This is a genomic window from Pallidibacillus pasinlerensis, assembly GCF_009996845.1.
In the GTDB taxonomy this organism is placed as follows: domain Bacteria; phylum Bacillota; class Bacilli; order Bacillales; family Caldibacillaceae; genus Pallidibacillus; species Pallidibacillus pasinlerensis.
Genome location: NZ_JAACYS010000011.1, coordinates 1 through 57,671, shown reverse-complemented (window position 1 = coordinate 57,671; position 57,671 = coordinate 1). Strand labels below are relative to the sequence as shown.

49 protein-coding genes and 1 other annotated feature (1 of these 50 running past the window's edge) are annotated in these 57,671 nt (G+C 35.8%); of the genes, 39 read left to right on the top strand and 10 right to left on the bottom strand.

All coding sequences use genetic code 11. The features are described from left to right. The 7 genes from GW534_RS04195 to yihA all read left to right on the top strand — a co-directional run. A protein-coding gene (locus GW534_RS04195) for an N-acetylmuramoyl-L-alanine amidase (RefSeq protein WP_161919805.1) crosses the window boundary here: on the top strand, positions 1 to 690 show its 3' portion. 357 nt of this gene lie to the left of the window's left edge; only the last 690 of its 1,047 coding nucleotides appear in the window; its start codon lies off the left edge, out of view; its stop codon occupies positions 688 to 690. 118 nt (positions 691 to 808) lie between these two features. Beyond that, positions 809 to 1,801, top strand: coding sequence for a tetratricopeptide repeat protein (locus GW534_RS04190; RefSeq protein ID WP_161919804.1), 993 nt, complete (start codon positions 809 to 811; stop codon positions 1,799 to 1,801). Positions 1,802 to 2,074: 273 nt separating this feature from the next. Next, the gene (gene tig / locus GW534_RS04185) at positions 2,075 to 3,382 is read left to right on the top strand and encodes a trigger factor (protein WP_161919803.1); all 1,308 of its coding nucleotides are present in this window, start codon (positions 2,075 to 2,077) and stop codon (positions 3,380 to 3,382) included. 395 nt (positions 3,383 to 3,777) lie between these two features. Beyond that, the gene (clpX, locus tag GW534_RS04180; protein WP_161919802.1) at positions 3,778 to 5,037 is read left to right on the top strand and encodes an ATP-dependent protease ATP-binding subunit ClpX; all 1,260 of its coding nucleotides are present in this window, start codon (positions 3,778 to 3,780) and stop codon (positions 5,035 to 5,037) included. Positions 5,038 to 6,212: 1,175 nt separating this feature from the next. Continuing rightward, on the top strand, positions 6,213 to 7,913 hold the full coding sequence (gene lonB, locus GW534_RS04175; protein WP_161919801.1) for an ATP-dependent protease LonB: 1,701 nt from the start codon (positions 6,213 to 6,215) through the stop codon (positions 7,911 to 7,913). A 388-nt stretch (positions 7,914 to 8,301) separates the two neighbouring features. Further along, positions 8,302 to 10,632: an endopeptidase La gene (gene lon / locus GW534_RS04170; RefSeq protein ID WP_161919800.1), complete on the top strand. Its 2,331-nt coding sequence runs from the start codon at positions 8,302 to 8,304 to the stop codon at positions 10,630 to 10,632. After that, entirely contained in the window at positions 10,622 to 11,236 is a 615-nt protein-coding gene (yihA, locus tag GW534_RS04165; protein ID WP_161919799.1) for a ribosome biogenesis GTP-binding protein YihA/YsxC, read from the top strand. Before lon ends, yihA begins: the two co-directional genes overlap by 11 nt. A 52-nt stretch (positions 11,237 to 11,288) precedes the next feature. Here yihA and GW534_RS04160 read toward each other — a convergent pair whose 3' ends face one another. Beyond that, positions 11,289 to 12,149, bottom strand: coding sequence for a metallophosphoesterase (locus tag GW534_RS04160; RefSeq protein WP_161919809.1), 861 nt, complete (start codon positions 12,147 to 12,149; stop codon positions 11,289 to 11,291). 30 nt (positions 12,150 to 12,179) lie between these two features. Further along, on the bottom strand, positions 12,180 to 12,773 hold the full coding sequence (locus GW534_RS04155; RefSeq protein ID WP_161919798.1) for a TetR/AcrR family transcriptional regulator: 594 nt from the start codon (positions 12,771 to 12,773) through the stop codon (positions 12,180 to 12,182). 92 nt (positions 12,774 to 12,865) lie between these two features. Between GW534_RS04155 and GW534_RS04150 the strand changes: the two genes are divergently transcribed. After that, positions 12,866 to 13,411, top strand: a complete 546-nt coding sequence (locus tag GW534_RS04150; RefSeq protein WP_161919797.1) for a 2TM domain-containing protein — start codon at positions 12,866 to 12,868, stop codon at positions 13,409 to 13,411. 892 nt (positions 13,412 to 14,303) lie between these two features. Here GW534_RS04150 and GW534_RS04145 read toward each other — a convergent pair. Next, the gene (locus tag GW534_RS04145) at positions 14,304 to 14,789 is read right to left on the bottom strand and encodes a LiaF transmembrane domain-containing protein (RefSeq protein ID WP_161919796.1); all 486 of its coding nucleotides are present in this window, start codon (positions 14,787 to 14,789) and stop codon (positions 14,304 to 14,306) included. 235 nt (positions 14,790 to 15,024) lie between these two features. On the opposite strand from GW534_RS04145, the gene hemA reads away from it, so the two are divergent. The 8 genes from hemA (at position 15,025) to ysxE (ending at position 24,326) form a co-directional block, all read left to right on the top strand. Further along, positions 15,025 to 16,371, top strand: coding sequence for a glutamyl-tRNA reductase (gene hemA / locus GW534_RS04140; protein ID WP_161919795.1), 1,347 nt, complete (start codon positions 15,025 to 15,027; stop codon positions 16,369 to 16,371). 52 nt (positions 16,372 to 16,423) lie between these two features. After that, the gene (ccsA, locus tag GW534_RS04135) at positions 16,424 to 17,248 is read left to right on the top strand and encodes a cytochrome c biogenesis protein CcsA (RefSeq protein ID WP_161919794.1); all 825 of its coding nucleotides are present in this window, start codon (positions 16,424 to 16,426) and stop codon (positions 17,246 to 17,248) included. A 49-nt stretch (positions 17,249 to 17,297) separates the two neighbouring features. Continuing rightward, the gene (hemC, locus tag GW534_RS04130; RefSeq protein ID WP_161919793.1) at positions 17,298 to 18,236 is read left to right on the top strand and encodes a hydroxymethylbilane synthase; all 939 of its coding nucleotides are present in this window, start codon (positions 17,298 to 17,300) and stop codon (positions 18,234 to 18,236) included. A gap of 36 nt (positions 18,237 to 18,272) precedes the next feature. After that, the gene (locus tag GW534_RS04125; RefSeq protein WP_161919792.1) at positions 18,273 to 19,058 is read left to right on the top strand and encodes a uroporphyrinogen-III synthase; all 786 of its coding nucleotides are present in this window, start codon (positions 18,273 to 18,275) and stop codon (positions 19,056 to 19,058) included. A gap of 11 nt (positions 19,059 to 19,069) precedes the next feature. Further along, entirely contained in the window at positions 19,070 to 20,050 is a 981-nt protein-coding gene (gene hemB / locus GW534_RS04120) for a porphobilinogen synthase (RefSeq protein WP_161919791.1), read from the top strand. A gap of 163 nt (positions 20,051 to 20,213) precedes the next feature. Next, on the top strand, positions 20,214 to 21,503 hold the full coding sequence (gene hemL, locus GW534_RS04115) for a glutamate-1-semialdehyde 2,1-aminomutase (protein WP_161919790.1): 1,290 nt from the start codon (positions 20,214 to 20,216) through the stop codon (positions 21,501 to 21,503). Between the two features lie 387 nt (positions 21,504 to 21,890). Further along, positions 21,891 to 23,135, top strand: coding sequence for a LysM peptidoglycan-binding domain-containing protein (locus tag GW534_RS16755; RefSeq protein WP_161919789.1), 1,245 nt, complete (start codon positions 21,891 to 21,893; stop codon positions 23,133 to 23,135). Positions 23,136 to 23,288: 153 nt separating this feature from the next. Beyond that, positions 23,289 to 24,326, top strand: coding sequence for a spore coat protein YsxE (gene ysxE, locus GW534_RS04105; protein WP_161919788.1), 1,038 nt, complete (start codon positions 23,289 to 23,291; stop codon positions 24,324 to 24,326). 49 nt (positions 24,327 to 24,375) lie between these two features. Here ysxE and GW534_RS04100 read toward each other — a convergent pair whose 3' ends face one another. Beyond that, the gene (locus GW534_RS04100) at positions 24,376 to 24,567 is read right to left on the bottom strand and encodes a hypothetical protein (protein ID WP_161919787.1); all 192 of its coding nucleotides are present in this window, start codon (positions 24,565 to 24,567) and stop codon (positions 24,376 to 24,378) included. 261 nt (positions 24,568 to 24,828) lie between these two features. Continuing rightward, positions 24,829 to 25,127: a binding site (T-box leader), on the top strand. Positions 25,128 to 25,258: 131 nt separating this feature from the next. Between GW534_RS04100 and GW534_RS04095 the strand changes: the two genes are divergently transcribed. The 3 genes from GW534_RS04095 (at position 25,259) to GW534_RS04085 (ending at position 31,442) form a co-directional block, all read left to right on the top strand. Continuing rightward, positions 25,259 to 27,907 carry a valine--tRNA ligase gene (locus tag GW534_RS04095; RefSeq protein ID WP_161919786.1) on the top strand — a complete coding sequence of 883 codons (2,649 nt, stop codon included), beginning with the start codon at positions 25,259 to 25,261 and terminating at the stop codon, positions 27,905 to 27,907. A gap of 325 nt (positions 27,908 to 28,232) precedes the next feature. Further along, entirely contained in the window at positions 28,233 to 29,528 is a 1,296-nt protein-coding gene (locus GW534_RS04090) for a bifunctional folylpolyglutamate synthase/dihydrofolate synthase (protein WP_161919785.1), read from the top strand. A gap of 192 nt (positions 29,529 to 29,720) precedes the next feature. Continuing rightward, positions 29,721 to 31,442 (top strand): sensor domain-containing diguanylate cyclase, encoded by a 1,722-nt coding sequence (locus GW534_RS04085; RefSeq protein WP_161919784.1) that lies wholly within the window; start codon positions 29,721 to 29,723, stop codon positions 31,440 to 31,442. Positions 31,443 to 31,495: 53 nt separating this feature from the next. Here GW534_RS04085 and GW534_RS04080 read toward each other — a convergent pair whose 3' ends face one another. From GW534_RS04080 to GW534_RS04065, 4 genes are all read right to left on the bottom strand, one after another. Continuing rightward, positions 31,496 to 31,684, bottom strand: coding sequence for a hypothetical protein (locus GW534_RS04080; protein WP_161919783.1), 189 nt, complete (start codon positions 31,682 to 31,684; stop codon positions 31,496 to 31,498). Positions 31,685 to 31,798: 114 nt separating this feature from the next. Beyond that, positions 31,799 to 33,700, bottom strand: coding sequence for a hypothetical protein (locus tag GW534_RS04075; RefSeq protein WP_161919782.1), 1,902 nt, complete (start codon positions 33,698 to 33,700; stop codon positions 31,799 to 31,801). Beyond that, the gene (locus GW534_RS04070; RefSeq protein WP_161919781.1) at positions 33,700 to 34,215 is read right to left on the bottom strand and encodes a PulJ/GspJ family protein; all 516 of its coding nucleotides are present in this window, start codon (positions 34,213 to 34,215) and stop codon (positions 33,700 to 33,702) included. Before GW534_RS04070 ends, GW534_RS04075 begins: the two co-directional genes overlap by 1 nt. Next, positions 34,208 to 34,627 carry a type IV pilus modification PilV family protein gene (locus tag GW534_RS04065; RefSeq protein ID WP_161919780.1) on the bottom strand — a complete coding sequence of 140 codons (420 nt, stop codon included), beginning with the start codon at positions 34,625 to 34,627 and terminating at the stop codon, positions 34,208 to 34,210. Before GW534_RS04065 ends, GW534_RS04070 begins: the two co-directional genes overlap by 8 nt. Positions 34,628 to 34,948: 321 nt before the next feature. On the opposite strand from GW534_RS04065, the gene GW534_RS04060 reads away from it, so the two are divergent. The 9 genes from GW534_RS04060 to GW534_RS04020 all read left to right on the top strand — a co-directional run bounded on the left by GW534_RS04060 (position 34,949) and on the right by GW534_RS04020 (position 44,061). Beyond that, on the top strand, positions 34,949 to 36,391 hold the full coding sequence (locus tag GW534_RS04060) for a G5 domain-containing protein (RefSeq protein WP_161919779.1): 1,443 nt from the start codon (positions 34,949 to 34,951) through the stop codon (positions 36,389 to 36,391). A 30-nt stretch (positions 36,392 to 36,421) separates the two neighbouring features. Then, positions 36,422 to 38,083, top strand: coding sequence for a GspE/PulE family protein (locus GW534_RS04055; RefSeq protein ID WP_161919808.1), 1,662 nt, complete (start codon positions 36,422 to 36,424; stop codon positions 38,081 to 38,083). Between the two features lie 12 nt (positions 38,084 to 38,095). Then, the gene (locus GW534_RS04050) at positions 38,096 to 39,148 is read left to right on the top strand and encodes a type IV pilus twitching motility protein PilT (protein WP_161919778.1); all 1,053 of its coding nucleotides are present in this window, start codon (positions 38,096 to 38,098) and stop codon (positions 39,146 to 39,148) included. After that, on the top strand, positions 39,135 to 40,340 hold the full coding sequence (locus tag GW534_RS04045) for a type II secretion system F family protein (protein WP_161919777.1): 1,206 nt from the start codon (positions 39,135 to 39,137) through the stop codon (positions 40,338 to 40,340). Before GW534_RS04050 ends, GW534_RS04045 begins: the two co-directional genes overlap by 14 nt. Positions 40,341 to 40,486: 146 nt before the next feature. Beyond that, positions 40,487 to 40,909 (top strand): prepilin-type N-terminal cleavage/methylation domain-containing protein, encoded by a 423-nt coding sequence (locus GW534_RS04040; protein ID WP_161919776.1) that lies wholly within the window; start codon positions 40,487 to 40,489, stop codon positions 40,907 to 40,909. 48 nt (positions 40,910 to 40,957) lie between these two features. Beyond that, positions 40,958 to 41,962 carry a type IV pilus biogenesis protein PilM gene (gene pilM / locus GW534_RS04035; protein ID WP_161919775.1) on the top strand — a complete coding sequence of 335 codons (1,005 nt, stop codon included), beginning with the start codon at positions 40,958 to 40,960 and terminating at the stop codon, positions 41,960 to 41,962. Further along, on the top strand, positions 41,959 to 42,567 hold the full coding sequence (locus GW534_RS04030) for a PilN domain-containing protein (protein ID WP_161919774.1): 609 nt from the start codon (positions 41,959 to 41,961) through the stop codon (positions 42,565 to 42,567). Before pilM ends, GW534_RS04030 begins: the two co-directional genes overlap by 4 nt. Further along, positions 42,560 to 43,285, top strand: a complete 726-nt coding sequence (pilO, locus tag GW534_RS04025) for a type 4a pilus biogenesis protein PilO (RefSeq protein ID WP_161919773.1) — start codon at positions 42,560 to 42,562, stop codon at positions 43,283 to 43,285. Before GW534_RS04030 ends, pilO begins: the two co-directional genes overlap by 8 nt. Positions 43,286 to 43,305: 20 nt before the next feature. Beyond that, positions 43,306 to 44,061 (top strand): prepilin peptidase, encoded by a 756-nt coding sequence (locus tag GW534_RS04020; protein WP_161919772.1) that lies wholly within the window; start codon positions 43,306 to 43,308, stop codon positions 44,059 to 44,061. Positions 44,062 to 44,095: 34 nt separating this feature from the next. Here GW534_RS04020 and GW534_RS04015 read toward each other — a convergent pair whose 3' ends face one another. Continuing rightward, on the bottom strand, positions 44,096 to 45,064 hold the full coding sequence (locus tag GW534_RS04015) for a nuclease-related domain-containing protein (protein WP_161919771.1): 969 nt from the start codon (positions 45,062 to 45,064) through the stop codon (positions 44,096 to 44,098). 653 nt (positions 45,065 to 45,717) lie between these two features. On the opposite strand from GW534_RS04015, the gene GW534_RS04010 reads away from it, so the two are divergent. From GW534_RS04010 to minD, 8 genes are all read left to right on the top strand, one after another. After that, positions 45,718 to 46,680, top strand: coding sequence for an SPOR domain-containing protein (locus tag GW534_RS04010; protein ID WP_161919770.1), 963 nt, complete (start codon positions 45,718 to 45,720; stop codon positions 46,678 to 46,680). Between the two features lie 217 nt (positions 46,681 to 46,897). Further along, complete coding sequence (locus GW534_RS04005) at positions 46,898 to 47,515, top strand: Maf family protein (protein ID WP_161919769.1); 618 nt, start codon at positions 46,898 to 46,900, stop codon at positions 47,513 to 47,515. A 153-nt stretch (positions 47,516 to 47,668) separates the two neighbouring features. Then, positions 47,669 to 48,343, top strand: a complete 675-nt coding sequence (gene radC / locus GW534_RS04000; RefSeq protein WP_202630819.1) for a RadC family protein — start codon at positions 47,669 to 47,671, stop codon at positions 48,341 to 48,343. Positions 48,344 to 48,552: 209 nt separating this feature from the next. Next, complete coding sequence (locus GW534_RS03995) at positions 48,553 to 49,572, top strand: rod shape-determining protein (RefSeq protein ID WP_161919768.1); 1,020 nt, start codon at positions 48,553 to 48,555, stop codon at positions 49,570 to 49,572. 16 nt (positions 49,573 to 49,588) lie between these two features. Beyond that, entirely contained in the window at positions 49,589 to 50,497 is a 909-nt protein-coding gene (gene mreC, locus GW534_RS03990) for a rod shape-determining protein MreC (protein WP_161919767.1), read from the top strand. Further along, positions 50,494 to 51,033: a rod shape-determining protein MreD gene (gene mreD / locus GW534_RS03985; RefSeq protein WP_161919766.1), complete on the top strand. Its 540-nt coding sequence runs from the start codon at positions 50,494 to 50,496 to the stop codon at positions 51,031 to 51,033. The genes mreC and mreD overlap by 4 nt, the downstream gene beginning before the upstream one ends. 85 nt (positions 51,034 to 51,118) lie before the next feature. Continuing rightward, positions 51,119 to 51,805: a septum site-determining protein MinC gene (minC, locus tag GW534_RS03980; RefSeq protein ID WP_161919765.1), complete on the top strand. Its 687-nt coding sequence runs from the start codon at positions 51,119 to 51,121 to the stop codon at positions 51,803 to 51,805. Continuing rightward, positions 51,798 to 52,601, top strand: coding sequence for a septum site-determining protein MinD (gene minD / locus GW534_RS03975; protein WP_161919764.1), 804 nt, complete (start codon positions 51,798 to 51,800; stop codon positions 52,599 to 52,601). Before minC ends, minD begins: the two co-directional genes overlap by 8 nt. Positions 52,602 to 52,782: 181 nt before the next feature. Here minD and GW534_RS16110 read toward each other — a convergent pair whose 3' ends face one another. Then, positions 52,783 to 52,923 carry a hypothetical protein gene (locus GW534_RS16110; protein ID WP_312854628.1) on the bottom strand — a complete coding sequence of 47 codons (141 nt, stop codon included), beginning with the start codon at positions 52,921 to 52,923 and terminating at the stop codon, positions 52,783 to 52,785. Between the two features lie 432 nt (positions 52,924 to 53,355). Here GW534_RS16110 and GW534_RS03970 point away from each other — a divergent pair, with 432 nt between their 5' ends. Genes GW534_RS03970 through GW534_RS03960 form a run of 3 tightly spaced genes read left to right on the top strand, consistent with a single transcriptional unit; the run spans position 53,356 to position 56,462 of the window. Next, complete coding sequence (locus GW534_RS03970) at positions 53,356 to 54,141, top strand: M23 family metallopeptidase (protein ID WP_161919763.1); 786 nt, start codon at positions 53,356 to 53,358, stop codon at positions 54,139 to 54,141. Next, positions 54,134 to 54,994, top strand: a complete 861-nt coding sequence (locus tag GW534_RS03965) for a M50 family metallopeptidase (protein WP_161919762.1) — start codon at positions 54,134 to 54,136, stop codon at positions 54,992 to 54,994. The genes GW534_RS03970 and GW534_RS03965 overlap by 8 nt, the downstream gene beginning before the upstream one ends. A 34-nt stretch (positions 54,995 to 55,028) precedes the next feature. Next, entirely contained in the window at positions 55,029 to 56,462 is a 1,434-nt protein-coding gene (locus GW534_RS03960; protein ID WP_161919761.1) for an Rne/Rng family ribonuclease, read from the top strand. Positions 56,463 to 57,671 lie beyond the last annotated feature (1,209 nt).

Here is a 57,671-nt window from a genome sequence, read left to right as displayed (position 1 = left end):
CGCGATCGTGGTAAAAAGCGGGCCAATTTTGCTGTATTACGTCTAACAAATATGGCTGCAATTTTAATTGAATACGCATTTATTTCGAATATGAATGATGAGGACATTTTAATCAATCAAGTGGATGAATTAGCCCAATGGACTTGTAATGGCATTGTGAAGGCACTTGGTGGGACAGTAAAAGATCCTGTGAAATCACCGCCAAAAGAGCAACCTACACCAGCCCCAGAACTAGAACCTGTACTACGTCCCGCTCCACAACCCCAACCTAAGCCACCGCAAAATAAACAGCCTTCTGGTAATGCGAATATTAAAAAGTTCCAACAATGGTTAAACAGTCAATATAATAGCGGTTTAGTAGTTGATGGAATCTATGGCCCACGCACGAAGAAAGCAGCGATTAAAGGATTCCAAACCGAATTAAATAAACAATTTAATGCCGGATTAAAAGTCGATGGCATTTGGGGACCGAAAACAAGAGCCGCCACTGTAAATGTGTATAAAGGTGCAAAAGGGAATCTTACAAAAATAATTCAAGGTATGCTTTTCAGTAAAGGATACGATCCAAAATTTCTTGATGGTGTCTTTGGGAATGCAACGGCTACTGCAGTATTAGCATTCCAACGGGATAATGGGTTAACCCGCGATGCGATTGTTGGTAAAAAAACATTTGAAAAATTATTTGCGTAAAAAGGGGGAGTGTTTCCCTCTTTTTTAAAATTTCCATCATAACTTTAATACCTTTGAATTTCAACATAAACCATGGTACACTAGCCAAAGAAAATATAGATAAAGTGTGGGATTTTTTATGAAAAAAGATCCGAAAGAACAAGATAAAGTCATTCCTTTTCCGCAACTCGAATTACGTTTATTAAATAAAGGTAGAAATTGTTTAGAAGAAGGAAATGTGAGTGAGGCTATCGAATATTTGGAAGAAGCAAAACGCATCGATGACGAAAATGCCGATATATTATATACGCTAACTATCGCCTATGTTCAACAAGGAAATTTTACCAAGGCAAAACAAATTTTAGAAGAAATGATGCGCTTTGGAATTGGTGAATATTTTGACGTTGTTGAACTTTATGTTACCGTTCTTTTTCAATTACATGAGTATAAAAAAATTAACACTTTGTTAACAATGCTATTAGACGAGGAACAAATCCCGAGTCATAAAGTCGAGCAATATACAGAGCTGCTGCAATTAAGCGAAAAATTGGCAAAGGAAATGAAGATTAAGCAACAACGTAATCCAAAGGATCTTTTTAAAGGTGATTTTCAACGCGTTATACAAAATATAATGGAACTTGATTTGGAGGATATACATACATATTTACAGGAAATTGAAAGATTTTTACAAAACGAATTGGAAGATCCTTTTATTAAAACTATTATCATCAATGCTTTGAAGGAAAAAGGATTTGAACACGAAATACAGGTGAATAAATTTGGAAAACCAATCAATCTTAATCCAGCTCAATATTTTTCTGTTCAAGCAGTACCGTTTTCCCTCGAAGTAAAACAATATATAAAAGAAGCTTTGAGTGATGATAATCCGAGTTTACTCGAAAATGCCATTACGTTATGTGAAAACTTCTTTTTTGCCATTTATCCACTGGAAAAAGAATTTCAAAATCCTCTCCAATGGGCGTTGGCAATTATTTCCATAACAGCTTCCTATTTTAGCCAAAATCTGGAAGAAATTGAGTTTATAAAGGAATATTCCGATCAGCTCTCAACGGACCAAATAGAGGAAGCAAAAGCTTTTGTACAAATGGTTGAAGCACAATTTATTAAATAACTTTTAAGTAGATAAAAATGAAAAAATACGGTATTTTATATTTGTTTAGTTTAAGTAAATTCGATTAGATGTGTTGAAACATCGTTAACCTATGATATAATGATAGGGTTAGAATTTCTGTTCTTTTTTATATGCCTTGTAAAAATAAGTTTGAAAAGTGCAAGAAGGTCTTTTTTTGTTGCCTTTGGACTTGCTATTACATATTGGAACACAAGGTGTCACTACAAGAACAATATATATTATTGATAAATAGATGTTGGAGGGAAAACAGGTATGTCTGCAAAATTCGAAAAATTAGAAGGCAATCAAGGGAAATTAACAATTGAAGTTGATGCTGATACATTTAATAAAGCCCTTGATCAAGCTTTCAAAAAAGTAGTTAAACAAGTAAATATTCCAGGATTCCGTAAAGGTCGTGTTCCACGTCCAATCTTTGAACAACGTTTTGGTGTGGAAGCATTATACCAAGATGCTTTAGATATCGTTTTACCTGAAGCTTATTCTAAAGCTGTTGAAGAAACAGGTATTGAGCCAGTTTCACAACCTGAAATTGATATCGAGCAAATCGGTAAAGGTGAAACTTTAATTTTAACTGCTGAAGTTACAGTTAAACCAGAAGTGAAACTTGGTGATTATAAAGGTTTAGAAGTTGAAAAAGTGGACACTGAAGTAACTGACGAAGAAGTTGAAAACGAAATTAAAGAACTTCAAAAACGTCATGCTGAATTAGTTGTTAAAGAAGACGAAGCAGCTGCTGAAGGTGACACAGTTGTAATCGACTTTGAAGGTTTCGTAAATGGCGAAGCATTCGAAGGTGGAAAAGCTGAAAACCATTCTCTAGAATTAGGTTCTGGTCAATTCATTCCTGGATTCGAAGAGCAATTAGTTGGCGTTAAAGCTGGTGAAGAAAAAGAAGTTAACGTTACATTCCCAGAAGAATACCATGCTGAAGAATTAGCTGGTAAAGACGCTGTATTCAAAGTAAAAGTTCATGAAGTTAAAGGTTTAGAATTACCTGAACTTGATGACGAATTCGCAGTAGACGTTGATGACGAAGTTGAAACTTTAGATGCTTTACGTGAAAAAATCAAAAACCGTCTAAAAGAACAAAAAGAACATACTGCAAAACATACAATCGAAAATACATTAATCGAAAAAGCAGCTGAAAACGCAGAAATCGATGTACCAGAAGTTATGGTTGAAAATGAAATCGAGCGTATGATTAAAGAATTCGAACAACAATTAGCAGCTCAAGGCTTAAACCTTGATCTTTACAAACAATTCTCTGGCCAAGGAGAAGACGAATTAAAAGAACAAATGAAAGCTGACGCTGAAAAACGCGTTCGTGTAAGCTTAACTCTAGAAGCTATCGCTAAAGCTGAAAACATCGAAGTAACTGATGAAGAAGTTGACGCAGAATTAAACAGAATGTCTGAAATGTACAACCTTCCAGTTGACCAAATTAAACAAATCTTAGGTTCTACAGATTCAATTAAAGACGATTTAAAACTTTACAAAGCAGTTGAATTATTAGTTGAAAATCGTAAAGAAGTTGAAGCAACTGAAGAAGCGGCTGGATAATTAGCTGAATAAAATATAGACGTAATTCAAATTCGTTTTACTAACAAGATAACAAGGCGCGATTCATTTGAGTTTCGTGCCTTGTTTTCACATTCAAAATGATACGAATACTTCATACATTTATGAATTGACATCCAGCATTTGATCGATTTTTTTACCACAACATGCTTTCACACAATCAAACATAATTAGACCGTTTTTTCACCTAGTTTTTACCTAATATTAATAATTATCGTTTGTACAAACTATACATAAATATAAATCATTTTGTTTTCTTTTATTTCGAACAATATGATACAATCCATATACATATAATTGAATAAAGAACAATAAATAAATGAGACCGTATTAAATGAGCTTACGTTGGTTTTGAAAAGTTTAAAGGGGTGAGCTTTATGTTTAAATTTAATGAAGAAAATAAACAGTTGAAATGTTCTTTCTGTGGTAAAACACAAGATCAAGTACGTAAATTAGTTGCTGGTCCAGGCGTTTATATATGCGATGAATGTATTGAATTATGTACTGAAATTGTGGAAGAAGAGCTTGGTAACGAAGAAGAAGTAGAATTTAAAGATGTTCCAAAGCCAATTGAGATTCGTGAGATCCTTGATGAATATGTAATCGGTCAAGATGCAGCGAAGAAAACTTTAGCTGTAGCGGTTTACAACCATTACAAACGAATCAACACGAAAAGTAAAGTTGATGATGTGGAACTACAAAAAAGTAATATTAGTTTAATCGGTCCAACAGGTAGTGGTAAAACATTACTTGCGCAAACGTTAGCTCGTATTTTAAATGTTCCATTTGCTATTGCGGATGCTACTTCATTAACTGAAGCGGGCTACGTAGGTGAAGACGTTGAAAACATTTTACTTAAATTAATCCAAGCAGCTGACTACGATGTAGAACGTGCTGAAAAAGGAATAATTTATATTGATGAGATCGACAAAATTGCTCGAAAATCGGAAAACCCTTCAATTACACGTGATGTAAGTGGTGAAGGTGTGCAGCAAGCATTACTTAAAATTTTAGAAGGTACAGTGGCAAGCGTTCCCCCTCAAGGTGGTCGTAAGCATCCACATCAAGAATTTATTCAAATTGATACAACGAATATCCTATTCATTGTAGGCGGTGCCTTCGACGGAATCGAACAAATTATTAAACGCCGTTTAGGTAAAAAAGTAATTGGTTTCGGTTCTGAATCAACAGTTGTTGAAGATAACGAGGATTTACTATCAAAAGTATTACCTGAGGACTTATTATCCTTCGGTTTAATTCCTGAGTTTATCGGTCGTATTCCGGTAATCGCTACGTTAGAAAAACTAGACGAAGATGCATTAGTTGAAATTTTAACAAAGCCGAAAAATGCACTCGTTAAACAATATCAAAAATTATTAGAGATGGACGATGTTGAACTTGAGTTTGAAGAGGAAGCACTACGTGAAATTGCGAAAAAAGCTATTGAGCGTAAAACAGGTGCTCGTGGTTTACGTTCCATCGTTGAATCCATCATGCGAGATGTGATGTTTGAAGTGCCATCACGTGAGGATGTGACGAAATGTGTCATTACGAAAGAATCCGTAACAGACAACAAACGTCCTCAATTGATTTTGAAAGATGGTTCTATCGCAGAGGAAGAAAAAACATCTGCGTAATATAGAGGAATTAGGGAGCAAACAGTCTTATGTGTGAGGCTGTTTGCTTTTTTTGTGGATGGGGGATGTGTCGTGGTGGGAGTTGGTGATGTCTGAGACAATATGAAATGGGGTGTGGTGTGAAATGTCATCGATAGTGAGTTTCAATGACAAAATTTGACGGTGAAGGCTTGAAATGTCATTGAGAAGTGATCTTGCAGACAATATGCATGTGAGAATGAATTGAAATGTCTCCGAGAAGATGTCTCGCAGACATAACGTTAGTGTGTAAGCACTTAAATGTCATCGATCAGCGTTCTCAAAGACAAAAAGCTTGTGAGAAAGCACCGAAATGTCATCGAGAAGTGATCTCGATGACAAAATGCTTGCGTAGTAGCACTGAAATGTCCCTGAGAATGGTTCTCGCAGACAAAACGTTAGTGTGTAAGCACTTAAATGTCATCGATCAGCGTTCTCAAAGACAAAAAGCTTGTGAGAAAGCACCGAAATGTCATCGATCAGCGTTCTCAAAGACAAAAAGCTTGTGAGAAAGCACCGAAATGTCTCCGAGAAGTGATCTCACAGACAAAATGCTTGCGTAGTAGCACTGAAATGTCCCCGAGAATGGCTCTCGCAGACAAAACGGAAGTGTGGTATCATCGGAATGTCATCGATCAGCGTTCTCAAAGACAAAAAGCTTGTGAGAAAGCACCGAAATGTCTCCGAGAAGTGATCTCACAGACAAAATGCTTGCGTAGTAGCACTGAAATGTCCCTGAGAATGGCTCTCGCAGACAAAACGGTAGTGTGTTAGCACCGAAATGTCATCGATCAGCGTTCTCAAAGAAACGCTTTCGAGTAGTCTTCAAAATGTCCCCAAGTGGTCGTCTCAAGGACATTTCGCGAAAGAACTTGTCTCAAATTGTTCAATATAAGTGTCCTAATAGACTTTCTGAATAGATCCCTTCTCAATTTGTCAATCCCCCCATCATAAGCCCCATCATTTCAAAAACAAAATCAAATCCGTACTCAAGTAGCTCTTCTAGTTACTCACATTGAAACAAGCTACAGTACACTAAACTACCAAAGCCCACCTACTCTAAATATTTCCACATTCTCCCCATAATTTCTTGTTTATTCCAATCTCGAATCGGAGATACTATTTCCAAATAGGTAACAGGTTTTGGAGGGAAATTCATGAATTTTACAGGCATAGTGTTACTCGTTCAATTATTTTTCGGTGTGATCATAGGGCTGTATTTTATGAACTTACTTAGAGGACAGCGGACACAGAAAGTTTCAATTGATCGGGAATCGAGAAAAGAAATGGAACAATTACAAAAGTTACGTTCGATAAAACTGACTGAGCCGTTAGCGGAAAAAGTGCGACCTTCGAGCTTCGAAGATATTATCGGTCAAGAAGACGGAATCAAAGCGTTAAAAGCAGGTTTATGTGGACCGAATCCCCAGCACGTTATTATATATGGACCTCCAGGTGTTGGGAAGACAGCCGCAGCAAGACTTGTCCTTGAAGAAGCGAAAAAAATGTCAAAATCCCCCTTTTCAAAACACGCAAAATTCATCGAGCTTGATGCTACAACAGCAAGATTTGATGAACGGGGTATCGCTGATCCGCTAATCGGTTCTGTTCATGACCCAATATATCAAGGTGCCGGGGCAATGGGACAAGCCGGTATTCCTCAACCAAAACAAGGTGCGGTAACCAATGCCCATGGTGGGGTACTTTTTATCGATGAGATCGGGGAACTACATCCGATTCAAATGAACAAGTTACTCAAAGTTTTAGAGGACCGGAAAGTTTTTCTCGAAAGTGCATATTATAGTGAAGAAAATATGCAAATCCCAAATCATATTCACGATATTTTTAAAAATGGTCTACCTGCTGACTTTAGGTTAATTGGGGCAACGACGAGAACTCCAGAAGAAATTCCACCTGCCATTCGTTCCCGTTGTTTAGAAGTGTTCTTCCGCGAACTCAATCAAGAAGAAGTTGTCCAGATTGCGAAACGTTCTTGTGAGAAAGTAAAAATGAAGATTAGTGACTATGGTCTTGAAAAAATTTCTACATACGCAAAAAATGGACGAGAAGCCGTTAATATGGTGCAAATTGCTGCAGGACTAGCCATCACGAACAACCGTGATTACATAAAAGATGAAGATATCGAATGGGTTATTCATTCTAGTCAGCTTTCACCGCGAATGGAATACAAAATTCATCCAAAACCGGAAGTTGGCTTGGTTAATGGGATGGCCGTTTACGGACCGAATAGTGGGGCGCTCCTGGAAATCGAAGTAACTGCCATTCCAGCCCTTGAAAAAGGTTCTATTAACATAACGGGAATCGTTGAAGAAGAAAGTATTGGTGGACAAGGGAAATCAATTCGCAGAAAAAGTATGGCGAAAGGTTCCATTGAAAATGTCATTACAATTCTTCGTTCCTTTGGTGTTCCTGCCAATGAATACGATATTCACGTCAACTTCCCGGGTGGCATCCCCGTAGATGGTCCATCTGCAGGAATCGCGATGGCAACAGGAATCTATTCCGCCATTTATAAATTACCAGTGAAAAATACTATTGCCATGACGGGAGAAATAAGTATTCGTGGTCGTGTAAAACCAGTCGGTGGAGTATATACAAAAATCAAGGCCGCCCAACGAGCTGGAGTAAAGAAAGTGATTATCCCGAAGGAAAATATGGAGTCCATTTTAAAAGAAATAAAAGGGGTCGAAATTATTCCGGTCACTTCATTAAAAGAGGTATTCCAACATGCCTTTGATAAATTACCAATGAAAGATAAAGACTCTACACAAGACAACAATTTCGAAAGGGATCAAACTGCCATGTCTTATCAAGTAGAGCAAAAAGAAAGTATATAATTTAGTAATGCCACTCCAAAACGGTTTGTCTTATACAAACCGGCTTTTTTTGTAAAAAGTGACTTTTATACAAAATTAAACGCCACTCTACATTATTCACAACTTTTACTGATAAATCTAATAACAATAGGAAGATTAAAAAAGAAACAATATTGAAGCAATTGCATTGAAAAAATGATCGAAATTATTCATAATACAGTTGACCATCTGTAACTTCACACTTTACCGGCTTTCAATTAGACAGTTTCACTTAAATAGGTTAAAATTTTTATATTACCCCTTTTTCACTTTTTTTACTTTTTTACTGAAATTATCATTACATAATACATATTTTTTAAATTAAAATGATACATAATAATATTTTTTCTTAAAAATTGGAGGTATCACAATGGTAGAACAACAAACGAAGATCGTTCCCCTCCTGCCACTTCGCGGACTGTTAGTATATCCGACAACAGTCATGCATTTAGATGTTGGACGAGATAAATCGGTGCAAGCGCTTGAGCATGCAATGATGAATGATAATTACATCTTCCTATCTGCTCAAAAGGAAGTATCAATAGACGAACCAACTGAAGAAGAGATTTATAAAAAGGGAACGTTAGCCCGTGTAAAACAAATGTTAAAGCTTCCAAACGGTACAATCCGTGTGTTAGTGGAAGGTTTAAGTCGTGGAAGAATTGAAAAATTCATCGAAAATGATGAGTTTTATGAAGTTGAGGTGCAAGTTCTCGAACCGGATACGCAAAAGGACGCAGAAGTTGAAGCACTTGAGCGAATGGTTTTAGACTTATTTGAACAATACATAAAAATATCGAAAAAAGTATCTGCAGAAACTTTTGCAACGGTTCAAGATATTGAAGAGCCTGGCCGTTTAGCGGATATTATCGCTTCACATTTGCCGTTAAAAATGAAGCAAAAACAAGAAGTGTTAGAAACGGTTGATATTAAAGAACGACTAAATATGATTGTTACCATTTTAAATAATGAAAAAGAAGTCATTCGCCTTGAGAAGAAAATTGGTCAACGTGTGAAACGTTCCATGGAGCGAACACAAAAAGAGTATTACCTTCGTGAACAAATGAAGGCAATTCAAAAAGAACTAGGTGATAAAGAAGGTAAAGCCGGCGAAGTTGAAATGCTTCGTGAAAAAATTGAAAATGCAGGGATGCCAGAACATGTTTATAATGCGGCGACTCGGGAATTAGAACGGTATGAAAAAGTACCGAGCACATCTGCTGAAAGTTCAGTTATTCGCACATACTTAGATTGGTTAATTAATTTACCGTGGACTGAAGCTACGGAAGACGATATAAATATTAAAAAGGCACAAAAAGTGTTAGATGAAGATCATTACGGATTAGAAAAAGTGAAAGAACGTGTCCTAGAATATTTAGCAGTACAAAAATTAACGGCTTCTATTAAAGGACCGATTCTTTGCCTCGTTGGACCTCCTGGGGTAGGTAAAACAAGTTTAGCAAAATCCGTCGCTCGTTCCTTAGGTAGAAAATTTGTACGCATTTCCCTCGGTGGTGTGCGAGATGAATCTGAAATTCGTGGTCACCGTAGAACGTATGTCGGTGCGATGCCGGGACGCATTATTCAAGGAATGAAAAAAGCAGGAACGATTAACCCTGTCTTTTTACTTGATGAAATAGATAAAATGTCGAACGATTTCCGTGGCGACCCATCAGCAGCGATGCTTGAAGTATTGGACCCTGAACAAAATAAAAACTTCAGTGATCACTATATTGAAGAAACATATGACCTTTCGAAAGTAATGTTTATCGCAACAGCGAATGATTTAAGTACCATTCCTGGACCGTTACGTGACCGGATGGAGATTATTTCAATTGCTGGTTATACGGAACTTGAGAAATTGCATATTGCAAAAGATTACTTAATTCCAAAGCAAATAAAAGAAAACGGCTTAACAAAGAGTCAGCTACAAATTCGTGATGACGCGATTACCTCAATGATTCGTTATTATACCCGTGAAGCAGGGGTTCGTGGTTTGGAGCGAACTGTTGCGAAAATTTGCCGTAAAACAGCGAAGATTATAACTTCGGAAGAGAAGAAACGAGTTATTGTGACGGAAAAAAATATTGAAGAATTTTTAGGTAAAAAAATCTTCCGTTATGGTATGGCAGAACAAGAAGATTTAGTCGGTGTTGCAACTGGTTTAGCCTATACAGCCGTTGGTGGCGATACTTTGCAAATCGAAGTTGCCCTCGCACCGGGTAAAGGAAAATTAGTTTTAACAGGAAAATTAGGAGATGTGATGAAGGAATCGGCACAAGCGGCCTTCAGTTACGTCCGTTCCAATGCTGAAAAATTAGGAATTGCATCTGATTTTCATGAAAAATATGATATTCATATTCACGTTCCAGAAGGTGCCGTACCGAAAGATGGACCGTCAGCAGGGATTACCATTACAACGGCGTTAGTGTCTGCTTTAACTGGTAAACCAGTAAGCCGTGAAGTGGGAATGACTGGTGAAGTCACATTACGCGGTCGCGTTCTACCAATTGGTGGACTGAAGGAAAAATCATTAGGTGCGCATCGTGCAGGTTTAAAACGCATCATTATTCCAAAAGATAATGAAAAGGATCTTGAAGGTGTACCAGAAGTCGTGAAAAAAGATTTAACATATATACCTGTAACACATGTAAAAGAAGTATTAAACGAAGCAATAGTAGGTGGAACGAATGAAAATTAAAAGTGCAGAAATCGTAATGAGTGCTGTTTCAAAAGCTCAATATCCTGAAGGAGATTTACCTGAAATTGCCCTTGCCGGTCGTTCGAATGTAGGGAAATCATCCTTCATTAATAAAATGTTAAATCGTAAAAGTTTAGCGAGAACTTCTTCTAAACCAGGAAAAACACAAACATTGAATTTTTACTTAATTAATGAAGAGTTTTATTTTGTCGATGTTCCTGGTTATGGTTACGCGAAAGTGTCGAAAAAAGAACGGGAAAAGTGGGGTAAAATGATTGAAACCTACTTAACCGAACGACCACAATTGAAATGTGTAGTTTCAATTGTTGATCTTCGTCATCCACCAACAGAAGATGATGTGATGATGTATGACTTCTTGAAATACTACAAGATTCCAACGATTATTATTGCGACTAAAGCGGATAAAATTCCAAAAGGAAAGTGGCAAAAACATTTAAAAGTCGTAAAAGAAACGTTGGATATGGAAAAAAGTGACCACCTTATTCTTTTCTCTTCCGAAACTGGACAAGGTAAAGATGAGGCTTGGAACGTCATTCAACAGTATATATATGGTGAACAAGTAGTAGAAAATAGTGAAGAATAATTCGCATGAAAAAGGAGTAGCTTTATCCGAAATTGGATGGATGCTACTCCTATTATTTTCGTGAAAAAGTTTTAGTGTTTACTTGTAAAGTAACAACAACGATTTCTAGACGGTTAAAAATTCGAACGGGAATAATACTATTACCTAGACCACGACTTACAATCATCGTCGTTTGATCAATATGGTGATCAACAGCAGTATATTTCGGGAACAAGCCTTGGTTTGGTGCAACTAACCCACCGATGAATGGCAGACGGAATTGTCCACCATGGGCATGTCCTGAAAAAACGAGATCAAATCTATATTCAGCATAAAGAGGAAATAACTCTGGCCGATGGGATAATAGAATATGAAATTGGTTGGGATGGAAGTTTCTAGCTACCTCAGTCAAAAATTGTTCCATAATTTCAGATTCACTGTTTTCGTTACTAAATGTTGGGTCATCCAAACCTGTAATATAAATTTCGTCAGAACCATTGGTAATTGTTATCGTTTCGTTTTTCAAAATGTGGACTCCGAGTTTTTTCAGTTTTTCTTCCAAAGCTTCATATTTTCCCGATTTCCATTCATGATTGCCTGTTACATAGTAAACAGGTGCTAAATCCACTAATTGTTCTATTAATGTTAGACTTGGCTTTTCATTATAGCGCCTTGAATCTATTAAATCCCCAGTAAAAACAATAAGGTCTGGTTTTTCCACCACAATTTTTTCAAGCAAATACTTTTGTTCACTACCGAACTTTTTATTATGTAAGTCGGATAGATGAACAATTTTATAATTGTGGAAGCTTTCTGGTAACTCGTCTGATTGGATGGTAAAAGTTGTTTTAACAATATAGTTATTTTGATAGTAGAAAAATATGATGATGAAAATTAGCCCAAGTAAAATGGCAATTCTTTTTTTAAACTTAATCTTAAATTCCCCTCTCCAAATGAATGAGTTCTATGACTTCATTAAAGTTTTTAAATGATAAATTAATGTTTCCATCATCATTTCATAGGTAAATATTTCAGGGTGAAGGAGGTGATGGCTTCCCATTCCGTCAACAAGGGCATGGAGTCGATTCACTTCCATTTCGACGTCGATTTCCTCCCGTAATAGTCCTGAAAGTTCTAACTTTTGAAGAAGCCTCTCGAACCCAAGGTGCATCGAAAAATAGCTTTCTTCACTTAATGCTTTAAGATTCGGGTCTACCAGTGTTTTTGCAGAAAATACGAACCACACCTCCATTTCAACCCGACGGTCTTCATCAACTGGTAGCACTTCACTTATAATTTTTTTTAAAACTTCCATCGGAGAGCCGTCATATTTTTTCGAGGCAATCCGCGTTTGAACTCGCTCTGATACGAGCTCCATTGAAAAAGCGTATAACTCGGATTGGGATGGAAAATAATGTCTTAATGCTCCGACGGAAAGGTTAGCAGCTTGGGCAACTTTTCTTACCGTTGCATTTTCCAAACCTTCTTCCACAATGACTTTCCACATCGCTTCTGCAATTTGAATTCTTCTTTCATCATGATCTACAATTTTAGGCATATTTTTATTTTAACACACTTGTGCTAAATAAAAAAATATGTTATCTTTTTAATACAGTTGTATTAAATAAAAAATGAGGAGAAGGTGTTGTGATGATTAGTTGGATCGGCTGGTTAATAATCGCCTGTGAAATTGGATTTTGGGTTTTCGTAATCGCCGGACTTGTGGCAAGGTATATTTTTAAGAAAGACAAACTGAGTATCATTCTTTTCATATGCACACCGCTCGTAGATTTAGTACTGTTATTTGCAACTTATTTTGACTTGTTAAATGGGGCCGTTGCGGATTTCATTCATGGGTTAGCTGCGATATATATTGGGGTTAGTGTAGCCTATGGTAAACAGATGATTGCTTGGGCGGATAAACAGTTTGCCTATCGTTTTGCAGGTGGCGAACGTCCGGTGAAAAAGAAATTGTATGGCATGGAATATGCTAGAGAAGAGAGAAAAGGCTGGTACCGCCATTTCTTAGCGTATGTGATTGGAGCTGGGATTTTAGGGCTCATTATATTAACAATTGGTTATTCAGAACAAACAGAGAACCTCGTAAGACCTTTAATGGTTTGGACATTAGCTGTTGCCATCGACTTTGTCGTTAGTTTCAGTTATACAATTTTTCCAAAACGGGCGAATGATTGAGTATAGACGGATTAGATATAGAGAGAGTACTAATATCGTAGGAGGGTATGGGCTCTTGGTTTGATTAAGATATGGAGTACTTACCCCTGTAACCTGTAAAATCGAGCGATCATGCTCGGTTTTTTTATTTGTTTTTTAAGATTGCGGGATTATGAGTGGGAAGATTTTTATGAAGGACAAAACATCGAGAAAAAGTAGATGAAATGTCTTTCATAAGCGCTATGAAGGACATAACGTTCAGGAAATGTAGCTAAACTGTCTTTCATGTGCGTTATGAGAGACAAAAGTTTGAGAAAAAGATGTTGAAATGTCTTTCATGAGTGCGATGAAGGACAAAAGGTTAGGGGAAATTTGTTAAATTGTCTTTCAGGAGCGGAATGAAGGACAAAACATCGAGAAAAAGTAGATGAAATGTCTTTCATAAGCGCTATGAAGGACATTATGATGAAGTAAAAGGGCTAAACTGTCTTTCATGTGCGTTATGAGAGACAAAAGTTTGAGAAAAAGATGTTGAAATGTCTTTCATGAGTGCGATGAAGGACAAAAGGTTAGGGGAAATTTGTTAAATTGTCTTTCAGGAGCGTTATGAAGGACAAAACATCGAGAAAATGTAGATGAAATGTCTTTCATAAGCGCTATGAAGGACAAAACACCGAGAAAAAAGATTCGAAATGTCCATCATTCCAATTATGAAGGACAATTTGTCTCGTTAAATCTCAAGAAGTGTCTTTCATACCTCCGATGAAGGACAAATCACCGAACAAAATCACAATAAATGTCTCTCACGCGCACTATGAAGGACAAATCATCGGAAAAATCTGCCAGAAATGTCCTTCAAGCCCTAATGAAGGTGGTCCCTAAAATAAATACAAACACCTCGGGATCTCCTTACTCACTTTCTCCTAAAAAAGAACAGATACGCCCCTGCGATTATCAAAATAATTGGCCACAATGATGTGAAATTCAAACTTTTATCCTCAAAAACGCCAAACCATTCCATAAATTTGTCATAAAATAGTTGAATTAATGCCAAAATAAGGAAAAGCCAAAAGTAAAATAAACCATTTTTCGTTTTTTGATAGCGTAAAAAATAACCAAGGGCAATAAATAATATAATGACACCAATATGATCAAGTTGAATATTTGTATTTTGCACAAAATGGAAATGGACGCCTAATCCTAAAAGGAGAATGCTTGGAACAATCATTTCGAAATCTTTACTTGAATAGGATTGTATTAATAAAGCTAGTCCAACAATAAAAAGCACCGTTGGCCATATGAATATAGGAAATCCGATTTGAAAGTTCGTTTGTTGAAGGAAAAAATATAGACCAAAGCCAATTAATACTATACTTGGAAATAAATTTTGTTTTTTCATGAATATAATCCCCTTCATATTACTTGAACAAATAGCCTATGTTTGGTAGCCTAAAAATAAAGTAATTTATAATTATTTTAAACTAGAAATAGTTATTAAATGGTAAAGAAATTTCCACTTATTGACTGTTTTTATCGTATCATAAATTTCTGTTTCTGTTCACAATTAATCCAAAATTTATTAACTATACATGATAAAATTTTCTATAAGAGTGAGTTTCTTTGGGAGGTAAACAATGCATTTAATTGTAGTGGGGTTGAACAATAAAACAGCTCCTGTAGAGATTCGGGAACGGTTGTCTTTCCAAGAGTCACAAATTGGTGACGCAATGGAAGCGTTAAAGGGAAGAAAAAGTATTCTTGAAAATGTAATTGTATCGACTTGTAACCGAACGGAAGTTTATGCCGTAGTTGATCAGTTACATACAGGAAAATATTATATTAGAGAGTTTTTAGCTGAATGGTTTTCAATGGAACGTGCGGAATTTGACCCGTATTTGTTCATTTATGAAAATGATAAAATGATTCGCCACTTGTTCAACGTTGCTTGTGGATTAGATTCGATGATCATCGGGGAAACACAAATTTTAGGACAAGTGCGGTCAAGTTATCTACTAGCTCAAGAAAAGCAAACAATTGGGACGGTATTTAATCGTTTATTTAAAGAAGCGGTCACGGTCGCGAAAAAAGCTCATACAGAAACAGATATCGGCGCCAATGCAGTATCTGTAAGTTATGCTGCAGTAGAACTTTCTAAAAAAATTTTCGGTGATTTACAAGGAAAACAAGTAGCCATTGTTGGTGCTGGAAAAATGGGTAAGCTCGCTATCCAAAATTTACAAGGTAGTGGCGTTGATAAAATCGCGGTCGTTAACCGTACCTTTGAAAGAGCAAAAGAAATGGCGGATGAATTTAATGGAGAAGCATATTCACTAGATAATCTGATCGACGTTTTAAGTCAGTCCGATATTGTTATCTCATCAACGGGTTCAAGCCAATACGTTATCACTAAATCGATGATGGAAACGGTAGAAAAGACAAGAAAAGGAAAGCCAATTTTCTTAGTTGATATTGCCGTACCAAGAGACATTGATCCTGAAATCCATGATTTAGACAGCATGTTTTTATATGATATCGATGATTTAGAAGGGGTCGTTGAAGCGAATATGGAAGAACGACAAAAGGCAGCGGAATTAATTGAAACCTTTATCGACGAAGCGCAGGCCGATTTCCAAGAGTGGCTAAATACTCTAGGTGTAATTCCGTTAATTTCTAATTTGCGTGAAAAAGCGTTAAATATTCAAGCAGACGTTATGACAAGTTTAGAGCGAAAATTACCAGATTTATCAGAGCGTGAGCGTAAAGTGATTGGTAAACATATGAAATCAATCATTAATCAAATGTTAAAAGATCCAATTTTACAAATAAAAGAATTAGCTGCTGAGCCAAATGGAAATGAGGCTTTATACTATTTCGAACAAATCTTTAATTTATCTGAACAAAAAAATACACGACCAGGGAAAAAGGCTGAAAAAGTAGAGCGCAAAGAAAGGAAAGTGGCACCACCACTGCAAACGAATTAATGCTTTTTGCGACTGTATGGGATTTTGAGACTTGTGAAAGAGGTTTTCGCCTATGACGGAAAATTTTCTGGCGAGAATGCAAGAGGGAATGGTACTTCTATATGCATTTTCTCTTATCAGTTTTTATATTGATTTTCTTTTGCATAACCGGAAGGCTAAAAAGATAGCCTTCTGGTTGCTTTATGTTGTGTGGTTGTTACAGACCATTTTGGTAATTGATTTTTATATCCGAACAGGTCGATTACCTTTGTTAAGCCTTGAACAGGGACTTTATTTTTATAGTTGGCTTTTAATCACATTTACGATATTTGTAACTCGGATTTGGAAAATTGAATTTATCGCCTTTTTCACGAACCTTTTAGGTTTTATTATCGTAGTCATATATACGTTTGCTCCGTTTCAGTGGCAAGAAACAGCTGTTAGTGGGCAATTAATATCAGAATTATTGTTTATCCATATCTTTTTATCTATTCTTGCCTACGTTGTTTTTTCATTATCATGTACGTTTTCCCTTCTATACTTGATACAGTATCAATTGTTGAAAAAGAAGAAATGGCGAAAACGGTTAATGAGGCTCAATGATTTAATGATGTTAGAAAAATTTGCCTCTATATTAATTGTTGTCGGTTTACCAATTTTTACAATCGGTATTATACTAGGATTACAATGGGCATTTTTAAAAATTCCTACATTACAAATTTTAGATGCTAAAATTATCGGATCATTTCTCATTATTATTATTTACAGTGTCATCGTTTATTTAAAGCTACGAAAAGATATTGCGGGTAAAAAGTTAGCTTACTATAATATTTCAGCATTTTTAGTCGTATTAATTAACTTTTTCTTATTCGGAAATTTTTCTTCATTTCATTTTTAACTAAGTAAGCGGTTTTGTACATAAATTTTTTTACATTCAGGAGGATATTATGCGTAAAATTATCGTCGGATCAAGACGCAGTAAATTAGCGTTAACACAAACAAATTGGGTTATTGAACAATTGAAAAACTTAGGTGCACCTTTTGAGTTTGAAGTAAAAGAAATTGTTACAAAAGGGGATAAGATTTTAGATACGACTTTATCAAAAGTTGGCGGAAAAGGTTTATTCGTAAAAGAAATTGAACATGAAATGCTAACGAAACAAATTGATATGGCTGTACATAGTATGAAAGATATGCCTAGTGTTTTACCTGAAGGATTAACAATTGGAGCGATTCCGAAAAGAGAAGATCCACGTGATGCCTTTATTTCAAAATCTAAAAAAGGTTTAGCAGAACTACCAGCTGGGGCGATTGTCGGAACAAGTAGTCTTCGTAGAAAGGCACAAATATTAAAAGCGCGTCCTGATTTAAAGGTAAAATGGATTCGTGGAAACATTGATACACGTCTCAGAAAGTTAGAAACAGAAGACTATGATGCAATTATTTTAGCAGCTGCAGGCCTATCAAGAATGGGTTGGTCACAGGATATCGTTACAGAGTATTTAGAACCGGAAGTTTGTATCCCAGCCGTTGGTCAAGGTGCATTAGCAATTGAATGTCGTGAAGATGATACAGAGTTACTTGAATGGCTTGAGAAGTTCACAGATCAGTCAACGGCTCTAGCTGTACAGGCTGAGCGTGTCTTTTTAAATAAAATGGAAGGTAGCTGTAAAGTTCCAGTTGGTGGGTATGCAACGGTTAATAATGAAAACAAAATTGAGTTAACCGCTTTTGTTGCGTCAACAGATGGAAAAGAAATTTTAATCGAAACTGTTTCAGGAGAAAATCCAGAAAAAATTGGTAATGTTGCGGGTGATCAGTTAATTGAGCGCGGTGCTAAGGATTTAATCGATGAAATTTTACAAGAATTAGAAGAAAACTATTAATCGCTTCGCCTCTAGTTTCGATTGGGAGATGAGAAGATGCGGGAAAGTACCCTAGCTTTAGATGGGAAAAAATGTTTAATCATGCGCCAAGCTGACAATGAACATCCGCTTGTAAAAGGTGTGAAGCAATTAGGTGGGACGCCTTTACAAGTTCCCTTAATTGCTTTTAAAAAGAAACGTTTAAGTGAGCGTGAATTTGATTCGGTAAAAAAGATACATACATATGATTGGTTTGTTTTTACAAGTCAAAATGGTGTACACTTTTTTATGGAAACTTTATCGGAAATGGGATTATCTTTTCCAAAAGAGAAGAAAGTTGCTGCTGTTGGTTCGAAAACAGAAAAATTGTTAAATGGTCTTGGTATTATGGTGGATTATGTACCAGAAAAATTTACTGGCGATCATTTAGCTGCGGCGATGCGTGAGCGAGTATCTCCAGGTGAACGGATATTAGTTGTTAAAGGAAATTTAGCCCGGGATGTTGTTGGACAAGTCCTCAAGGAGATTGGCTGTATTGTTGAGGATGTCGTCATATATGAAACAGTCTTCCCAGAGGAAAATAAAGTTCGACTCGTTCATGTAATGGAGAGTGAAAATCCTGAAGTGCTTATTTTTACAAGTCCATCGACCGTGGACAACTTTGTTTCCATTGCTGGGGATCGCTTGCTGGAATTTATTTATGGTAAGGTGATTGTATCCATTGGGCCAGTAACGAATAAAGCGTTGAAAAAATACGGAATGCCTATCCATGTTAGTCCTGAAATTTACACGATTGATGAAATGTTAAAACAATTGGTGCTCTATTATAGGGGAGCGTTTTAGGAGGGAAAATGATGAAAGGTTTACAGTTTAAAAGACATCGAAGACTACGTTCTTCAGCGTTTATGCGGGATTTAGTCCGTGAACATCAAGTTACAACCGATGATTTAATTTATCCGTTATTTATTGTTGAAGGCGGTGAAAATATTCGCAACCCGATTTCTTCCATGCCAGGAATTGATCAAATTTCTTTAGATTTATTACCTGCAGAAATTGATGAGCTACTAGAGTTAGGGATTAAAGCGGTTCTTTTATTTGGTGTACCAAATGAAAAGGACGAGGTTGGCTCAGGTGCTTACCATACCCATGGTATTATTCAAGAAGCGACAAGAGTAATTAAACAACATGCACCAGAAATGTTAGTAGTGGCAGATACTTGTTTATGTGAATATACAGATCACGGTCACTGTGGTGTTATTTCCAATGGTGATGTTATAAATGATGAGTCTCTTGAATTATTAGTAAAAACTGCGGTTAAACAAGCTGAAGCTGGTGCGGACATTATTGCTCCATCAAATATGATGGATGGATTTGTCGCAGCCATTCGCCAAGGTTTGGATGAAGCTGGCTTTGAAAATGTGCCAATTATGTCTTATGCGGTAAAATATGCCTCTGCATTCTATGGTCCATTCCGTGAAGCGGCTGAAAGTGCACCACAATTTGGTGACCGCAAAACTTATCAAATGGATCCTGCTAACCGTCGTGAAGCATTACGTGAAGCAGCATCGGATATTGAAGAAGGTGCAGACATGCTAATTGTGAAACCAAGTATGGCGTATCTTGATGTATTAAGCGATGTGCGTAGAGAATTCAATACTCCAGTTGTTGCTTACAACGTAAGTGGCGAATTTTCCATGATTAAAGCTGCTGCACAAAACGGTTGGATTGACGAACAACAAATCGTACTGGAAACACACCTTGCATTTAAACGTGCCGGTGCCGACCTAATCATTACGTACTTTGCAAAAGATATCGCAAAATGGCTTCGTGGGTAATTTTGCAACAGGGGGACGGGTCCCTTGTATCAGGGGACAGGTCCCTTGTATCATAGTGGAGCGTGCAACATAAAAATCGTCGCTCCCCAAACCATATAAAGTTGTAGTGGTTTTACAGTTTTACATATACTCATGAAAATAAAACAGAAGTGAGGCGAAAAATATGCGTTTTTTCGAAAAATCTAAACAAGCTTACGATGAAGCGGTTCATTTAATGCCAGGGGGCGTAAATAGTCCCGTACGTGCCTTTAAATCCGTTGGCATGAACCCAATTTTTATGGAGCGCGGCAAAGGCTCAAAAATTTACGATATAGACGGGAATGAATATATTGATTACGTGTTATCTTGGGGTCCACTAATTTTAGGACATGCCCATGATGGTGTTGTTGAAGCATTAAAAAAATCAGCTGAACAAGGAACAAGCTTCGGTGCTCCAACATTGCTTGAAAGTAAATTAGCAAAACTAGTTATGGAGCGCGTTCCATCCATTGAAATGGTACGAATGGTTAACTCTGGAACAGAAGCAACAATGGCTGCATTACGACTTGCGCGTGGATACACAGGTCGTGAAATTATTGTAAAATTCGAAGGTTGCTACCATGGTCATGGAGATTCACTTTTAATCAAAGCAGGTTCTGGTGTAGCAACTTTAGGTCTTCCAGATAGCCCAGGAGTTCCAAAAGGAATTGCTAAAAATACAATCACAGTTCCATATAACGATTTAGATAGTATTAAAACTGCTTTTGGAAAATTCGGTGACAATATTGCCGGAGTAATCGTTGAACCGATCGCTGGAAATATGGGGGTTGTACCACCTCAACCAGGTTTCTTAGAAGGATTACGTGAAATTACGAAACAATACGGTGCGTTACTAATCTTTGATGAAGTAATGACAGGCTTCCGTGCTCACTACAATTGTGCCCAAGGATTACTTAATATCGAACCAGATCTAACTTGTTTAGGTAAAGTTATAGGTGGCGGTCTCCCTGTAGGTGCGTACGGTGGTAAACGTGAAATTATGGAAAAAATTGCACCAGCTGGTCCAGTTTACCAAGCAGGAACATTATCCGGTAACCCATTAGCGATGACAGCAGGTTATGAAACGTTAAGTCGCTTAACTCCGGAAGATTATGATGAATTTAACCGTAAAGCAGATATGCTTGAAAAAGGATATAAAGAAGCAGCTACGAAATATGATATTCCATTAGTTGTAAATCGTCGTGGTTCAATGATTGGCTTCTTCTTTACAAGTGAAGAGGTCGTTGATTATGATTCTGTTCAAACATGCAATCTTGATCTATTTGCCGCATATTATCGTGAAATGATTCAACAAGGTGTATTCATGCCACCTTCCCAATTTGAAGGTTTATTCTTATCAACAGCCCATACGGATGAAGATATTCAAAAAACAATTGAAGCTGCTGAAAAAGCATTTGCGAAGATTAGAGGGTAATCTAATTGTTTGTCTGCCTAAGTTTTGTATCGCTTAGGCAGACTTTTTATATTGTAAAAAACAAAATGAAGGAAAAATTGAGGTTTATGGTCTTTTGATACTAATGAAAAAGACGGTGAATAGTCTTTTATAAAAGGTCTAAAGGACTTATCCCATTAAAATAGTAAAATATATGTCTTTTACACACACTCAAAAGGAAAACAACAAAAATTAATAAGTAATTTCTTTTATAAAACTGCATTCCCTTTAGTCCCCCATCCAATCAAAAATCAGAATTCTCTTGTAACAAAAACACTTTATATCATAATTCCCTCCTTTTTCTCATAAATATTAATGATACGTATAGACAAATTGTCTGTGTAAGGTATATGAGAGGAGGAAGGAAGTGTGAGTGAACATAACCAACCGTCGGCTATAAAGTTTTCCCTGGAAGAAACGGTTTCGTTTCGGAAAGGTGAAGAATTAGAGCAACTTTTCAGTTTGTGGATCGAACCTGATGTTACGATTCATGATTTAGATCAGTTCGTATCCATTCGTGGTTCACTGAAAATGTACGGTGAATATAAAAAGAATGAAGATGAACATAGGGAAGAAGAATCTTATTCTTTTTCCGGTCAAAAATATGTGACGGTTTTTGAAACGAGAAATGATGGTGTTTCAGAATTTCGCTACGATTTTCCTGTAGATATAACGATACCTAAAACAAGAGTGGAAAATATTGAAGATTTAAATGTAGTCATAGACATGTTTGATTATGACATTCAAGATAATGCTAGTTTAAAAATAACAACGGATGTATCGATTACGGGTGTAGAGTCAGAAGAAGCAACGGTTTATAATCGTGAAGACTTTGTAAGTAATGAAGAACAAGAGATTCAAGATTCAGCCGATTATCAAAATCAGCTATTAGGTTATGAAGAAGTGCCGATTCTCGATTTCGATGGTGAAGATGAGAACACTTTTGTTGTGGAAGCGAAGAAAGAGGAACGTAAGGATGAGGACAACGATACTCATATTCCGTTACAAGTTGAACCACCTTCATTAGATGTTGAAGGATTTGAAGAAGACGTATCACCCCAAGCTAACCGTCATCGTCATGAAGAAGATCATGCGACTGAAAGCGATGTGCAGGAAGAGTCCCACCCTCATTTAGTGGAATACATTGATACTCGTTCATCCCACAAAACTGAGGATGAAGACAATAAAGTGACGTATATAAATCCACGGGCAACCGCAGATTCCCAAGAAAGAGCCGGAAGAGAACATGAAGAAGAAACCAATTCACACAATAAGCCTATTGAACTCGTAAGCCACGGATCAGGTGACGATGACGACGATTTTCGTGACGAAAGCGACGAAGACTCTGAGGATAAAAATATTAAACTACATTCCCATCAAGAACAAGCTGAAAAAGAATCAATTTCACTCACCCAATTTTTTGCGAGAAAAGATGAAAATGCTGTTGTGCGAATGAAGATTTACATTGTCCAAGAAGATGATACGTTAGATAATATTGCGGAGCGCTATGATGTTTCCGTATCGCAAATTTTACGAACGAATAATCTGGAACCACATCAAGACGCTTACGAGGGGCAAGTGTTATACATTCCTGAAAAGCAAAAATCCCATTAATTAAACAGTCCACAAGCACAATATAAGGATGATATGAAACGGGTTCTTACCCGTTTTTTGTCTTATTTTTTAAAAATATATTCACACAAAAGTAACCTCCAAACTAGGGAAGGGCCCACGCAAACCAGAAATTTTACAAACGGAGGTGAGTTCATGGACGAAAATGAAGAACTACTAGTTCGTGATATTTTACGAGAATACAATATTATACCTGATCACATCGTACCTTATGGGAAAGTGTACCGGATTTATAGCCGAGATAAAAGTTATGCGTTAAAAGAAATGCCTGCCCATCAAAGTGTAAACTTTTACAATACGTTCCAAATTCTTTACACGAAAGGTTTCCATCGTTTTGTACCAATTTATCCGACAAAAAACTATCAGTACGGGGTTATGCGTAATAATAAATTGTATTACTTAGCACCGTGGATAGAAGGGAAACAAGATGAAAAAACGGAGTATGAAAAGCAGATGTTTCGTGAATTAGCTCGGCTCCACCATGTCACGGCCCAACAAATCAAGGTGGATAAAGAAGTAATCGAAGAACATTACGAACGGTTAAACTTACAATGGAAAAAAGAGATGGAAGTTTTGGATGTATGGATGCAACAAGCAGAACAAAAATGGTATATGTCACCCTTTGAATGGGAGTTTGTCCAATATTACAATGAGTATCGTAAGGCATATGAATATGCATTAAAAAGATTAGAAGATTGGAAAAAGAAAATGCTTGAAGAAAAAAAGATGCGTTCCGTTCTCGTGCACGGGAAGTTAGAGCCGGATCATTATTTACTTGATGAAAATGGATACGGTTATTTTATAAATTTTGAAAGAAGTCGCATCGGTTCATCCTTTCACGATCTACTCCCCTATTTATCACGGGCATTAAATACGTACCCGAAACAATGTGAAGAATGTATTGAATGGATTTATACGTATATGCGCAATAATCCATTACAGGAAACGGAAAAACTATTGTTAAAAAGTTACTTAGCCCATCCAGGATTTATGTTTCGTTTATTAGAAAAGTATATGACAAGAACGGCGGCTAATCATGAACGAAAGATGACGACACGAATTCAAAAAAGTTACTGGCGTTTAAAAAATACCGAATATGTGATTAGTCGTATGGAACAAATTGATCAACAACAAAAGCAGGCAGCTGAACAAAATCAAAGTGGCGGATCATAATATTATTCTTGCAAAAAATAATGCGGAGGAACTGAGTTATCCTCCGCAATTAAATCATATCCATATAGTATGCTGCGCTAATAAGTAAGAACACGAGTAACAAAATAACATCAAAGGTTGTCGGTAAAATTAATGTCCGTATTCCTTGAAAAATTGTAAACGGGATAATAAGTTGTCTTCCAATTTCGCGGATTGTACGTAACCAAGGTGGCAATAAATACGGGTTATACTTTCTCCTCACATGAATCCCCCTCTTGTAAAAGCCTTTCTTTGGTGAAGTATCCCTAATTAAAACGTCTATATATATTATTGTATGTAGAAAAAATGGGAAGTTGTTTATTTTTCGAAAAAGTTGTCTATTACTAAGTAGTAAATCTGTTTTTCCCACACTTCTTTTTGAATAAAGTGTAAAATAAGGTATATTTTATAAAAAATAGGCGGATAATGATTGACGAAATGTAATTTTTGTATATAAAATAGAATATAAATCACAATTACATACGTTGATGCAATGATTGGGAGGAGTACAATAGCCTGCTATTTACTAGAGAGGGGAACAGTTGGTGGAAGTTTCCTAAATAGCCCTATTGGAAGGTCGCCCAAGAGCAGTTGTTATGAACTTTTAGTAGTAGCAACCGGGAAAACCGTTATCTAATTGAGAGCCAGATGCATGATGTCGCACAAATTCACGAGCGTTTATGCAAAAGTTTTCATCAAACGCAATCTAAAACAGCGACCGTAACAAATTTTGCATCTGTGAATAAAGGTGGTACCGCGAAAATAACTCCATTCGTCCTTTAACGAATGGGGTTTTTGTTTTTTAGTCGTAAGTTCTTTCGAGAAACTAACGCAAAATTTTTAGAGTATGTAAAATCAATCACAAATTAGGAGCCACTAGAGGCCAACCTAATAAATATAGGAGGTAGTTTTAAATGAGTGATGAGCAAATCACGATGCCGACAAAATATGATCCGAATTCGGTAGAACAAGGTCGTTATGAATGGTGGGTTAATGGTAAATTTTTTGAAGCAAAAGATGATGAAACAAAACAACCATACTCCATCGTTATCCCGCCACCAAACGTTACAGGTAAACTGCATCTAGGTCATGCATGGGATACGACGTTACAAGACATTATTACACGTATGAAGCGGATGCAAGGTTACGACGTTTTATGGCTTCCAGGTATGGACCATGCGGGAATTGCAACACAGGCGAAAGTTGAAGAAAAACTTCGTGAAGAAGGAAAATCCCGTTATGACTTAGGCCGTGAAAAATTTTTAGAAGAAGCGTGGAAATGGAAAGAAGAATATGCAGGTCATATTCGCGAACAGTGGGCAAAACTCGGTCTAGGTTTAGACTACAGCCGTGAGCGCTTTACATTAGATGAAGGTTTATCAAAAGCGGTTCGTAAAGTATTCGTTTCCCTTTATGAAAAAGGGTTAATATATCGTGGTAAATACATTATTAACTGGGACCCTGTAGCAAAAACGGCTCTATCTGATATTGAAGTTATTTATAAAGAAATTCCAGGCGCATTTTACCATATGCGTTATCCGTTAAAAGATGGTTCTGGTTATATTCAAGTTGCGACAACTCGTCCAGAAACAATGCTAGGGGACACAGCGGTTGCGGTTCACCCAGAAGATGAGCGTTACAAAGATTTAATTGGTAAAACTGTTATTTTACCGATCGTAAATCGTGAAATTCCGATTATTGCTGATGAATACGTTGATATGGAATTCGGTACTGGCGCGGTTAAAATTACACCAGCTCACGATCCGAATGACTTTGAAATCGGTAATCGTCACAACCTAGAACAAATTGTTGTTATGAATGAAGATGCAACAATGAACAAAAATGCTGGCAAGTACGAAGGTATGGACCGTTTCGAATGCCGCAAACAAATTGTAAAGGACTTACAAAAAGCAGGCGTACTTATTGAAATCGAGGAAATGGTTCACTCTGTAGGTCATTCCGAACGTACGGATGCGGTTGTTGAGCCTTATTTATCAACACAATGGTTCGTTAAAATGGAGCCACTTGCAAAAGCAGCTTTAGATATTCAAGAATCAGATGAAACAAAAGTTCATTTTGTACCAGAGCGTTTTGAAAAAACATATCGAAATTGGATGGAAAACATTCATGATTGGTGTATCTCTCGCCAACTTTGGTGGGGCCATCAAATTCCAGCTTGGTATCATAAAGAAACTGGTGAAGTTTACGTTGGTATGGAAGCACCAGAAGATATTGAAAACTGGGAACAAGATGAAGACGTACTTGATACATGGTTCTCATCTGCGTTATGGCCGTTTTCTACAATGGGCTGGCCAGATGAAGGTGCAAAAGACTTGAAACGTTATTACCCAACAGATGTATTAGTAACAGGATATGATATTATCTTCTTCTGGGTTTCCCGAATGATTTTCCAAGGTGTTGAATTTACAGGAACACGTCCATTTAAAGATGTGTTAATTCACGGTTTAGTTCGTGACTCTCAAGGACGTAAAATGAGTAAATCCCTAGGTAACGGGGTTGACCCGATGGATGTGATTGACCAATACGGTGCAGACTCTCTACGTTACTTCTTAGCAACAGGATCTTCACCAGGTCAAGACTTGCGATACAGCACTGAAAAAGTTGAATCCGTTTGGAACTTCATTAACAAAATCTGGAACGCATCCCGTTTTGCATTAATGAACATGAACGGATTGAAATATGAGGAAATTGATTTATCCGGTGAAAAATCCGTTGCTGATAAATGGATTTTAACTCGCTTAAATGAAACAATCGAAACAGTTACAAGACTATCCGATAAATATGAGTTTGGTGAAGTTGGCCGTGCCCTTTACAACTTCATTTGGGACGACTTCTGTGATTGGTATATTGAAATGGCAAAACTACCATTATATGGTGACGATGAGCAGGCAAAACTAACAACACGCTCAATTTTAGCGTACGTTTTAGATAATACAATGCGCTTATTACATCCATTCATGCCATTTGTGACAGAAGAAATCTGGCAAAATCTACCACATGAAGGTGAGTCCATTACAACTGCACCATGGCCAACAGTGAAAGAAGAATATACGGATAAAGAAGCGGCAGCGCAAATGAAACTGCTTGTTGACATTATTCGTTCTGTACGTAATATCCGTGCAGAAGTAAATACACCGTTAAGCAAGAAAATTAAAATGATTATTAGCGCTCATGATGAAAAAGCACTTCAAACGCTTGAAGCGAATAAATCATATATTGAACGCTTCTGTAACCCAGAGACACTCACAATCGCTCTTAATGTTGAAACACCTGAAAAATCAATGACAGCTGTTGTTTCTGGTGCAGAAATTTACTTACCACTTGAAGGTTTAATTGATATTGAAGAAGAAATTGCGCGTCTTGAAAAAGAACTTGAAAAACTAAATAAAGAAGTTGAGCGCGTTGAGAAGAAATTAAACAATGAAAAATTCGTATCAAAAGCGCCAGAAGCGGTTGTTGAAGCAGAACGAGCAAAACAAAAAGATTATTTAGAAAAACGTTCGATTATTCAAACGAGACTTGAAGAAATAAAAGCATTATAATAAAAGATAGGGGATGTCCACAATCTCCATAACTAGTAGATAAGCATCGGTGGCGGGCGCTTTCCTAGGGGCTGCTCTGAGCCTCCTCCCTTCACAAGTTCGGCTGTGGGGTCTCAAGACTCACCCTTTTCCCGCAGGACTCTGATTAAGCTGCGGAGCATTACATCGGAGAAAAAATACGAATGTATTTTTTTGAGTCGCCGCCATCTCTACTATTAATTATTGGCGATTATTGACATCGCCTTATTTTTTAGTGTTTTTTCAAATGCTTTCTTTAAACATAATAAAACAGTTACAAAATATACAGCAAAAGGGGATGCAGCTGATGTTTCAAACGAGTGAAGACGTTATCGAATGGATTAACGATCGGAAAAAGTTTGGTATTAAACCCGGTCTAGAACGGATGAAATGGATGATGGAAAAATTAGATCATCCAGAACGTCGCCTGCGGACTGTACATATTGGTGGAACGAATGGAAAAGGTTCAACAACGACCTTTTTACGTTCGATTTTACAAGAGGGTGGTTCGGAAGTCGGAACATTCACTTCACCATATGTAGAATGTTTCAATGAACGAATTAGTGTGGATGGTAATCCAATTTCTGATGAAGACTTAGTAAAAGCAGCAGAAGCGATAAAACCGTTAACCGATGAATTGGAAAAAACAGAATTAGGTGCGCCAACTGAATTTGAAATTATTACAGCAATGGCCTTTTATTATTTTGCCCGAATTCATCCAGTAGATATTTTAATCGTTGAAGTCGGCTTAGGTGGTCGCTATGATTCAACGAATATTATCCATCCATTCGTTTCTGTTATCACAAATGTTGGCTATGATCATATGAATATTTTAGGCGACAATTTAATGGACATTGCGATGGAAAAGGCTGGTATTTTCAAGAGTGGCCAACCAGTTATCACAACTGTACAGAATGAAGAAATTCTTAAAAAATATGAAGAGATTGTGCAGAAAAACAGGACTACCCTTTACAAACTTGGTGAAGAGTTTACATATGAAGATCTTGGCCCGACAGAAAACGGTGAGTCCTTCACTGTAAAAACCCTTTATAAAACATATGAAAACCTGGAAATTTCAATGATTGGCCGTCATCAAATAGAAAATGCTACATTGGCGATCATGGTTGCAGAGTATTTACGTCAATTTTACGCGATTAATGTGGAAGAAGAGCATATTCGCGAAGGTTTGAAAAAAGCCTATTGGCCAGCTCGTTTTGATATCGTTTTAGAAAAACCGACTGTCATATTAGATAGTGCACATAATAAAGAAGGTATTAATAGTTTGGTAGAAACTTTAAACCGTCATTATCCTGGTAAAAAAGGTTCCATACTATTTACAGCATTAAAAGATAAGCCAGTAGATGAAATGCTTCAAACATTAGAACAGTTAGACTATCCAATTTATTTTACAGAAATTGATGATCCACGGGCATCTACTGCCGAAGAATTATTTGAAAAATCGAATGCTACATTTAAAGAAATCGTTAAAGATTGGCAAGGATTTTTATCAAATAAATTAGCTACACAATCTGATGATGAAATATTAATTGTTTGTGGCTCAATCTATTTTGTTTCTGAAGCAAAATCATTTCTTAAGAAATAAAATTAGTACATTATACATAGAAAAGAGGCAATAATGCCTCTTTTTCCTTTGAAATGAATTGATAATGACAAATAAAGCGTAATTTGTTAAAATATTATTAACGATTTTTACGAATTTTTTCAAAAAATAGGTCGAAATCCCTAGTGATATAGCGGCGTTTATTTAGAGTCAGATTCTTGGGGGGAAGAATTTATGAACGTTAGCAGAAAAAATCAGACAATTGTATGGAGTTTATGGGCAATTTTGTTTTTGGTAGTAAATATTTATGCAATTATACAATTTCCCCCAATTAAAGGCTCGAATTTAGGTGATTTTATTGCATTTATTATCGTGGCCATCATTGCTGGTGGTATTCCAATTGTTTTAAAACAAATCCCTTTTTCAATCACCCAGTGGATCTCGTTAGTTGTATTTATGGAGTTCGGTCTACTTGCTGAACTAATACTCGGTCAAATTATCGTTTTATCGGCAATGGTCCGTTTACGACTGACGAAGGATCGTTTATTCGCCTTTCCTTTAAATTCAATTATGTATTTTGTTATGTCACTATCAAGTGCTGCCGTTTTTTATTTACTCGGTGGAGTTCATGGTATTGGGACGAACATAACAAATATTCAATTTATCATTCCTGCAGCTGGTTATTTAGTTGCTTATTTATTCTCCAATTATTTAATCTACTACCTTATTAATAATGTCTTGTATCAAAGACGGACACCTTTTTTTACGGATGCTTTTAAATGGGAAAGTGTTATTGTTTTAATTGTTTTCCCAGTCAGTTTATTACTTTATTATTTATACAATATGATTGGAATTATTAGCTTGGTATTTGTGAGTTTTCCGGTTATATGTTGTCAAATTTTATTGCATTTTTATAATAAGAGTAAGCAAATGAATGATTATTTACAACGGACTGCCGAACTCGGTCACCAATTAACTGAGCGATTACAAGCAAATGAAATTCTAAATATTTTTATTGAAAAATTAATTGATCTTTTTCCAATCGATTACTTATATGTTTTTGATAATAAAAATAACGAAAAATTAGAGTTAATTCGTAGTTATGAAAAGGGAGTAGAAGATCCTGTTAGCCTCGACCCAATCGTTGTGACAGAAGGAATTATTGGTAAAGCGTGGAAGCTTAGAAAGCCATTATTATATAAAACGAAAGTTGAATGGCTGAAAGATAATAAGGGGTATTTTCCATTTGATATGGAAAGTGGAATTTGTGTTCCGATGGTAAAAAGTAATGAAGTTACAGGTGTACTCTTTATCGGTTCAGAGAAGAAAAGAATTTATGAAAAATATCATGTGATGATTTTAGATATTTTATGTTCCTATTTAGCGGTAGCGTTAGATAATGCTCGTCATTATGAAGAAATGAAGTATGCTAGTGAACGGGATTCGTTAACGAACCTATATAACGCCCGAGTGTTTACGAATCGAATTGAAGAAGCCTTTCGATATTTACAAACGGGAAAGTGGCGTACTGTTTCTTTATTAATCGTGGATATTGATTACTTTAAAAAGGTGAATGATACATACGGTCACCAAAGTGGGGATGCGGTATTAATCCAAGTTGCGAAATTGTTAGAAGAGATGGTAGGAGATAGAGGCTTACTCGCTCGATACGGTGGGGAGGAATTCGTTGTTCTGTTACCAAACATGGATAAAGATGAAGCCCGCGACTTTGGTGAATGGATTCGTAGAAGGATAGAAGATGAACGATTTGTAATTTACAATGATTTATCCGACGAACGACAGAAAGTAACTGTATATTTAACAGTTAGTATTGGTTTAGCCAACGCTCCAGACGATACAGATGAAGAAATGAGTTTAATCCGCTGTGCCGACCGCGCCTTATATTTAGGTGCCAAACAGGTTGGAAGGAATAGGGTTGCGGAGTATGTGAAGTGATTTATGAATTATTATTATGGTAAATGGACTTTAAAGTTACTATGCAAATCCATTTACCATTTTTTTTGATAGTATTCGCCGTTTAAACCGAGCTCCCAATTTGTTATTTGTTTTGGGTTTTTAATATTATCACTTTTTGAAGTAGATTCAATTGAATTGGTCCGACTTGTTGTCTTAATTGTCACCTCGATTAAAGAAGGTTCAAGTTGATTGTTTAACTTAGGTCCAGCACGTAATTCCAAGGTTACATATTTGTTTGCTAAATCGACTTGAGTTAGAGATGAAATGAGCGCTTAATCTGTTAAAATAACTTCGAAACTTTGTCGTAATTGGTTTTTGGACAAAATTTTATATTTTTATTTCCAGCCTCTTTCAATTACCCTTGGAGGATCAATATGGTTAATGATCGGCTGCATTATGATTAAGTCATTAAATGTTTCGATTAAATCTGAATCGTAATTTATCTGTAATCTTGAAGGTTTACTTGAATTAGTCGCATCTGGGAAGTAATGGTTTGAAGCGTTTGAATTTCCACGTACGGCATTTAAAACCACACTTTTTGCTGCAATACCTCCATTGATATGCATATTAGAACCTACACCAAATATTTCCATGTCCTTTTCAGAATAGAAATAACCTTTTATGTCACTCGGATTTTCAATATCACTATTCACGCTATTATTTCTAATATTGACATCCCCAGTAGCAAAAATAAGGAGTGATCCTTTTTTACCGGATCCATAATTTAATCCTCTTATTTGAGAATATTCAATGGTCACATCACCATTAACAAACATAATAGCATTAAATTTAGCATTTGCTCCTCTTATGTGTAAATCATCATCAACATAGAACAGACCAGAGACTTCTATATTATCATACCGATTTATATCATAAGAGCTTTCAGACTCGTTTCCTATAGTTAACTTTCCACCTATATAAGCGGCTGCTTCCTTATTATTTGGATTTTTTATATCTCCTTCAATATTAAACTTTGTTAAATTGGATTTCTTTACACTAAATGAACCTCTATTTGAGATTGTCAAACCTCCATCTGTATAAAAATATTTAAATTTACTGTCTCCTGTAAAGGAATGTACATGATTTGAATTGATAATTGGTTTATATTCATATTCCAATTCATCACATATCCATGGAAATAACCACGAATATTTTTTACATTCCTTTTCTACTTCATTATATCCACTAACCGGTACTATTTTTTTATCGTTATTCATGTGTTCATAATTTTTGTGGAAATAGTACTTGTTTGAAGACTCGTATACATATTCTGTCTCTTTTTCTTCTAAAATACTTTTTATTGATGAGATTGTATTTTCTATATTGATATCATTCTTTTGGTTAGCTAGGATAGAACTATAAATCGGAGCTTCTCCAAAATTAAAAGCATTATGAATATTATTTTTATTGACCAAGTATCGATTGTTAAACTTTCCTTTTTTAGTTTTTATATGACTAGAGTATCCGGAATTTATATTGTCGTTATTATAAATATTTCCTCCTAAAAATAACCGAGGTTTTGGTCCATTTTCAATTGGGAGAATACTAGGTTTTAAAGTGGTTTGCCAGCGTTCTCTTCCTATATAATAGTATGCTTTCTTACTAGTGAATAAATCACCTTCTACTTTCATATCTCCTTTTATCTGCACACCGCCATGTAAAAAGACATTACCTTCACCGTTATCACAATTATTGCTGTTATTACGACACTTATCTGAAATATTTGTACCAATGGCATAATTTAATGTGTCAAATTCAGTTTGACCAAATTCGACAGTAGAAGTAATTACTTTTTCTGTGCCGTCTACAATACCTTTACTCGTAATTTTAAGTGACTTTTTTAAAGGGTTGTTTGGATCTGTATGTATATCATCCCCTATAGTTACTGTGAAGTTCCCTGTTTTTAAATCCGTTGACTTAATAGTTTTACCAGTATACTCTTTTAATTTATCATCCAAAACCTTTTCGAAAGTTTCTCTAGTAACACTTATTATTTCTGCGTTTATACCTGATTTATTTAATAATTCAGCTTCTATTTCTGAATGAATAGATTCTATCGCAGAATCAATTCCCATCTGTGCTAGTTCTGTAGATTGAATATTATCTTCACTAATACTATTCCGGTTTGCTCCTGCAAGTGTTACTGATAAAAGCGAAATAGAAAGAATAGTAAATAACAGGAACACGAAAATGGTTAATAACATCGAGTAACCTTTATCGTTTTTTATAAATCTCATTATTCTCCCTCCTCTCGAACTTTAAACACATCGAATATACTTTCTAATTCTAAATTCTGATCTGTTTTCTTGGATTCTACAACAAGGGTTATTTTAAATCTGTTAATTGATTTGTCACCCTCAGAATTAAGTGTTGTTTCGATTTTTGAGTTTTTTCCAAGCTTTATATCGTCATTTAATAGTTTAATTGCCTCATCTTTTATTAATACTTTTCCATTATAAAATCCAATTTTTTCTCCAGTTTTCAAACGAATATAGTAATTTCCGTTTGAATCAGGCTCATCATAAAATGAATTCACTCGGTCAATTTGTGAATCTTTTAATGTAAAAAAGACTTCTATAAAATGTGTCATAATATAGTCAGCCTCGTCACGAAGTTTTGACTCTTCCATTATTCTTTCATTTGCTTTTATACCAGTAAATAAAACAGAATAGGTAAGTATTGAAATTACTCCTAATAAAGCTATAGCTGCAACGAGTTCGACTAGTGTTATTCCATTATAGTTTTTAATCATTTTTTGGATCATAGGCAACATATCCTTCTACTTTTGATGATACGGGTCTTTGAGCATCTAGTAGATTAACCTCTACTAATACATGAACTAAGCTATTCTTTGTTGGAGTTTTTCCACCAACAATAGAAACTTTGACTTCGTATTCCTTATTGTTAATGAGTACAAACTCTTCATTTTTATATTTCAAATTATTACTTTCATCGATAAAATAATGGTCAAAATTTTCTCTAACTCGTTCTAGAGTTGCTTTTGCTAAATGAATAGCTACTAATTTTTCATTATTAGAAACTGCTGTTTTATTCGTAGAAACAAAAATATTTATTGATACTGTTAAAATGATAGCAAGAATTGTTATAGAGCCGACTATCTCAATTAAAGTAAATCCTTTATTATTTGATTTTAATATTTTCATAGACAATACCGCCTTTGTAGACATAAGTTTGATGCTTTGGTCCTGAAAATGATGAATTTTTTAGGGAATTATAAGTGTAAACAGGACAATTTACATATATCGGGTTGATTATTTATATTAATAAAAATAAAATAGTGGTAAAGAAGGAAGGTTTTTACGAAAATTTCATCATTTTTTAAAAATCTATATTCCTTTACATAGTGTTTCGTATTACAATGAATATAACATAAGAATTACATGATTTACACTATAATTGTAGTTAATTTAGGTTTAATTTACTACATTATTAGTTTTGAACTTTATAGAAAGGCAGGTTTAGCAATGAAAAATATAAAAACGTTGTCAATCACATTAATAACATTAATATTTGTTATTTCTGGACTAGTTTGGGGAGTTTCAAATACTTCCATTGCTAAAGCTGCGACTATTTTCCCAGAAGGCTCAATGATTGGTGGAATTAATGTCGGAGAAAAAACTCCGGATGAAGCAATAAATTTAATTTTAGATAAAGTTGAAAAATGGAAAAATGTAGATGAAATAAAAGTTACAGTACCCGGTCAACAAATATCAGTACCCTATAATTCAATTACTTTTGATATTCAAGGATCAATAAAGGATTTAGAAGAGAAAGTAAAAAAACGTTGGTATGAGTTCTTTAAAAAAGCTCAACCTAAACAAGTCCCACTTTATGTAAATGTTTCACTAGATGAAGATATTATCACTCAACTAGGAAAAGCTGTAGATATAGAACAAACAATTAAACTAATGGAAGAGACTATATCCTATCTAGGGGAACATGAAATTGAAGCAATTCTGTCATCAGATGCCCTTCTAACAGAAGAGATAATCGCAGAAACTACTTGGACAGTGCCTAAGGATTATGGTTATTTAAAAATGTTCATTGATAAAGTAAATGGGTTAGAAATACCTGCTAACACAAATTTCTCTTTTAATGAGCAAGTTGCAAGTGAAGTAAGTCATTTTGGGCAGAAGGAAGGGGATTTTGTTGCATCGATGATTTATGCACTTGCGCTGAAGACAAATTTACAAGTTGTAGAACGTGCATCACAAGGAGAAATTCCAACTTATACTAAAGCGGGATTAGAGGCACATGTAAATCCAAAGAATAATATTGATTTAGTCATATATAACCCAGGACCAACTAGTTACAAGTTTTTAATTCAACAAGCAGGGTCAGAGCTAAATCTTGCTCTACTTTCCACACCAATTAATACTAGTCATGAGTATACAATTGAAAATGAAACTGATGTGAAATTTCATACTATAATCCGTTATGATGAAGATTTAAAGCCAGGACATGAACAAGTAATACAAACAGGTCAAAATGGCAATCGAGTTGAGGTTTATAAAACGAATCGGGATAGTAATGGTACCGTTGTATCGAAAGAACTAATCGCAAGAGATTTTTATTTACCACAACCGAAAATTATTCTAAAATCTCCTGTTTCTGATGAAGAATCTAATGTTGTGGAAGAAGAAACTAATATTTCGAGTGATGTTTCTCAAATAAAGGAAATAATAAATAATAATGCGAACTTATCCGAATTATCTACTCCAGATGAAGTGGATGAAAATGTTATTCTGGAACAATTAGATTTATTTAATGGTGAAGAATTAACGGAGGAGCAGTTAAGAGAACTGCTTGGCTGGTTGTTCCTATTTGGATTATTAAGTAGTTCAAGTGATGAAAATAATACTGAGCAGCCAACTCTGGAAGAGAATGAGGTCGAATCTTCTCTCTAAATATTCTAATTCGTAATAAAAGAAAGAGGGATTCCATTGGCAAGAAAGCGGTTAGGAGATTTACTAGTTGAGGCAGGTTTAATTACGAATGAACAATTAAACCATACATTGAACACAAAATCAGCTGATGAAAAATTGGGTGACGCATTGCTACGTGAAGGCTTTATTTCGGAACAAGAATTAATTGAAGTGTTAGAGTTCCAACTTGGAATACCCCATATCAATATAAGTCAATATCCAATCGATCACGATCTTATACAACTCGTACCAAAAGAATTGGCTAAACGACATTATGCGATGCCGATTCGCAAAGATAGAAATAAATTGCTAGTTGCGATGGCAGACCCGATGGATTATTTTGCTATAGAAGAGTTACGTATGGCCACAGGTTACCAAATTGAACCTGCTATTGCTATGAAAGACGAATTATACCGTACTATTACGAAATTTTATGACTTACAAGAGTCAATGGAAGAAATTATGGGAGAGTTTGCCCCAGAAGAATCTTTAGAAGATGAACAAGTAATCCGTGATGACTCACCGGTTGTTCGTCTAGTTAACCAAATCATCGCAAACGGATTGGCACAACGGGCGAGTGATATTCACTTTGACCCACAGGAAAATGACTTTCGAGTACGTTATCGGATAGATGGAATTTTACAAACGGACCGATCATTACCAAAACATATGCAGAATGTTATTATTGCCCGAATTAAAATTATGGCGAATTTGAATATTACAGAATCTAGATTACCACAAGATGGTCGAATAAAAACAACCATTAACTTTAGACCGGTCGATATACGTGTTTCTACATTGCCAACGATTTTTGGCGAAAAAGTCGTTATGCGTTTATTAGATTTATCAAATGCGATGAATAATATTGAAAAAATTGGTTTTACAGACGAAAATACAGAAATTTTTTCGAATATGCTAAAAAAACCGAATGGTATCATTCTTATAACAGGTCCAACCGGGTCAGGAAAATCATCGACCTTATATGCAGCTTTAAATCACTTGAATTCAGAAGAAGTAAACATAATTACTGTAGAAGATCCGGTTGAATATCAATTAGATGGGATTAACCAAATTCAAGTAAAAGAAGAAGTAGGGTTAACTTTTGCAAATGGTTTACGTTCTATTTTACGACAAGACCCAGATATTTTAATGATTGGGGAAATTCGCGATTCGGAAACTGCAGAAGTTGCAACTCGAGCATCCTTAACGGGGCATTTAGTTTTAAGTACTTTACATACGAACAGTGCAGTAGAAGCGCTATCTCGCTTGGATGATATGGGAATTGAACCTTTTCTCATTTCTTCATCGATTATTGGTATAGTTGCACAACGACTTGTACGTAGGGTTTGTCGTGATTGTGGACAAGAAGTACCAGCCAATGAACGAGAAAAGGAAATTTTTGCAAGTCGAGGTTTACGAATTGAAACGGTACGTCGTGGGCAAGGCTGCGGAAGTTGTAACAATACGGGATATCGAGGACGTATTGCCATTCATGAAATTTTAACAATTGATGAAGATATTAGACGTTTAATTCTAAGTAAATCGTCTACAGTAGAAATTCGCAATCTAGCTCGGCAAAATGGATTGAAATTTTTAGTCGATGATGGTTTGTTAAAAGTAAAAGAAGGATTAACTACTACTGAAGAGGTATTACGGGTTGCTGTTTTAGACTAAGGAGGGAGAAGTATGAAAAAAACAATTGTAGGACTGTTAGAAAATGCATTCTATAGTAAAGCTTCAGACCTCCATATTATCGTCGATTCCCCACCAGTATTACGGATTAATGGAAAATTACAACCGGTTGGTAGTTATCCGTTATCACGAACAGATACTGAACAAATGGCGAAAGAGATTATTCCTGAGCAACTTTGGAATGAGTTTGTGACAAAAGGAGAAGTCGATTTTAACTATGAGTTAGAAAGTACTAGTCGCTTTCGTTTAAATGCATTTCGTCAGCGTGATAGTATTAGTATTGCGATTCGTACGATTCCGACTAAAATACCATCAATTAGTGAGCTAAATATGCCTAAAACGTTAGAATCGTTAATGGAGAATCCACAAGGGTTAATATTAGTGACTGGGCCAACAGGTTCAGGGAAATCAACTACTCTTGCAGCTATGATTGATTATATTAATCAAAAGTATGCGAAACATATCATTACGTTGGAAGATCCGATTGAATACGTTCACTCTCATAAAAAGTCGATTGTAAATCAGCGAGAAGTTGGTGCAGACACTTTAAGTTTTGCGAATGGTCTTCGGGCTGCCTTAAGGCAAGATCCAGATATTATTTTGGTTGGTGAGATGCGGGACCTTGAGACCATTTCAACGGCCATAACAGCTGCGGAAACCGGGCATTTAGTCCTAGCTACTTTACACACATCAAGTGCAGCCCAAACAATTGACCGAATTATTGATGTATTCCAACCTCACCAACAACGTCAAGTTCGCTTACAAGTAGCAAATGTTTTGAAAGGAGTTATTTCACAGCGATTGTTTCCATTGAAGGATGGTTCTGGTAGGGTAGCTGCTACTGAGATTTTAATAAATACACCATCCGTTGCCAACTTAATTCGTAATGAAAAAATACACCAAATACAGAACGTATTGCAGACAAGCCGTGCCCAAGGGATGCACACATTGGAAATGTCGATTCAAGGATTATTAAGCACAGGTAAAATTACCTATGAAAGTGCCTTACCATATATGAATACAGGTGATCTAAATGGCCGTTTATAAGTATGTAGGGCGAACGAAAAAAGGGAATATGAAACGCGGTACAATTGAAGCGATTAACAAAACTCAAGCTATAGCTAAACTTCGTGAACAAGGGATTAGTCCCCGGGAAATAAATGAGGCTAAAGGATTATTAAATAAAGAGATTACGATTGGAAATCCCGTTAAGCAGCAAGACTTTGTTATTTATTGCAGGCAGTTCGCTACACTAATTCGAGCAGGAGTATCCATTGTTGATTCAACCAATATACTAGCCAAACAAACAGATAGTAAATATTTAGCAAAGGTTTTAGTTGCGATAGAAGATGACCTACGTTCAGGTATTTCATTTTCAGAAGCAGCTGAAAAACATCCAAAAGTATTCCCACAATTGTTTATTAATATGGTTCGCGCAGGTGAAGCATCGGGGAACTTGGATGAAACATTGGACAGGATCGCAACCCATATGGAAAAGCAATACGATTTAAAGAAAAAAGTACAGTCAACAATGACATATCCTATTGTTTTACTAGTTGTTATCATCGCAGTTGTAGTATTTATGATGTTAACAATTATTCCAAGTTTTGTTGAAATGTTTGAAAGTATGGGTTCAGAATTACCTGCTATTACAAAATTTATGTTAAGTGTAAGTTCAAGTCTGCAAAACTACTGGTTCATATGGCTATTGTTTATTTTAGGAATTATTATTGTTTTTAGCGTTCTAATGAAAAAAAATAAGGAATTCAATTATAGTGTCCATGTTGCAATGTTGAAAATGCCCATCTTTGGTAAGTTGCTACAAAAATCAGCTATAGCAAGGATGACACGTACATTATCATCTTTGTTTACAAGTTCTGTACCAATTTTACAAGCATTAACCATTGTAGAAAAAGTTATCGGCAATCCGGTGATTAGTAAGGTTGTGCTTGAAGCAAGGGATAGTTTAGAAAAGGGAAACCGACTATCTGAACCCTTTGAAGAAAGTTGGGTTATACCGCCGTTAGTCACTTCTATGACGGCAATTGGGGAAGAAACAGGAACATTGGACTATATGCTAGAAAAAATAGCGGACTTCTATGAGGCAGAAGTTGATCGCTCAGTAGATTCTCTGAAATCACTCATTGAACCAGTAATGATTTTAATTATGGCTGTGGTTGTAGGGATTATAGTGTTATCAATTTTAATACCTATGTTTAGTATGTATTCAAATATATAGATTGTATTAAATGTACATTTATTAATACATCAATATACATCTTGAGATCACATTTCATTATCCTTTTAGGGGGTGGTTTGAAAAAGTAGGTAAAGTGTTATGTAACAAATTTATTATAAAAAAATTATTAAGGAGGAGAAACACATATGAGGAAGCATCTAAAATATCTAAAAAAAGAAAAAGGTATGACGTTAGTTGAACTATTAGCTGTATTAGTGATTTTAGCAATCATTGCCGCAATTGCAATTCCACTAATTAGTGGTCAAATTCAAAAATCAAAAGAGCAATCTTATATCAATGAAGCATTAAATATCATTTCAGCTGCAAAGTTAAAATATGCACAAGAAGGTTTTGGGAAGGATGGTAAAGAAGCAGCCCCAACTTACACTATAACAAGTGGAAACAATGTTTTATCAGGATATATTGATATTAAAGTAGAAAAAGATGTTACAGTAAAATTATCTGGAAATATCTGGTCAATTTCAGGTCATCCTGCAGTTAAAGTAGTAACAAACGATTCAAATGGGTCCGTTACTGAGTCCCAATTACGAAGTAAACTAAAAGAATAAACAATTCAAGTATAATACTACTCAATAATTTAGAAGGAGGTCCTACCCATGCCTAGTTTATTTTCAAACAAAAAAATAATAAATCTTGTTTTTGATGATTACGCCCTTCGGATGGTTGAATATAACGGTGGCGGATTGTCAAAAGTGAAAAATGTTCAAGAGAAGGCCATCCCCAATGGTTTGCTAGAACATGGGCGGATCTCTGATGAATTAGAGTTTTACGATTTTATGAAGGGTACCGTCCAAGATTGGGGGATTAAGCGCCGGAATGTACGCTTTTATGTTCCGGATTCCATGCTTATAATGAAAAAGGTTGAGTTTCCTGCTGAACTTAAAGATGACGAAATTAAAGGTCACTTCTATATGGAACTCGGACAAACATTATATTTACCGTTTGATAATCCAATCTTTGACGTTTATCCGTTACCGCAAACGAATGTGAATAGTTCAACTAGGGAAGGACTACTCTTTTCCGTACCAGAAGAAGAATTAATGAAGTATGTTGAAATTTTTGAAGACGCCGGATTGAAACCGATTGTTGCTGATATTCGTTCATTAGGTGTATATCGTTATTATCTTACCATTTATCCTAATGCTAATATTGATGAAGCTGTTTTATTTTTTGAAATGAACTTAAATTCAATTAATATCAGCATTTTTTCGAATAATCAACCTGAGTTCCTCAGATACTTAGATTTAGATATTTCAATGGAAGATTGGCAGGCAGATCATGATGCGCAAGACAACAATTTAAGGTGGAATTACATAGGCGATAATAATAATTTATCTGGATTAATTGATGATCAAATGATTGAACTTGAGCGCATGATGAATTTTTATCGGTATTCCCTACATAAAGGAGAAAATATGGTATCAAAAATTTGTTTACTAGGCGATTATCCTAATATGGAATTAATTCAAAATAAAATAGCCCGAGTTACACCTGTACCAGTAGAAATTTTAGATGCATATCTTTCTCCTGAAAAAACATCGCAAGTTCCCCGCGTATACATACCAGCACTTGGACTTGCACTAAAGGGGGAAGTTAAGTGATACCTGATATAAATCTCTTGCCGTCCAAAGAACGGGATAGTGATAAAACATCTTTTATACTTCTAATTGTATTAATAATTTGGGCTATTCTGCTAGGTGTTATTATATTACAATATTTTTTAGCGAAAAATGCAAATGATACCATTCAATCACGTGTTGAAAGTTTACAAATGCAGAAAGGTGCATTGGAAGCTCAGCTACAAAATCAACAATCACAAAGAGTGGTGGTTAGTTTGGCTGAGTCAGTTGAATTTGCGGAAAAACTAACCGCTCCGACTTCGAAGATTATTAAGGAATTAAATGAATTATTACCGGATTATAGTTTTTTAACAGATTATAATTTTAACGCTGGGCAAGTTTCGATTCAAACAGAATTTGACTCCCTAAATCAAGTGGCAGAGTATGTGACTAGTCTAAATCAGTCGGAAATTTTTAGTGATGTAAAAGTAGATAATATATCAACCTTTAGAATAGAAGAGGGGACTGAAGAAGAGGTTACAGATGCAGTGTTTGAAGAAATGCCACGATATGATGTTTCATTTAGTTTAGAAATTAATATGACTGCTTTACTGCCTGACACAGGGGGGGAAGATGACAATGAATGATTTCATTCAAGAAAGAAAATCCCTGGTCACTTTATTTATGGTGATTTTATTTTTATTATTAGGACTCGTATACTTTTATTTGGTAAAACCTTTAAAGGATGAATCTAATGCAGCAAAAGCAAATGTGAATCAGTTAGAAACGGATGTCCAAATTCTTGAAGCTGAAATAGCAAAGAGTCAAAATGAAAAAAGTCAATTTGATGAAAATCATTTCTTTCACGAACGTAAAATGCCGCTGGATCGTAGTATTGATGAATTAATATTGTCGTTACAGGAAATAGAAATGGTTAGTGAAAGTCGTATTGAAGATATTACTTTTAATAATTATGACAGTAGTTTAACAGAAGCGGATCAAGTAATTGAAAATGAAGTAGAGGAAACAGACGAATCTGCAGAAACGGATGAGGAAGGAACAGCGGAAGATATAGATACAACTGAACCACCTATATCAGATGTAGTAGAAGAACTTCCAGACAATATAAAACTGATTACCGTTAATTTAAGCGTCGTTTCACCAAATTTCAAACAGTTTGAAGCCTTTTTACAAGAAGTTGAAAAACTTGAACGTATTACAAGAGTTGATACGTTATCCTTCAGTCAACCTGGTGAAAAGGAGCTATTGAACCTAGAAGGAGAAGAGGCTGACACAACTGTAAACGTTGAAGTACAACTTACAACTTTTTACTACAATGAAAATGGGACAAGTATAGAAGAATAGTATTAGAAAAGAGATGACCTATGGATGTAGTGTATTTAACTTTGTTTTTCATATTCGGATTGATTTTCGGTTCGTTCTTTAATGTCGTTGGCTTACGCGTTCCGAAAAAAGAATCAATCGTTTATCCGAATTCCCATTGTACAAAATGTAATCATGAATTATCTTGGTTTGAAAATATTCCTGTGTTGTCGTATATCTTTTTACGGGGAAAATGTAGGAATTGCAAATCGAAAATTTCACCAATATATCCGGTAATGGAACTTATTACAGGGTTCCTATACACTTTTACATTTGCTCAATTAGGTTGGCAGGTAGAGTTGGTTGCTGGTTTATTACTTGTATCGTTGTTAGTCATCATTACCGTTTCTGACCTAGCCTACATGATAATTCCTGATAAAGTGTTGTTGTTTTTCTTAGTGTTAATTGTGATTATGCGTATTGTTGAGCCATTAGATTCGTGGTGGGATGCGCTCCTTGCAGCTGCTGTGGGATTCGGGATTTTATACTTATTGGCAGTTGTGAGTAAAGGGGGGATGGGCGGTGGCGACATCAAACTGTTTTTCGTACTCGGACTCTTTTTAGGAACAAAAGCCACCCTCATGACATTGTTTCTCGCGTCCGTAATCGGTGCCGTCTTTGGATTGGTCCAAATAATAATAAAAGGTTACGAGAAAAGAAGACCGATCCCTTTTGGACCCTTCATCGCCATCGGGGCAATCATCTCTTATTTTTATACAGATGCGATTATTAATTGGTATATTGGGACGTTTTTTTGATTAATTTAGGGGTAATCCATATTGATGGATGCCCCTATTTTACAGTTAAGATATATTTCCTCCCTTTATATCCCCCGGTATATTCATACCCTGCTTTTTGCAATAAATACCGCATTGTGCTTGGAGAGTGAATTTGAAGAAAATCACGTGCCTCCTTATTTGTAATTTCCTCTGAAATTAAATAATAATAGTCATTTAAACTTTGTGTGTAATTATTCGGTCCAACATAATCACAATTTTGGCAAAACCAAACTTTATTATTTTTTTCCAATGGAATTGATGAACAGTTGGGACAGTGAATTCCTTTTATTAGTTCATTGTAATAAACTCGATATTTTTTCTCGATATTAATTTTGTACGGGGAATGAGAATCAATAAGTAAAGAGGATATTGACTTGATATCATTAAATGTCAGATGATGTTTTTGCTCTTGGTTAGCAAGTTGTAGTATCGTTGGGACAAGATTGGAACCAGAGATAATCTTTTTATGTATATCAGAATGGGAGGCATCAGACTGGATAAGGGTTGTCGGCGAACTAAAAATGACGTATGAGTAAACAGGGATATCAAGGAAGAGGTGATTTAAAAGCCAATTTTGGAGTAAAAGTTGATGTCGTTCTACCTGTGTTATCGGATTTTGAAAGACTTCATTCTCAATTTGATCACTTTTTATTAACTCCAATTGATTAAATTTATTAAAATATACTTTTCCACTATAGTTTTTAACCTCAAGGATTAGAATAAACTTCACTGAAATGATAATGTAATCCATTTGAAAATAGCCCGTCGCGTCTTTTAAACGGATGTTATGCAGAATAAAATAATGTCCCGAAGGTAAATGCTTTAAATAAAAATAAACTTCCTTTTCTCCATATAATCCGGCTATTGCTAGATTGTAATCTTTTAAGATTCTTGGTCGCATGTAGTGCGTTGGGATTACCCGTCTGTTTAGTGATATTAGTTGATTCGTATCAAAGGGTGTACTGAATGGTTTAAGAAACATATCATATCTCCTTTCTAGTTTTTTGAATAGTTTAATATATTTTTAGGTGATTTTCCATTTAGTTTTATTAGTGAAACTTGTAAATAAGTATCTAAGACTTGAAATATCGTTAGTGAAATTCGATATTTCGTTAGTGAAAATTGATATATCATTAGTGAAAGAGAATTTATCGCCAGTGAAATGAAATATATCAACAATGAAAGCGGTTTTATCGATAGTGAATCCAATTATATCAACAGTGAGCTAAAAATATGCTCTCGAATCAAAATAGATCTATTTTAAAATCCGGATATCGCTAGTGAAACTTAAAATATCGTCAGTGAAACAATTTTTTTCGCTAGTGAAACACAAAATATCGCTAGTGAACCCAAAAATACCAACAGTGACCCGTCGAATATCGACAGCGAGACAACTCCCCGGCACCACCCCCTGTCACATTTTGTCTAACACCTTTTGATTTCGACGACAAATCTCACGGTATTTTTCAATTTGATTGTGATAGCATGAAAAAAACGTGCATACAATGTTTATAAAAAGGACGAGTCTATTTTTGAGTGAACACTAAAACCGACAAGTCACGTGTCCAAATAGTCACAAACAAATCAATACGGTTCAAATATAGTAATAGACAAGCTTTTACAGGGGGAATTGATATGGGTACGAATCGAGATAATAAAATTAAAATAAAGATTAATGGGGAAGAGAAGGCTTATCAAGAGAAGAAGGATAATTTAATTGTGCATGATTGGAAGTCGAAGCGTGAGGTGGCGGCTGCGGAGGAGAAGTCTACGAATATTCGGTCGGCATTTGATATTATAAAGAAGAAACAGAAGCGGAAATCCGTTATTCAACGGAATCGCCCTAAAATATATACAAGATCGGACAAGCAATCACCGATTGTTCTTACCATTTCTATTATTTCAGCCATTGCTATTGGCGTGTTAATCGGAATTATCCTTCTAAATTTGATGATGAAAAATCCTACTGAAGAAAATGTCAGCACCGCAAATGCCAACACAACCGTAACCGCCGGAACAGGCAGTGAAAGCGTATTATTGCCATCTACCGAACTCTACATCCTTCAACAAGGTGTTTATCAAAATGAAGAATCGGTGCAACAATTAGAATCACAACTAGCAAGCACCGGACTTCCATTTGCCTATGTGAAGGACGGGGATAAATATCGCGTTTTTGTGGCGGTAACCGACGGAACAGATTCTGGAAAACTATTTAAAGAATCTAGTTTTTTTAAGCAAAATTTTGCCGAAACGTTTCCAACGGCAGTGGCAGTACCAGAAAAAAGTATTTCTAATTTAACTACAGATGAGAAAAATTTCCTCGAATTAGCCTATCCTCTTTATGAAAAACTAGTAAAAGAAAGTAGCACTGCGTTTTTACAAGGGGATACGTACTCTATTCCAAAAGATTTTGCCCAGCAAGAAATAGAACAAATTAAAGGGTTAAAAATTCAACAAAAACCTATCCAAGATTTGCAATTATCGTTAATGAAGGCCTATGATGAGTTAGTAGGCTTTTTTGATTCAAAAAGTAATGATCAATGGCTAAACGTACAAAGCCACCTACTCTCATTTGTCGCGAATTACTTTACTATGTAAATTTTCCATAGCCTTTAAATAAATCTATTTTTATTAAAAATTTATCTTTTTGATACGTGAAACGTCAGAAAATACCGTTTTTTTACAAAAAACATGTCGAAAATTGAATTTTTGTTAACGAAAAGTAATTTTTATGTCGTTGTTTGCAAAGTAAGGGAATGATAGTATATAGGTGTGTATCTCCCCTGATACATTCATAAACAGGCAGGTGAAAAAAATGGCACGCCTCATTTTAGCTTCATCATCACCACGAAGGAAAGAACTCCTCAGACAAGTTCAACCGCATTTTGACATTATTACGTGTGAAGTAGGTGAAACGGTGGCAGAAACACTTACACCTGAAGAACAGGTAATGATTTTGGCGGAACGAAAGGCGGAAGCTGTAGCGAAAGACAATCCTGATGCTTACGTCATCGGCGCTGATACGCTTGTGTTTTATCATGACGAAGCCTTAGGAAAGCCGAAAACATATGATGAAGCAAAACAAATGTTAACTACACTTTCAGGAAACACTCATTATGTTTTAACAGGTACATGTGTTTTTCACGGTAACGAAAAACAAATTTTTTATGAAAAAACCGAAGTTACATTTTGGGAATTGACAGAAAAACAGATTGAGGATTATATTCGTACAGGGGAGCCGTTTGATAAAGCAGGAAGCTATGGTATTCAAGGTTATGGAGCAACGTTAGTGAAAAAGATCCACGGTGATTATTTTTCAGTTGTCGGTCTACCCATTGCAAAACTTTATCGAACACTTACACAAATGGGGTTTACTTTTGCAATTAATAATATTAAAGACTCTAGTAATTTAAATACGTCATCAAGCAAATAAAAACATAGAAAAACTTACAATTTCTTGTAACAAAATATGTGGAGAAGTAGTCCAATAATAGGGAAATTAATGCTCCATTTACGCATGTTCCATAGTTTCAAATCTCGGCAATTCCTTGTAAAATAGAAGGAGGAGATTGAAACGAATAATCAGTTGTTAATTAAAGATTTCCCTAAGGACGAACGGCCGCGGGAACGCTTTATTAAACATGGACCGGAGAGCTTGTCCAATCAGGAGCTACTCGCAATTTTACTGAGAACCGGTACGAAAGCGGAGTCAGTGTTGCAACTTGCACAAAGGCTGATAAAAGAGTTTGAAGGATTACGCATGTTAAAAGATGCGACGTTAGAAGAACTTACGAAAATAAAAGGGATTGGGGAAGCGAAGGCAATTCAAATTCTTGCAGCAGTTGAATTAGGAAGAAGAATTAACAGTTTATCAAATGAAGAACGGTATTCCATTCGCTCACCAGAAGATGGGGCGAATTATGTCATGGAAGAAATGCGTTTTTTAAACCAAGAGCATTTTGTCTGTCTTTACCTCAATACGAAAAATCAAGTAATCCATAAACAAACGGTTTTTATCGGCAGTTTAAACGCTTCAATTGTTCATCCGCGTGAAGTCTTCCGCGAAGCTTTTCGTCGGTCTGCAGCCTCCATCATATGTATACACAACCACCCTTCCGGTGATCCGACCCCGAGTAGGGAGGATATCGAAGTCACGAGAAGGTTAAAAGAATGTGGCAGAATGATAGGGATTGAAATACTCGATCATATCATAATCGGTGATAAAAGATTTGTTAGTTTAAAAGAAAAAGGTTACTTATAATACTATTATTTTTTTCAAATATAAGCTATAATAATACTTATGATTTTTTTAGATTTTGTTTAGTCAATCGCGAATAAATTGCGAAAAAATAATTTTAAAAATAAGATTAAAATAGTCAATAAAATAAGTTCATTTGACAAACGATAAAAACGTGCATTAAACAACACGATTTGAATTTTTAGATTGTATCAGAAAGGGAGATACTTACCATGTTTGGATTTGGTTCAAGAGATTTAGGAATTGATTTAGGTACTGCAAATACACTTGTATACATCCGAGGGAAAGGTGTTGTTTTAAGAGAGCCATCCGTTGTTGCATACCAAACAGATACAAAACAGATTGTTGCGGTCGGTAATGATGCGAAAAATATGATTGGTCGTACACCTGGAAATGTTGTCGCTATGCGCCCAATGAAAGACGGAGTTATTGCGGACTATGATACGACAGCAAAAATGATGAAATATTTTATTAATCAAGCAGCGAAAGTAAAAGGTGGCGGCTTCGGTCGGAAACCTTATGTTATGGTTTGTGTACCATCTGGAATTACGGCAGTAGAAGAGCGTGCTGTAATCGATGCTACTCGTCAAGCCGGTGCTCGTGATGCTTATACGATTGAGGAACCTTTTGCAGCTGCTATCGGTGCTGACTTACCAGTATGGGAGCCAACAGGAAGTATGGTTGTTGATATCGGTGGCGGTACGACAGAAGTTGCGATTATTTCCTTAGGTGGTATCGTAACAAGTCAGTCCATCCGTGTTGCTGGTGATGATATGGACGATGCAATCATCACTTATATCCGTAAAAACTATAATTTAATGATTGGTGATCGTACATCAGAGGCAATCAAAGTGGAAGTTGGTTCTGCAGGTATGCCTGAGGGTATTGATAATATGGAAATCCGCGGAAGAGATTTACTAACAGGTCTTCCAAAAACTATTGAAATTACGGCTGAAGAAATCGCTCATGCGTTAAAAGATACGGTTGAATCAATTGTTGACGCAGTGAAAAATACGTTAGAAAAAACTCCACCTGAGTTAGCAGCAGATATTATGGACCGTGGAATCGTGTTAACTGGGGGCGGTGCACTGTTAAGAAATCTTGACCGTGTGATTGCTGAAGAAACAAACATGCCGGTTCTTATCGCGGAAGATCCATTAGATTGTGTAGCGATTGGTACAGGTAAAGCGTTAGACCATATCGATTTATTTAAAAAGGCGAACGGTAAGTAAACGAGAGGTGTAAATCATGCCACAATTTTTAAGAAATAAGCGATTGATTATATTACTTGCTGGAATTATTATTCTCGTGGCATTGATTGGCTTTTCATTAAGAGATCGGGAAGAGTTATCATGGCCGGAACAATTTGTTAAAGATACGGTTGGCTTCGTACAGAATATTTTCGCAAAGCCCGCACATTATGTGGCGGGTTTTGTTGAGAATGTTCATGATTTGCTCAATACATACGAGGAAAACAAGGTGTTAAAACAGCATTTAGATGAATATGCAAAATTAAGAGTAGAAGCGGACCGATTACAAAAAGAAAATGAAGAATATAGGGACCTACTCGATAAAGAAGAGACGCTAGCATCCTATCATATTCGTCATGCATCAGTAATTTCACGAAACCCAGATCGCTGGAATGAATCGCTAATCATTGATAAAGGAGAAGTGCACAATATCGAAAAAGATATGGCTGTCATTACTGCCGATGGAATGATTGGTAAAATAAAAAGTGTTGGGAAAACAACATCTTCTGTGCAGCTATTATCGACGATTGACCGTACAAATCGTGTCCACGTGGCCATTCAAGGGGTTGAAGATACATATGGGCTAGTAGAAGGAATTGATGAAGAAACCCAACTACTACTTGTTAATGAAATCCCAGCTGAAATGAAAATTGAAGAAGGAATGAATGTTATTACATCCGGTTTTTCCGGTATTTTTCCTGAAGGCTTATTCATCGGTACGGTGGAAAAAGTTGAGCCGAGCCAATACGGGCTAACTCAAACCGCATACGTGAAGCCAGCTGCAAACTTTTATAATATAAAAAATGTGATGGTAATCGAACGTGCAATGCCGACGGAAGAAGATCATAATACGGAAAGTTCTACTGAAGAAGGGGAAGACGGAGCTGATACAGGTGATGAATCATGAATAAAAAATATTGGCTCCCTGTTATCATCATCGTATTCTTTTGTTTAGAAAGTCTTTTTTCGAATTACGTACCAAGTTATTTTTTTGGTGAAAAATGGTTTATCATTCCCCGCTTCCTTTTTATTTTACTTCTTTTTATAACCATTTTTTATGATAAAAAAATCGGTACAATTTATGCATTTGTATTTGGGATGTTAATGGATATCGTATTTACAGAAATTTATGGTGTTTATTTATTTGCCTATCCTGCAGTAATTTACGGTATTTATTGGATTGTAAAAAATTGGATTACAAATCTCTTCACGATGTTTTTTTATACGATTATAGCTGTCATTGCCTTAGAAATTGTCCTATTTTTCCTATATTTCATGATCAATTTATCTGATATAAGTTTTGAATATTTTGCTTATCATAGACTTTTACCTACTTTAATTGTGAATATGATTTTTTATGTAATCGTTTGTTTCCCGCTAAAAAATTATATTACAGTAATTAAAAAAGTGAAGGAAGAGGAAGAGGGCATGTTCCAGTCGTAAGCTTAGTTTTCTAACTTTTTTGCAGAAAACAAAGGAAAATGCCCGACTTTTGTTGAATTTTATTAAGATGAGGTGAATATCAAACATGGTAAACTCGCATAATGTCACGATAAAAGGCACAAAAGACGGGTTATTATTGCGCCTGGATGACACATGTTCTTTCTCTACGTTGTTAAAGGATATTAAGGAAACCTTTAAAACGCACGCTCACATGTATGATGAAAAGCATGTGGTACATATACATCTCCATACAGGAAACCGTTATTTAACTGAGGAACAAGTTTCACAAATTCAAGATGTAATTGATCCAAAAAGGAATTTAACTATTGATTCTGTTGATTCTAATGTTATATTAAAAGAAGAAGCAGAACGTATTATAAAAGAAAAAAGTATTACACTCATTCATAATGTTGTACGGTCTGGACAAGTAATCAATACATCTGGAGACCTATTACTTATTGGTGATGTAAACCCAGGTGGTATGGTTATGGCCAGTGGGAATGTTTTTATTTTAGGAAGACTAAAAGGAATTGCTCACGCAGGTTGTTTAGGTGATATGAGTGCTGTTATTTGTGCATCACAAATGACACCAACACAACTTAGAATAGGAGATTTATATCGCAGGTCACCCGATCGAGATGTTGTACCGACAGAAGCTGAATGTGCCTTTATTGATGATGAAGATGACTTAATAATTGATAAGTTAACAGTTTTAAAGAAAGTTCGACCGAATTTAAATTGTTTTGCGGAAGGAGGCATTTTACATGGGTGAAGCCATTGTAATTACTTCAGGAAAAGGTGGAGTTGGGAAAACGACCTCTAGTGCTAATATTGGAACTGCATTAACATTACAAGGGAAAAGAGTGTGTTTAGTAGATACAGATATTGGTCTCCGTAATTTAGATGTTATTATGGGCTTAGAAAATCGGATTATTTATGATTTAGTCGATGTTGCAACAGGAAGATGTAAAATTCATCAAGCACTTGTAAAAGATAAACGTTTTGATGATAAATTATATTTACTTCCAGCAGCCCAAACAAGTGATAAAAACGCTATTAATCCAGACCAAATGAGAACGATTATAGAAGGATTAAAGAAAGAATTTGATTATGTTATTATTGACTGTCCAGCAGGTATTGAACAAGGATTCCAAAATGCCGTTGCTGGTGCAGATCAAGCAATAGTCATTACAACTCCAGAAGTTTCTGCCGTACGTGATGCAGACCGAATTATTGGCTTATTAGAAAAGGAACCTATGACTCCGCCTAGACTAGTTATTAACCGTATACGCTCAAATATGGTTAAAGACGGTGATATGCTTGACGTTGATGAAATTACAAATATTTTAGCGATTGAACTAATTGGAATAGTTGCTGATGATGAAGAAGTTATTAAAGCTTCCAATCACGGTGAACCGATTGTAATGAATCCTAACAATAAAGCAAGTCTTGCATATCGTAATATTGCAAGAAGAATTTTAGGTGATTCTGTACCGCTTCAACATTTAGAAGAGGAAAACAGCGGTATATTTTCTAAGATTAAGAAATTCTTTGGTGTTCGCTCTTAATTGTAAAACTATTAACTATTAAAATCAGTAGAATTAAAGGCGTTGTTCATGTTGCAGCGCTTTTAATTTTGGAGTTTTTAGAGATGTTATTAGCGTAAAAGTTCTTCCAGTGGATCATCAGGGATTCTCAAGTCATAGTTTGTCACCTCGACATGAGAAACCCTTGTTTATTTATGTGAGTTTACCGTTTATCTTGCGTTTTTGAAGTTTGTTCTTTTATATTTCGTTTAACCCCTTTACTATCATCGCCACTTTCCGGTGTTTTTCCATGTAACTCAGGAGCATTTTGGTTCCTACTTCCTCTATTGTACTTTTTCGTCACTTCACTCACTCCTTTCCTCGTTCCATATACATTTTGTCCCAGTTTTTGAAAAGTTATGAGCAAAATTTATAACATGGGGAGAATGCAACGCGGGGAATGCAACGCGGGGACAGGTACAGTGTTGCATTATATGTAGAAATACATCACTGGGACTGACTCCATTTATCATTTTCAAAATATCAATATGGTGTTCGATAACTTGTTCCATTTCAATAATTTGAAAGTGGGAAACATCCCGTTGTCTTATTTTCAATAAAACATGCGAAAAAATCCGTAATTTCAATTTCTTTTTCAATTTTTTGGAACACCGAACCCGTCCCCCTGTATCCCCCCCTGTATCCCCCCTGTATCAAATTTCTTTGTCATACTCCTTTTGGACAAGTCATACATTTTAATAGAAAGAAATTGTACTTTTAAAAGGACTGATGACTTGTGAATCGAAGAAGAAAAGAAATTTTAAGACGTATTCAAAAAAGAAGGAAAATGAGTGGACGGTATTCGGATTCAGGCTTTAAAACGAATCCGAAAAAAACGCAAATCGTTTATCCTGATTATGAAGAGAGTCATGATTTTTCTTGGTTTTCATCCCCAGATGGAATGAAAAAAGGTAACCATCCTTTATTTAACAAAGAAATTTTTATGTTTAAAGTGTTGCTTTCTGCTATTCTCGTATTAGTAGTTGCCATTTCTTTTAAAATGCCTTCTCCGCAATTGGAGCCTGTTCGTCAAGCAGTCCATACGGTTATGAATACTGAATTTCAATTTGCAACTATTTCGAAGTGGTACGAAAATACTTTTGGTAAACCGTTAGCATTATTTCCTGAACAAAAAGATCCATCAGAAACAGAAATGGCAGATGGATATGCTGTCCCAGCTACAGGTGTTATTTTAGAAAACTTTGATGCGACAGATAATAATGGTGTCGTCATTCAAACGGTCCAAGGTGCAAGTGTTGACTCGATTCAAGATGGTACCGTTATTTTTGCCGGTGAAAAAGAGGATCTTGGAAATACCGTTATAATCCAACATGCGGATAATACGGAAACTTGGTACGGTCAATTAGGCGAAATTCACGTGAAAGTATATGATAATGTAAAGGCAGGGGAGAAAATCGGAACCGTATTAACTTCTGAAGACGCACAATATGGAGAATTTTATTTAGCCATTAAACAAGGTGAAAAATTTATTGACCCTGTACAGGTGATTAAGTTTGAATAAATGGGTACAACTTTTTACACGTATTCATATTCACCCCGTCTTTTGGTTAGTGATCGCAGGGGCTGTTATGACTGCTCGATTTTATGAATTACTAATTTTATTTATGATTGTTTTTATCCATGAACTAGGACATGCTATTGCAGCGACTTATTATAATTGGCGAATTAAACAAATTTTTCTTTTACCTTTTGGTGGAGCGTTGGAACTTGATGAGTTCGGGAATCGGCCAATCAAGGAAGAATTCATTGTCACCATTGCCGGTCCCTTACAACATATTTGGATGATGGCGCTCGTCTTTTTTTTGTATCAAATTGATATGGTTTCAGTAAAGGATTATTCTCTGTTTGTTGAGTTTAATATGATGATTTTGCTGTTTAATTGTTTACCGATTTTACCCCTTGATGGTGGTAAACTTTTGTCATTGGGGTTAGCTTACTTTTATCCATTCCAACAAGCGTTTAAAAATTCAATTCTATTGTCTTTTGTTTTTTTAAGTATATATAGCTTGTTAATTATTATCTTGTCCCCATACCATATAAATGGTTGGGTTATCGTTCTATTCTTACTTTATTCACTTTATCAAGATTGGAAAAATCGGACCTTTGTTTTTATGCGATTTTTACTTGAAAAATCAACACATGATATAGAAAAATATAAAAATCGAAAAGAAATACGTGTGCAAGCCCAGGATTCGATTCAAAATGTTGTTGAACGTTTTTACCGTGGGATGTATCATACAATCATGGTATTAGATAATGGAAAAAAGGTAGGTAAGTTATCAGAAACGAAAATCCTCGAGCATTATTTTGATACACATACTCGTACCAAGGGGATTAAAGATTTGATATATTAAATATAAAACATAGTGAAAGCGATTGAATAGAACAATGACAAAATTATTAATAAACGCAAGAGTTTCAGAAAAAAGAATCGTAGTTGAAAATGAAGGGAAAATTGAGCGTTTTTTTGTTGAACAACCGGAAGGCAAGTCGTTAATTGGTAATATTTATCTCGGAATTGTTGAACGGGTTGTTCCAAGTCTGAATGCTGCGTTTGTGAATATTGGTAAAGGTAAAAAAGGTTATTTACACGTATCCCAAGTTCCAGGATATTTTTTACAAGATAATAAGCAGAAGGAAGGTACAATCCGTGACTTTATTCGTCAAGGTGAAAAGATAATTGTCCAAGTGCAGAAAGATGAATCAGATAAAAAATATTATCGGATTACAGGGAATATCGAATTTCCTGATCAGGCACTTGTTTATATGCCGTTTGGAAAATATGTAGCTGTTTCAAAGAAATTACCGGAAGAAGTCCGCAAACAATTGAAAGAATGGGGTAATAGCGCGGTGCAAGATTCGGAAGGGATGGTTCTGCGAACGGCTGCTAGTGATTTAAATGAGGCGGAGTTGTTAGAGAAGTTTGCACGTCTTAGAGAAAGTTGGAAAAGAATTGAGGGATTGGCGCAAAAACAAAAAGCCCCGTCACCTTTGTACATGCATGATCAATTTTTAGATGAAATTCATTCCGTTATAGAAACAGAGCAGGTTGATGAGATTGTTTGTGATGAGTTTTCTATCGTTCAGCAGTTAAAAGCTGAGTTAAAGGACTCGATTCCGGTTTCATATTATAAAGGGAATGAAAATATCCTTACTCATTTTTCGTTACAAAAGGAACTAGAATCATTAATGAAAAAAGTTGTGTGGTTGAAAAATGGGGCTAATATTGTCATAGAACAATCTGAAGCTTTTACGATCGTTGATGTGAATACCGCAAAATTTACTGGGTATAGTGAAAAAGAGACTGCTGTAATGGAAACGAATCGTCTAGCTGCGATTGAGATTGCAAGACAAATTTGTTTAAGGAATATCGGCGGTAATATTTTTATTGATTTTATTAATGTGGAAAGGGAACAGGATCGTCAAGCCTTAATTCGAATCTTGCGTGAGGAACTTCAACGTGATACAGAGCGGACGATTATATATGGATTTACCTCACTTGGCGTTTTGGAAATGTCGAGAAAACGAGCAAAGCCGAGCCTCCAGGACAAGCTGATGGTGCAATGTCCTACCTGTCAAGGCACAGGAGTTGTTTCTTCGCCTGCTACTGTAGCTTTTCAACTTGAAAGGGAACTGTGGGAATATAAGGACGGCGACTATTCGGAAGTGATTGTTGAAGCGACGGAAGATGTTGTTGCTTATTTTAGCGGTGAGTATAAGGGGCATTTGGCGCGATTAGAAGAGACTTTGTTTTTTAAAATTACATTTGAGAAGATTGAATTTGCCCATCCGCATTATCATATTAAAAGATTAGTGTGGTGATTGAGACTCCTCGGGGATAGTTTGTGATGGGGATTTTTGCTGGGCGATGTAGGTGAGATTTGGTGTCGATGACATTTCAAGGTGTGATTTAGCTTAAAATGAGTTCGAGAACGAGTTTCGATGACTTTATGAGATGGAAAGTAGATAGAAATGTCCACGAGAAAGGATCTCGAAGACATTTTGAAGTGGAAAGAAGTTTGAAATGTCCCCGAGAAAGGATCTCGAAGACACTTTGAGATAGAAAGTAGCTAGAAATGTCCACGAGCAAGGTTCTCGAAGACACTTTGAGACGAAAAGTAGTTTGAAATGTCCCCGAGCAAGGATCTCGAAGACATTTTGAAGTGGAAAGAAGTTTGAAATGTCCCCGAGAAAGGATCTCGAAGACATTTTGAAGTGGAAAGAAGTTTGAAATGTCCATGATAGAGTTTCTTGAAGACATTTTGAGATGGAAAGTAGTTTGAAATGTCCCCGAGAAAGGATCTCGAAGACACTTTGAGACGAAAAGTAGTTTGAAATGTCCCCGAGAAAGGATCTCGAAGACATTTTGAAGTGGAAAGTAGTTTGAAATGTCCCCGAGCAAGGTTCTCGAAGACATTTTGAAGTGGAAAGTAGTTTGAAATGTCCACGAGAAAGGATCTCGAAGACATTTTGAAGTGGAAAGTAGTTTGAAATGTCCCCGAGCAAGTTTCTCGAAGACACTTTGAGACGAAAAGTAGTTTGAAATGTCCACGAGAAAGTATCTCGAAGACATTTTGAAGTGGAAAGTAGTTTGAAATGTCCACGAGAAAGGATCTCGAAGACATTTTGAAGTGGAAAGTAGTTTGAAATGTCCACGAGCAAGTTTCTCGAAGACACTTTGAGACGAAAAGTAGTTTGAAATGTCCACGAGAAAGGATCTCGAAGACACTTTGAGATAGAAAGTAGCTAGAAATGTCCCCGAGGAAGATTCTCGAAGACATTTCGAGATAAAAATAAGTTCAAACTGTCCAATAAAAGCATTCTCGTGGACATTTACCGCTGAAAAATCTCACAAACTGTCCAATAAGAGTAATCTCAAACACATTTCACCCAGCAAAAGCTCCAATTGTCCAATAGAATTAATCTCACGGACATTTCAAATAAAAACCCCCTGAATTGTCCATTAGCCCCATCTCAATAGTCACTTCGCCATAAAACAAGCCCTAGAAAATAATCCACTAAACATATTCA

What these genes read in the sequence shown, in the direction of transcription:
- hemA (WP_161919795.1), top strand. Translation starts at nt 15,025, where the DNA reads ATGCATTTAATTGTAGTGGGGTTGAACAATAAAACAGCTCCTGTAGAG.
- ysxE (WP_161919788.1), top strand. Translation starts at nt 23,289, where the DNA reads ATGGACGAAAATGAAGAACTACTAGTTCGTGATATTTTACGAGAATAC.
- GW534_RS04050 (WP_161919778.1), top strand. Translation starts at nt 38,096, where the DNA reads ATGAAAAAAACAATTGTAGGACTGTTAGAAAATGCATTCTATAGTAAA.
- GW534_RS04005 (WP_161919769.1), top strand. Translation starts at nt 46,898, where the DNA reads ATGGCACGCCTCATTTTAGCTTCATCATCACCACGAAGGAAAGAACTC.
- GW534_RS04060 (WP_161919779.1), top strand. Translation starts at nt 34,949, where the DNA reads ATGAAAAATATAAAAACGTTGTCAATCACATTAATAACATTAATATTT.
- GW534_RS04125 (WP_161919792.1), top strand. Translation starts at nt 18,273, where the DNA reads ATGCGGGAAAGTACCCTAGCTTTAGATGGGAAAAAATGTTTAATCATG.
- GW534_RS04070 (WP_161919781.1), bottom strand. Translation starts at nt 34,215, where the DNA reads ATGATTAAAAACTATAATGGAATAACACTAGTCGAACTCGTTGCAGCT.
- GW534_RS04065 (WP_161919780.1), bottom strand. Translation starts at nt 34,627, where the DNA reads ATGAAAATATTAAAATCAAATAATAAAGGATTTACTTTAATTGAGATA.
- GW534_RS04020 (WP_161919772.1), top strand. Translation starts at nt 43,306, where the DNA reads ATGGATGTAGTGTATTTAACTTTGTTTTTCATATTCGGATTGATTTTC.
- GW534_RS04010 (WP_161919770.1), top strand. Translation starts at nt 45,718, where the DNA reads ATGGGTACGAATCGAGATAATAAAATTAAAATAAAGATTAATGGGGAA.
- clpX (WP_161919802.1), top strand. Translation starts at nt 3,778, where the DNA reads ATGTTTAAATTTAATGAAGAAAATAAACAGTTGAAATGTTCTTTCTGT.
- GW534_RS04090 (WP_161919785.1), top strand. Translation starts at nt 28,233, where the DNA reads ATGTTTCAAACGAGTGAAGACGTTATCGAATGGATTAACGATCGGAAA.
- ccsA (WP_161919794.1), top strand. Translation starts at nt 16,424, where the DNA reads ATGACGGAAAATTTTCTGGCGAGAATGCAAGAGGGAATGGTACTTCTA.
- hemB (WP_161919791.1), top strand. Translation starts at nt 19,070, where the DNA reads ATGAAAGGTTTACAGTTTAAAAGACATCGAAGACTACGTTCTTCAGCG.
- minC (WP_161919765.1), top strand. Translation starts at nt 51,119, where the DNA reads ATGGTAAACTCGCATAATGTCACGATAAAAGGCACAAAAGACGGGTTA.
- tig (WP_161919803.1), top strand. Translation starts at nt 2,075, where the DNA reads ATGTCTGCAAAATTCGAAAAATTAGAAGGCAATCAAGGGAAATTAACA.
- GW534_RS04040 (WP_161919776.1), top strand. Translation starts at nt 40,487, where the DNA reads ATGAGGAAGCATCTAAAATATCTAAAAAAAGAAAAAGGTATGACGTTA.
- GW534_RS03960 (WP_161919761.1), top strand. Translation starts at nt 55,029, where the DNA reads ATGACAAAATTATTAATAAACGCAAGAGTTTCAGAAAAAAGAATCGTA.
- GW534_RS04145 (WP_161919796.1), bottom strand. Translation starts at nt 14,789, where the DNA reads ATGAAAAAACAAAATTTATTTCCAAGTATAGTATTAATTGGCTTTGGT.
- GW534_RS04045 (WP_161919777.1), top strand. Translation starts at nt 39,135, where the DNA reads ATGGCCGTTTATAAGTATGTAGGGCGAACGAAAAAAGGGAATATGAAA.
- GW534_RS03995 (WP_161919768.1), top strand. Translation starts at nt 48,553, where the DNA reads ATGTTTGGATTTGGTTCAAGAGATTTAGGAATTGATTTAGGTACTGCA.
- yihA (WP_161919799.1), top strand. Translation starts at nt 10,622, where the DNA reads ATGAAAATTAAAAGTGCAGAAATCGTAATGAGTGCTGTTTCAAAAGCT.
- lon (WP_161919800.1), top strand. Translation starts at nt 8,302, where the DNA reads ATGGTAGAACAACAAACGAAGATCGTTCCCCTCCTGCCACTTCGCGGA.
- GW534_RS04085 (WP_161919784.1), top strand. Translation starts at nt 29,721, where the DNA reads ATGAACGTTAGCAGAAAAAATCAGACAATTGTATGGAGTTTATGGGCA.
- hemL (WP_161919790.1), top strand. Translation starts at nt 20,214, where the DNA reads ATGCGTTTTTTCGAAAAATCTAAACAAGCTTACGATGAAGCGGTTCAT.
- pilM (WP_161919775.1), top strand. Translation starts at nt 40,958, where the DNA reads ATGCCTAGTTTATTTTCAAACAAAAAAATAATAAATCTTGTTTTTGAT.
- mreD (WP_161919766.1), top strand. Translation starts at nt 50,494, where the DNA reads ATGAATAAAAAATATTGGCTCCCTGTTATCATCATCGTATTCTTTTGT.
- mreC (WP_161919767.1), top strand. Translation starts at nt 49,589, where the DNA reads ATGCCACAATTTTTAAGAAATAAGCGATTGATTATATTACTTGCTGGA.
- hemC (WP_161919793.1), top strand. Translation starts at nt 17,298, where the DNA reads ATGCGTAAAATTATCGTCGGATCAAGACGCAGTAAATTAGCGTTAACA.
- GW534_RS04095 (WP_161919786.1), top strand. Translation starts at nt 25,259, where the DNA reads ATGAGTGATGAGCAAATCACGATGCCGACAAAATATGATCCGAATTCG.
- pilO (WP_161919773.1), top strand. Translation starts at nt 42,560, where the DNA reads ATGAATGATTTCATTCAAGAAAGAAAATCCCTGGTCACTTTATTTATG.
- GW534_RS04075 (WP_161919782.1), bottom strand. Translation starts at nt 33,700, where the DNA reads ATGAGATTTATAAAAAACGATAAAGGTTACTCGATGTTATTAACCATT.
- GW534_RS04190 (WP_161919804.1), top strand. Translation starts at nt 809, where the DNA reads ATGAAAAAAGATCCGAAAGAACAAGATAAAGTCATTCCTTTTCCGCAA.
- lonB (WP_161919801.1), top strand. Translation starts at nt 6,213, where the DNA reads ATGAATTTTACAGGCATAGTGTTACTCGTTCAATTATTTTTCGGTGTG.
- minD (WP_161919764.1), top strand. Translation starts at nt 51,798, where the DNA reads ATGGGTGAAGCCATTGTAATTACTTCAGGAAAAGGTGGAGTTGGGAAA.
- GW534_RS04150 (WP_161919797.1), top strand. Translation starts at nt 12,866, where the DNA reads ATGATTAGTTGGATCGGCTGGTTAATAATCGCCTGTGAAATTGGATTT.
- GW534_RS04155 (WP_161919798.1), bottom strand. Translation starts at nt 12,773, where the DNA reads ATGCCTAAAATTGTAGATCATGATGAAAGAAGAATTCAAATTGCAGAA.
- GW534_RS04015 (WP_161919771.1), bottom strand. Translation starts at nt 45,064, where the DNA reads ATGTTTCTTAAACCATTCAGTACACCCTTTGATACGAATCAACTAATA.